The organism is Xanthobacter sp. (assembly GCF_041911315.1).
In the GTDB taxonomy this organism is placed as follows: Bacteria; Pseudomonadota; Alphaproteobacteria; order Rhizobiales; family Xanthobacteraceae; genus Xanthobacter; species Xanthobacter aminoxidans.
Window position 1 is genome coordinate 56,048 of record NZ_JAYRPE010000034.1, and the last position, 57,278, is coordinate 113,325.

Sequence of the window (57,278 nt, forward strand, 5' to 3'; positions counted from 1 at the left end):
CTGGTTCATGCTGGAGCCGCTGCTCATCTCCAAGGCGGTGTTCGACAAGCTGCCCAAGGCGCAGCAGGACGTGATGACCGCCGTGGGACTGGAGATGGAGGCCTTCGGCAAGGCCGGCGCCATGGCCGACGACACCAAGGTGGCCGAGGTGTTCGCCAAGGCCGGTGCCAAGATCCATGATCTCGATGCCGCGACGGTGGAGAAGTGGCGCGCCATCGCCCGTGACACCGCATGGAAGGACTATTCCGCCAAGTCCGCCGGCTGCGCCAATCTCATGAAGCTCGCGCAGGAGGTGCCGGCATGAGCCACGGGCTCGATCTCGGCCACGGCGCGGGCGCGCGGGCGGAGGCGACCCACGCCCCTCCCCTGCTGGCGGCGGCGCACGGGCTGCTCAGGCGGGCCAACCGGCTCATCCTCGCCCTCGGCTCGGTCGCCCTCGTGGCGGCGAGCCTCATCCTCTCCTACAGCGTGGTGTCGCGCTTCTTCTTCCACGCGCCCACCTATTGGCAGGACGAAGCCTCGGTCTTCCTGCTGGTGGGCGTCACCTTCATGACCGCCGCCTTCGTGCAGAGCCAGCGCGGCCATGTGGCCATCGATGCCCTCGCCCACATGCTGCCGCCGGGCCTGAACCGGGTGCGGCAGTTCGTGGTGGATCTGTTCAGCTTCGCCTTCTGTGCCTTCTTCACCTGGAAGTCCTTCACCCTGTGGCACGAGGCGTGGGTGGACGGGCAGGTGACCTCCTCCACCTGGGCGCCGCCCCTCTCCATCCCCTACGGCGTGATGACCGCCGGCATGGGCCTGCTCTCGCTGCAGATCCTCATTCAGGTTCTCGCCGGACTTCTGGAAAGGGTGGAACGATGAGCACGGCTCTCGTCGGCCTCCTCTATGGCGGCGCCACCCTCGGCACCATGTTCCTCGGCATGCCCATCGCGTTTGCGCTGGGCGCGGTGGCGGTGCTGTTCATGGTCGGCTTCATGCCGGCCGCCTCCCTCGATACGGTGACGCAGAACGTCTATGAGGAGATGGCTTCCATCACCCTGCTGTCGATCCCGCTCTTCATCCTGAAGGGCGCGGCCATCGGCAAGTCGCGGGCGGGGCAGGATCTCTATTCGGCGCTGCACGCCTGGATGCACAAGATCCCCGGCGGCCTCGGCATCGCCAACGTCTTCGCCTGCGCCCTGTTCGCCGCCATGGCCGGCTCCTCGCCCGCCACCTGCTCGGCCATCGGCTCGGCCGGCATTCCGGAGATGCGCAAGCGCGGCTATTCCGGCGCCTTCGCCGCCGGGCTGATCGCGGCCGGCGGCACGCTCGGCATCCTGCTGCCCCCGTCCATCACCATGATCCTCTATGCGGTGGCGGCCGAGCAGTCCCTGGGCCGCCTGTTCCTCGCCGGCCTCGGGCCGGGGCTGCTGCTGGTGACGCTGTTCGCCGGCTACGCCATGGTGCGCTTCCGGCAGGAATATGCGGCGGCGAAGAAGGCCTATGCGGAGACCGGGGCGCCCTCCGCCTTGCTTCACGAAGACAACCTCACGCTGCGCGACCGCTTCGCCGCCCTGCCCCGCGTGCTGCCCTTCGTGGTGCTGCTCACCGGCGTGATGGTGGCCCTCTATGGCGGCTATGCGACCCCCTCGGAGACGGCAGGCCTCGGCGGCGTGCTGGCGCTGGCGCTCATCGCCCTGATCTACGGCGTGTGGACGCCGAAAGACCTCTCGCCCATCCTGACCTCGACGATCCGCGAGTCGACCATGCTGATGATGATCATCGGCATGTCCCTGCTCTATTCCTACGTCATGAGCTACCTGCACATCAGCCAGGCGGCGGCGCAGGCGATCGTGGCGCTCAACCTGTCCAAGTGGCTGCTGCTCGCCACCATCCTGGTGCTGGTGGTGGTGCTGGGCTTCTTCCTGCCGCCGGTGTCCATCATCCTGATGACCGCGCCGATCATCCTGCCGCCGCTGAAGGCGGCCGGCTTCGACCTGATCTGGTTCGGCGTGGTGATGACCATCGTGATGGAGATGGGGCTCATCCACCCGCCGGTGGGGCTCAACATCTTCGTCATCAAGAACATCGCGCCCGACATCCCGCTGAAGGACGTGATCTGGGGCACGGTGCCCTTCGTGCTCCTTATGCTGCTGGCGGTGATCCTGCTCTGCCTGTTCCCGCAGATCGCCACCGGCTTCCCCGACCTCGTGATGGGCAAAGGCCGCTGAGGCGCCCCTAGCGTCCCTGCACCGGCACCACGTCCACGCCCACGGCGAGGATGTGGTCGCCGGACGAGACAATCACCCCATCCACCGGCGAGACATCCGCATAGTCGCGCCCCACGGCGAGGATGATGTGGTCGTCCCCCGCCGGGATGGCATTGGTGGGGTCGAGCCCGATCCAGCCGAAGGCCGGCCCGCACCACACCTCGGCCCAGGCGTGGGTCGCATCCGCCCCCTCCAGCCGCGGCTGGCCCTCGGGCGGGATGGTGCGCAGATAGCCGGAAACGTAGCGCGCCGGCAGGCCGAGCCCGCGCAGGCCGGCGATCATCACCTGGGCGAAGTCCTGGCACACGCCCGCCTTCGCCGCGAAGGCCTCGTGGGGCGAGGTGGTGACGATGGTGGCGCCGGGCTCATAGGTGAATTCGTCATGCACCCGGTGCATCAGCTCCAGCGCCGCTTCCAGCACGGGGCGGTCGCCGCGGAAGCTGGTCGCCGTCCAGTCGGTGATCTCGTTGTCGATGGGCACCGCCCGGCTCGGAAACAGGCCGTGGGCGGCCGCGTCCGCCCCGAGGTCCATCTCCTCCAGCGCGGCGGCGCGCACCTCGTCCACCAGCGGGGTCGTCGCCGGGTCCGGCAGGGGCGTCGAGGTCACGTCCACCCGGCTGCGGGTGGTGATGGAGAGATGGCCGTGGGGCTGGTCGATGGTGAGCCAGGTCAGGCCGTTGCCGAAGAAATCGGTGCCCTGCTCCAGCTCCGCCGGCTCGGGGTCCACATCGAGAATGTGGGCGATGACGTGCTGATGGCCGAAGCGGTCCACCGGCGTCATCCGCAGCACCTGCCGCACCACGCGCACAGGCACCTGATAGCTGTAGGTGGTGGTCTGGCGAATATCATAGAGCATTGGTGTCTCCTTGCTTTCGCTCAGGCGCCGCGCGGGCTTTATTCGTTGCTTTCGCCTTACATACCGAAGGTCAGCGTCATCTCCGGGGAATGTCCCTGGAGGAAATAGTGCGACGACACCTCGTCGGAGAGCTGCATGAGCATCTTCTCCATGGCGTCGAACCATTGCGGCTCGAAGCTCTCCGCCGTGCTGGCGGCCAGCTCGGCCTGCATGCGGGCGACGATGCGCTCCCACAAGGGCGGCGGCGCATCCTGGTCGCGGCCGGGCAGCACCTTCAGATGGTTCGCCATGCGGTGCACCTGGAAGGCCACCGAGCGCGGATTGTCCGGGTCCAGCAGCACGAGGTCGAGCACCGGTCCCCGCGCTTCCATCATCACATAGCGCGTGCGGTAGGTGATGAGGCTGTCCGCCACCTGCAGCAGCGCGTCGAGCGAGCCCTGCGGGGCGCCGATCTCGCCGAAGGTGCGGGCGAAGCGCAGGGTGCCGATGGCGCGCTCCGTGCGCCGGCCGATCTCCAGGAACCGCCAGCCGGTGAGCCGGTTCATGTTCTCCGAAGCGAGGCCCGAGAAGGCCGCGATGATGCGCAATGCCGCGTCCGCCCGCTCCGCCACATCGGCTTCGGAGGGGGCGGCGGGGACCGGCTGGGAGACGCAGGTCTCGAGATCCACCAGCGCGCGCCACGCATCCGGCGAGAAGCGGTCGCGGATGACGGAAGCCGCCGAACGCGCCGCCTGCACCAGTTGCGGCAGCGCGCCGGGCACGTCGCGGCGGGTGAGCACGGCTACCGCATAGCGGGTGGGCGTCGCGCGGGCGAGATCGCGCGGCATGGCGCCCCACGCCCCGAGCAGGCCCAGCAGCCGCGACACCAGCGGGCTGGTGCCGGTGTCGCCGCTCTCGGCGAGGCGGCCCACCAGCACACGGGAGAGGCGCAGCGTCGCCTCGGCCCGTTCCACATAGCGGCCGAGCCAGAACAGGTTGTCGGCGGCGCGGCTCGGCAGGGTGCCGGACGAGCGGCGGACCTTCACATTGTCCGGGCTCGGCAGAAGCGTGGTGTCGGCCACCTCGCCGTCCGCCAGCACCCACACGTCCGCCGAGCGGTCGCCCTTCTGCATGGAGACGGCGCGGGCATCGGCGGCCGAGGAGATGCGGCAGAAGCCGCCCGGCATCACCGACCAGCCCTTTTCGGTGGCGGTGAGGAACACCCGCAGCATGAACGGCCGGGGGGTCAGCTTTTCCCCGGTCCACACCGGCGTGGTGGAGAGGCGGGCGATGTCCTGCCCCACCACGTCCGCCCCGCGCCGGGCGAGCAGGGTGGAGAGGCGCCGCCGGTCGGCCTGGGTCAGGTCCGCGCCGAGCACCGAGCCGCCATCCGGCAGTCCCGGCAGCGCCCGGCCGAAGGCGGAGGAGATGACCAGCTCGTCCAGATGCTCCATCACCTGCGCCCGCTCGGCCGGCTGGCCGCACCACCATGTGGCCACATGCGGCAGGCTGAGCGGCCGCCCGGTGAGCCGGGTGGCGATGCGCGGCAGGAAGGCGAGCAGCGCCGGCGCCTCGATGATGCCGGTGCCCAGCGCATTGGCCATCGCCACGCCGCCCATGCGGACCGACTGGACGAGGCCCGGCACGCCGAGGCGCGAGCCGGCGTTCAATTCCAGCGGATCGGCGAAGTCGGAATCGAGGCGGCGCAGCAGCACGTCGATGCGCCGGAGGCCCGCCACGGTGCGCACATGCAGCGTATCGCCCCGCACGGTGAGGTCCTCGCCCTCCACCAGCAGGAAGCCGAGATAGCGGGCGAGCAGCGCGTGCTCGAAATAGGTCTCGTTCAGCGGCCCGGGGGTAAGGAGGCCGATGCGGCCCTCCCCCGACCGGTCGAGCTTCATCAGCGAGGTGCGCAGCGCCTGGAAGAAGGCGGCGACCCGCTTCATGTTCAGGTTGCGCGAGACGTCCGGCAGCGCGCGGGTCGAGGCGAGGCGGTTCTCCAGCGCATAGCCGGCGCCGGATGGCGCCTGGGTGCGGTCGGCGAGCACCCACCAGCGCCCGTCCGGGCCGCGCCCCACGTCGGCCGCATAGACCCGCAGGAAGCGCCCGCCCTCGGGACGCACGCCCACCAGCGGACGCAAGAATTCCGGGCTGCCGGCCACGGCCGCCGCCGGCAGATCGCCATCGGCGACCAGATGGGCGTCGCCATAGAGGTCCTGAAGCACCTCTTCCAGCAGCTCGGCGCGCTCGATGAGGCCGGCGGAGAGGGCTTCCCAGTCCGAATTGCCGATGATGAGCGGCATGTGGCTGAGCGACCACGGCCGCTCGCCGCCCCCCGCGTCGTCATAGACGCGATAGAAGACGCCGCTGTCCCTGAGATAGCGGTCCGCGGCGGAGAATCGCCGGCGCAATTCCTCGGGGCCAAGCTCGGCCAGCGCGGCGAGGAAGGGCTGCCAGTGACGGCGCGGCTGGCCGTCCGCATCCATCATCTCGTCGCGGGTGGCCGGAAGGGTGCGGTAGCCGCCGATCAGGCTTTCCGCCGCGGCCCGCTCGAATACCTCGCTCCGCTGCTCCGCCCCCGACACGATCACCCCTTCCGCGGGCACCCCTGCCCGCGTGTCATCTTCCTGCGCCCGGTGGGTCCGGGTTCTCCATTATGACCGTGGCGGCGCCAGATGCACCCCTCTTCCGAGCGCTTCCAGCCTGCGCCCGCCGCGGGACTGGCCGCGACGGCGCCTCGGGGATGGTTGTCGATCAGGCGCTTGCCGGGCGCCTGAGGTCTAGGGTGGTCGGGAACTCGTCCGGCGCCGTCTCCAGCACCACGTCGAGGGTGCCGGGGGTGTGGCCGAAGGTCTGGAAGCGGGCGAGGCGCCGCGCCTCCGCCTCGTAGGAGTTCACCGGGAAAGTATCGTAATTCCGCCCGCCCGGATGGGAGACGTAATAGAGGCAACCGCCCCGCGAACGCTCGCTCCAGGTGTCCACGAGGTCGAACGTGAGCGGCGTGTGCACCGGGATGGTCGGGTGCAGGCCCGACCACGGCTGCCACGCCTTGTAGCGCACGCCCGCGACATAGGTGCCATTGCGGCCGGTGGGGGCCAGCGGCATCTTGCGGCCGTTGCAGGTGAGGATGTGGCGCGAGGGGTTGAAGCCCTCCACCTTCACCTGCAGGCGCTCAACGGAAGAGTCCACGTAGCGGGCGGTGCCGCCCACCACGCCTTCCTCGCCCAGCACGTGCCAGCACTCCAGCGCCTGCCGCACCTCGATGTCCACGCCCGCCTGCTGGACCTTGCCGAAAGCGGGGAAGCGGAACTCGAACTGGGCCCGGAACCACTCGGGATCGATCTGGTAGCCGGCGTCGGAGAGGTCTTCCACCACGTCGAGGAAGTCCTGCCAGACATAATGCGGCAGCATGAAACGGTCGTTGAGGATGGTGCCCCAGCGGGTGCAGTGGCCGTGCACCGGCTTGTTCCACAGCCGCGCGATCAGGGCCCGCAGCATCAGCTGCTGGGCAAGGCTCATGCGCCAGTCCGGCGGCATCTCGAAGCAGCGGAACTCCACGAGGCCCAGCCGGCCGGTGGGACCATCCGGCGAATAGAGCTTGTCGATGGAGATTTCGGTGCGGTGGGTGTTGCCGGTGACGTCCACCAGCAGGTTGCGCAGCAGCCGGTCCACCAGCCACGGGGCTGGAGGCTCGCCCTGCCCGGGCGCCGGGAACTTGGAGAAGGCGATTTCCAGCTCATAGAGGCTGTCGTGCCGCGCCTCGTCCACCCGCGGATGCTGCGAGGTGGGGCCGATGAACAGGCCGGAGAAGAAGTAGGACAGGCAGGGATGGCGCTGCCAGTAGAGCAGCAGGCTCTTCAGCAGATCCGGCCGGCGCAGGAAGGGGCTGTCGGCGGGGGTGGAGCCGCCCACCACCACATGGTTGCCACCGCCGGTGCCGGTATGCCGCCCGTCCACCATGAACTTCTCGGTGCCGAGGCGGGCGAGACGCGCTTCCTCATAGAGGATCCGGGTGATCTCCACGCAACCGGCCCAGGTGGCGGACGGATGGACGTTCACCTCCAGCACGCCCGGATCGGGCGCGATGCGGATGAGGTTGAGGCGGTAGTCGAAGGGCGGCGGATAGCCCTCCATGTGGATGGGCGTGTTCAGCTCGATGGCCACCTGCTCGAGGGCGGCGACGAGGTCGAGATAGTCCTCCAGGATCTCCACCGGCGGTAGGAACACGCACAGGCGGCCGTTGCGCGGCTCGACGCAGAGCGCGGTGCGGGTGTCAGCGGTGAAGATCTGGGTATCGTACTTGGCGAGATATTCGCGCGCCAGCTCCTGCGCCCGCTCGCCGACGCCGTAGGCCTCGGTGCGCGGGGCGATGGAATGGCGCGGCATGCCGCCCGGCCCGCCGGGGGTGCCGGCGTCGGTGCCTTCCGAACCCGCGCCGGGGCCGCCCTGCCCTGACGCGTAGCGGGCGGCGAAATCAGCGGCGTCGGGCAGCGGGTCGCGCGGCTCGAAGGGGTCGGCCTCGACGATGTAGGGGTAGCGCGTCGGCGCCAGATACTGCAGCGATTCCAGCGGCAGGCGGTAGCCCATGGGGCTTTCGCCGGGGATCAGGAACAGGAACTGGCGGCGGTAGGTCCATTCCTCCGAGCGCCACGCCGGGCCGGCGGGGGTCCAGACGCGGCGCAGCGGCAGCACCGAGCCGGTGGCCGTGCCGAGGCCCTGGTTGAAGGTGCGCGCCAGCATGCGCCGCTGCACCTCGTCCGCCATGCGCGGATCGCCGGGGGCGATGTTCTCGGGAAGGTTCTGTTCCTTCCACATGTAATAGATGTTGTCCTCGAACGCCTGCTGGACGAACTCGCTGCCAACGGCAAGCTTCTCGGCCACCGCCTTGCAGAAGCGCGCGGCATCGGCCGGGGTGACGCCGTAATTGACCTTCTCGTCGGCGATCAGGTCCTCGCGCTGCCAGATGGGCTGGCCGTCCTTGCGCCAGAACAGGTCGAAGGACCAGCGCGGCAGCGTCTCGCCGGGATACCACTTGCCCTGGCCGTAATGCAGCACGCCTTCGGTCTCGAAGCGGCGGCGCAGGCGGCGAATGAGGTCGTCGGCGCGCTCGCGCTTGTGCGGGCCGAGCGCCTCGGTGTTCCACTCGGGCGACTGGTAGTCGTCGATGGACACGAAGGTGGGCTCGCCGCCCATGGTGAGGCGCACGTCGCCGGCCTTGAGGTCCTCGTCCACCTTGTGGCCGAGCTGGTCAAGGGCGGCCCAGGTCTCGTCCGAGAAGGGCAGCGTGACGCGCGGCGCCTCGGCGACGCGGACCACGTTCATCTCAAAGCCGAACTCGACCTCGGCCTTCTCGTTCACATAGCCGCTGATGGGCGCGGCGGAGCTGTAGTGCGGGGTGGCCGCCAGCGGGATGTGGCCTTCGCCGCAGAGCAGGCCCGAGGTCGGGTCGAGGCCGATCCAGCCGGCGCCGGGCACGAACACCTCGCACCAGGCGTGCAGGTCGGTGAAGTCCACGTCGGTGCCGGAGGGGCCGTCAAGGGCCGCCACGTCGGGCTTGAGCTGGATCAGGTAGCCGGAGACGAAGCGGGCGGCGAGCCCGAGGTGGCGCAGGATCTGCACCAGCAGCCAGCCGGTGTCACGGCACGAGCCGAGCTTGCGCGTCAGCGTCTCGTCGGGCGTCTGCACGCCCGGCTCCATGCGGATCACATAGCCGACCTCGCTCTGGAGGCGCTGGTTGAGGTGGACCAGGAAGTCGACGATGCGGGTCTTCTCGCGCGGGACGGAGGCGAGATAGTCGGCGAACAGGGTCCCCTCATCCTCCAGCTCGAGATAGGGCGCCAGCTCCGCCTTGAGCGCGGGCGCATATTCGAAGGGGAAGTTCTCGGCATATTCCTCGACGAAGAAGTCGAAGGGGTTGATCACGTCGAGCTTGGCGAGGAGGTCCACCTCGACCTTGAACTCCGTAACCCGCTCCGGGAACACGATGCGGGCGAGCCAGTTGCCGAACGGATCCTGCTGCCAGTTGATGAAATGGTCCGCCGGCGAGATCTTCAGCGCATAGGCGGGGATGTCGGTGCGGCTGTGCGGCGCCGGCCGCAGCCGGATCACCTGCGGCCCCATGGAGACCGGGTGGTCGTAGGTGTAGCTCGTGACGTGATGCAGGCTCGCGAGGATCGACATTTAGGTCACCAGGTCCTGCGGGCGACAGCCCAGGGATAGAGTCAATGGTGGGATCGGCCGTTCGGCCGAGGGTGGGGCGCGTGTCCCGCCAAGGTTAGACAAGCCCGGCAGGAGGCGGAAGCGCGACTTTGCGGCGGCAACCGCCCCGATCGAGGGCAGTTGCCGAAGGAAGAGGCAATGCACACGCGTCCGGATCAGGCAGATGCGGGCGCCGGGGGCACGCCGGCGTCCGGGGCCGGCGGCGGCGCGGGCGGGGCATTTCCAGCACCATGGCCGGCGCTGGACTTCTTCTTGCCCTTGCGGCCTTCCTCGAAGCGCTGGAGCACCGTGTAGAAGGACGGCACGAACAGCACGGCGAGGCAGGTGGAGGCGAGCATGCCCGACACCACCGCGATGCCGATGGACTTGCGCGAGTTGGCGCCGGCGCCGGTGGCGAACACCAGCGGCAGCACGCCGAGGATGAAGGCGAAGGAGGTCATGAGGATGGGGCGGAACCGGAGGCGCGAGGCCTCCACCGCCGCATCCATAATCTCCATGCCCTCCGCCCGTTTCTCGCGAGCATACTCGACGATGAGGATCGCGTTCTTGGAGGCGAGCGCGATCAGCAGCACGAGGCCGATCTGGGTGTAGAGGTTGTTCGCCACCCCGAGGCCCAGCAGCGCGCTGACGGTGCCGAGCAGCGCCAGCGGCACCGCAAGGATCACCGACATGGGCTGGATCCAGCTCTCATACTGGCCGGCCAGCACGAAGTAGACGAGCAGGATGGCGAGCCCGAACACGTAGTAGATCTGATTGCCGACCGCCTTCTCCTGGTAGGACATGGCAGTCCACTCGAATCCGGTGCCCGGGGGCAGGGTCGAGGCGGCAATCTGCTCCATCAGCGACAGCGCCTGGCCCGACGAGAAGCCCGCGGCGTTAGAGCCGACGATGGTGGACGAGGGATAGAGATTGTAGAGCGAGATCAGCGGCGGCCCCAGGGCGGTCTTGACATCCACCACGGTGCCGAGGGGGATCATCGCGTTCTGGGTGGGCGAGCGCACCTTCAGCTGCATCAGGTCGGCCGGGGTCACGCGGAAGCCCGCGTCAGCCTGGATGTAGACCTGGAAGACGTTGCCGAACTTGTTGATCTGGTTGACGTAGGTGGAGCCCAGATAGGACGAGATGGTGCTGAACACCTGGCCCACCGTGATGCCCAGGGTCTCCGCCTTGATCCGGTTCACGTCCACCTGGATCTGCGGCGCCCCGGCGCGGAACGAGGAGGACACGTGGGAAAGCGCCGACTGCGCCCGCGCCTTGTCCACCATGGACGCGGTGATCTGCTCCAGAAGCTGGTAGTCGAAATTGCCGTTGCGGATCTGCGGCTGCATGGTGAAGCCGGCGGCGTTGCCGATGCCCTGGATGGCCGGCGGCACGAGGATGACCACCTCCGCCTCCTCGACGCCCGCCACCGCCGCGTTCAGGTTCTGATACATGGAGAGCAGATCCTGCCCCTTGGTGGCGTAGCGCACGTCCCAGGGGGTCAGGGTGATGTAGGTGACACCCGCATTGGCAAGGGTGGACGAGTTGTCGAGCACCGAGATGCCGGAGATGGCGAGCACGGTCTGCACGCCCGGCACCTTGCGGATGCGTTCGGAGACATCCGCCATCACCTTCTTGGTGCGGTTGAGATTCGAGGCGTCCGGCAGCTGGACGTGGGCGAGGAAGTAGCCCTGGTCCTCGATGGGCAGGAAGGCCGTCGGGATGCGGGTGAGGCCATAGCCGGCGACGCTCATGAGCGCGATGGCGATGAGCACCATCAGCTTGGAATGGTGCACCATGCGGCTGATGACGCCGGTGTACCAGTGCTCCGCCTTGGCATAGATGGCGTTGAAGCCGCGATAGATGAAGTTGCGCTGCTCCGGCGGCACCGGCTGGCGCAGCCAGAGGGCGCACTGGGTCGGCTTCAGGGTCGCCGCGTTGATGGCCGAGATGAAGGCGGTCGCCGCGATGACGAGGGCGAACTGCTTGAACATCTGGCCTGACAGGCCGGGAATGAACGAGGCCGGCAGGAACACCGACATCAGCACCAGGGTGATGCCCACCACCGGGCCGAACAGTTCGTCCATGGCCTTCTCGGCCGCCGGCTGTCCCGCCATGCCCTCCTCGATGTGCCGCGCCACGCCTTCCACGATGACGATGGCGTCGTCCACCACGATGCCGATGGCGAGGATGATGGCGAACAGGGTCGAGAGGTTGATGGTGAAGCCCATGGCGTCCATGGCGGCGAAGGCGCCGATGATGGTCACGGGCACGGTCGTCGCGGGCACCAGCGTCGCGCGCCAGTCCTGCAGGAACAGCAGGATGACGACGAGAACGAGGACCGCCGCCTCGAACAGGGTCTTCCACACCTCGTCGATGGAGGCGGTCACGAACAGGGTCGTGTCGAAGGGGATGGCGTAGTCGAGCCCTTCGGGGAAGTTCTTCTTCAGGTCTTCCATCTTCGCCGCCACGCGCTTGGCCACGTCGAGCGCGTTGGCCGCGGGAAGCTGGAAGATGCCGATGCCGGCCGCAGGCTTGTTGTCCTGCATGAAGTCCTTGGAATAGCTCTGCGCGCCGAGCTCGACGCGGCCGATGTCGCGGATGCGCACGATCCGGCCGCCGTCGGAATTGTCCACCTTGACGATGATATTCTCGTAGTCCTTCACGTCGTCGAGACGGCCGGAGACGTTCACCGTGTACTGGAACGAGGCGTTGGACGGCGCCGGCGGCAGGCCGAGCTGGCCGGGCGTGACGAGCTGGCTCTGCTTCTGGATGGCGTTCGAGACGTCGGTGGGGGTCAGGCCGAACGCCTGCATGCGGTCCGGGTCCATCCACACGCGCATGGCGTAGGTGCCGGTGCCGAACACCGCGACGTTGGCGACGCCCGCCACCCGCTCCAGCTCGTTCTGGATGTTGATGATGGCGTAATTGTTCAGGAACAGGCCGTCATAGCGCCCGTCCGGCGAGATCAGGGTCACGAACTCGAGGATCGAGGTGCCCTTCTGCAGGATGGTCACGCCCTGCGCCTGCACCGCCGTGGGCAGCGAGGCGAGGGCGATGTTGACGCGGTTCTGCACCAGCACCTGCGCCATGTTCGGATCGGTGCCGATGGCGAAGGAGACGACCAGCGTGTAGGTGCCGTCCGAGGCCGACCACGACTGCATGTAGATCATGCCTTCGACGCCGTTGACCTGCTGCTCGATGGGCAGGGCCACGGTGTCGATCATCGTCTTGGCGGACGCGCCCGGATAGGAGGTGGAGACCGACACCGTGGGCGGCACGATGTTCGGATACTGCGACACCGGCAGGCGGATCAGCGAGACGAGGCCGATCAGCACGAAGACCAGTGCGAGGACGTTCGAGAGGACCGGCCGCTCGATGAAAAAGCGCGAAATCATGGGCGCTGCCTCAGGTTCGAGCGCGGGTCAGTTCTTCGGCGTCGCAGGGGTGGCACCCGGCGTCGCCGGAGCAGTGGGAGCGGGCGGCACCGAGGGAACGGCGCGGGCCGGAGCATTGGCCGGAGCGACGCCCGCCGGCTTCGGCAGGGGCTTGGTGCCGTCGTCCACCGGCGGGGCGATGGCGACGATCTTGCCCACCTCCACGTCGATCTTGGAGCCGGGCACGGCGCGCTGCATGCCGTTGATGATGACGCGGTCCGTGGTCTTCAGGCCGCTGAGCACGGCGCGCAGGCCGTCCGCCTGAAGCTGGCCAAGGGTGATCTGCGTCTGCCCCACCACGTTGTCCGAGCTGACGGTGAGCACATAGGGGCCGAGCTGGTTGTAGCTGATCGACGAATCCGGAACGAGGACGGTCGGCGCCGGGTGGCCGAGCGGCACCCGCACGCGGGCGAACAGGCCGGGCAGCAGCACGAAGTCGTCGTTCTGGAAGATGCCGCGCACGGTGAGCGTGCCGAGGTTGGGGTCCACCTGCGGCGCGATGTAGTCGATGCGGCCGGCATGGGGATAACCGGTCTCGGTCTGGAGGCCGATCTCGATCGGGATGTCCGGCAGGTCGCGGGTAAGGCTGGTGAGGGAGCGGCCCTGCTTGGCCAGCTGCTCCTTGATTCGCAGCACCTCCTGCTCGCTGAGCGTGAACCACACCCAGATCGGGTTGAGCTGGACGATGGTGGCAAGCTTGGTGGGGCCGCTGTAGCCCACGAGAGCGCCGACATCCTGAAGATGGGCCGTCACCGCGCCGTCGAAGGGCGCGTTGACCTGGGTATAGCCGAGATTGATCTGCGCGAGCTGCAGGGAGGCCTGGGCGTTGGCCACCTCGGCCACGGCGGAATCGCGCTTGGCGCGGGCCTGGTCGAGGGTCGCCTGCGAGGCGAAGTCCTGCTTGGCGAGCTGGGCCTGCCGATTGTATTCGGCCTCGGCCTGCACCTGCGACGCCTGGTTGGCGGCGAGCTGCGCCTTCGCCTGGTCGACCTGGGCGATGTAGGTGTCCTGCTCGATCACGAACAGGGTGGTGCCCTTCTTGGCGAAGGCGCCGTCCTTGTAATTGATGTTGGTGAGGAAGCCCTGGACGCGGGCGTTCAGGTCCACCGAATTGATGGCGGCGGTATTGCCGGTCAGTTCGAGGAAGCGCGTGACCGGCTGCTCCAGCACGGTCGCGACCGTCACCTTGGGCGGCGGCGGGGGTACGTAGGTATTCTTTTCCTCGCACGCGGACAGGAGGAAGGCAGCCCCGAGGGCCACGCTCGCGTAGCCCAGCCGACCCGACACCCGGATACCCCCCACCATACCCATACCCCCACTGTGCAGATGCGGCGGATACTAAGCAGCGGGTTATTGCGTGTCCATGAAAGGAATTGTCCGCAAAGCCCTTCCGTGCAGATTGCCCCCGCACCTGTGCAGCGCGGCAACGCTCCGGCAGATCGGCCTTCGGCGCGCGCGGCCGCACCGTCCTCGCATTGACATTGCACCGACCCGTTCATAAGTGTCCGCATGGTGTGCTGCCCGCGGAAGCGGGGCGGTTGCGGCTGCGCGTTCGTTCGCTGCGCCCGCCTGCCTCGCCTTCGGACTTGCTGACGCCCCATTGCGGGTGTCCAACGGCGCGCATCGTTGCCCGGAGGTCCGGCGGTCCGTCTCCGCCCTCCTTCAGACCTGACGGAACGGAATAGAGAAACCCATGTTTGGTGGACTTGCCCGCAAGCTCTTTGGCTCCGCGAATGATCGCCGGGTGAAGGGTTATCGTCCCCGCGTACAGGCCATCAATGCGCTGGAGAAGGAGCTGGAATCCCTCTCCGACGACCAGCTGCGGGCCCGCACGGAGGATTTCCGCCGCCAGCTGGCCGAGGGCAAGACCACCCTCGACGACCTGCTGGTGCCCGCCTTCGCCACCGTGCGCGAAGGCGCCAAGCGCGCGCTCGGCATGCGCCACTTCGACGTGCAGCTCATCGGCGGCATGGTGCTGCATGAAAGCTCCATCGCCGAGATGAAGACCGGTGAAGGCAAGACGCTGGTCGCCACCCTCCCCGTCTACCTCAACGCGCTGGCCGGCAAGGGCGTGCACGTGGTGACGGTCAACGACTACCTCGCCAAGCGCGACGCCGAGTGGATGGGCAAGCTCTACCGCTTCCTCGGCCTGTCCACCGGCATCATCGTGCACGGCCTCGACGACGACGAGCGCCGCGCCGCCTACGCCAGCGACGTCACCTACGCCACCAACAACGAGCTCGGGTTCGACTACCTGCGCGACAACATGAAGTACGAGCGCGCCCACATGGTGCAGCGGCCGCACTTCTACGCCATCGTCGACGAGGTGGACTCCATCCTCATCGACGAGGCGCGCACGCCCCTCATCATCTCCGGCCCGCTCGACGACCGCTCGGACTTCTACAACACCATCGACCAGTACATCCCCCGCCTCTCCAAGGAGGATTACGAGGTGGATGAGAAGCAGCGCTCCGTCTCCATGACGGAAGCGGGCATGGAGAAGATGGAGCAGATGCTCACCGAGGCCGGGCTGCTGAAGTCCGAGAGCCTCTACGACATCGAGAACGTCTCGGTGGTGCACCACGTGAACCAGGCGCTGCGCGCGCACTCCCTGTTCCAGCGGGACAAGGACTACATCGTGCGCAACGACGAGGTCGTCATCATCGACGAGTTCACCGGCCGCATGATGCCGGGCCGGCGCTATTCGGAAGGCCTGCACCAGGCGCTGGAGGCCAAGGAGCGCGTCCAGGTCCAGCCGGAGAACCAGACGCTCGCCTCCATCACCTTCCAGAACTATTTCCGCCTCTACGAGAAGCTCGCCGGCATGACCGGCACGGCGGCGACCGAGGCGGCCGAGTTCCAGGACATCTACAAGCTCGAAGTGGTGGAAGTGCCCACCAACGTGCCGGTCTCGCGCATCGACGACGATGACGAGGTGTACCGGTCGGCCGGCGAGAAGTACGCCGCCATCATCGAGCTCATCAAGGAGTGCAGCGCGCGCGGCCAGCCCGTGCTCGTGGGCACCACCTCCATCGAGAAGTCCGAGCTGCTGGCCGAGCTGCTGAAGCAGGCCGGCTTCCACCAGATCGACTTCTCCGATCCCGCCGCCTTCGCCCATGACCGCTCGGGCAAGGCCTTCGCCGTGCTGAACGCGCGCTATCACGAGCAGGAGGCGTACATCGTCTCCCAGGCCGGCGTGCCGGGCGCGATCACCATCGCCACCAACATGGCCGGCCGCGGCACCGACATCAAGCTGGGCGGCGCCGCCGACATGCGCATCGCGGCCGAGCTGAAGGACCTCCCCGAGGGCGAGGAGCGCACCTCCGCCGAGACGCGCATCCGTGCCGAGGTGGAGGAGCTGAAGCAGAAGGCGCTCTCCGCCGGCGGCCTCTTCGTGCTCGGCACCGAGCGCCATGAGAGCCGGCGCATCGACAACCAGTTGCGCGGCCGCTCCGGCCGCCAGGGCGACCCCGGCCACTCCAAGTTCTTCCTGTCGCTGGACGACGACTTGATGCGCATCTTCGGGTCGGACCGGCTCGACGGCATGCTGCAGCGCCTCGGCCTGAAGGAAGGCGAGGCCATCATCCATCCCTGGATCAACAAGGCCCTGGAGAAGGCGCAGCAGAAGGTCGAGGCGCGCAACTACGACATGCGCAAGAACGTCCTCAAGTATGACGACGTGCTCAACGACCAGCGCAAGGTGGTGTTCGAGCAGCGCCTCGAGCTGATGAACGACGAGGACGTGGCCGAGACCGTGGAGGACATGCGCCATGCCCTCATCACCGAGACGGTGGCCAAGTTCATTCCCGAGAACGCCTATCCCGAGCAGTGGGACGTGGACGGGCTCGACACCGCCATCAAGGAAGTGCTCGGCATCGAGCTGCCGGTGAAGGACTGGGCCAAGGAAGAAGGCATCGCCGGCCCCGAGGTCACCGAGCGCATCACCCGCCGCGCCGACGAATGGATGGCCGCCAAGACCGCCCAGTACGGGCCGGACATCATGCGCTATGTGGAGAAGTCCATCCTTCTCCAGACCCTCGACCATCTCTGGCGCGAGCATATCGCCATGCTCGACCACCTGCGCCAGGTGGTGGGCCTGCGCGGCTATGCCCAGCGCGATCCGCTGAACGAGTACAAGTCCGAGGCGTTCAACCTCTTCTCCGCGCTGCTGAACCGCCTGCGCGAGGTGGTCACTGCCCAGCTGATGCGGGTGGAGATCGTCACCCAGCAGCCCATGGAGGAGGAGTTGCCCCCCATGGAGGCACACCATCTCGACCCCTTCACCGGCGAGGACGAGATGGCGAGCATCGGTGCCGCCCTCGGCGCGCGGCCGGAGCCGCTGCTGTCCGGCGACGTGGCGGTGATGGAGCGCGACCCGAACGACCCCTCCACCTGGGGCAAGGTGGGCCGCAACGAGGCCTGCCCCTGCGGCTCGGGCAAGAAGTACAAGCACTGCCACGGACGCTTCGCCTGAGGCGGCCTTCCCCGGCGCGGCCCCACCGCACCGGGCTTTGAGACTTCAGGTTCAGCCGCGGCGGTGGCCGATCGCCCGGTCGACACCGACGAAGATCAGCGCGGCGGTGAAGAACACGACCGCCAGCACCACGGCATTCTGCGCCATCTTTTCCGCGCCGAGCTTGGCCGGGTCGAGGAACCAGTAGGCATACCAGCCGTCCGCCTCGCCCCGCGCCAGCGCGTAGACGAGATAGGCCAGCGGCGGCGCCATGGCCCACACCGTATCGGCCAGCCGCAGCCGACCGTGCGGCCCCACCAGCCAGACGATCAGGAACAGCACCGGCACCGCCTGATGCAGCAGGCGGTCGGCGACAAGCTGCGCGCCTTGCGGGTTCCACACATGGCGCAGCAGCAGCGCATAGATGATGCCCACCAGCACGATGGAGACCACCGCCGTCAGCCGCGCCCGCGCCCCGGTGAGCGCATGCAGCCCGCCCAGCGCGATCTCCGTGGCGACGATGGCGACGCCCAGATTGGTGAGCACGGTGAAAAAGCCGAGGAAGCGCCACAGCGCGGGGCCGAACCCCTGGCCGACCGCCGCCATCTTCTGGACCACGATGACGAGCTGGAGGATCAGGGCCGCCCAGCCGACCACGGCCGTGAGCGCGGCCATCCGCCGGCACCACACATCATGCCCCATGCCCCGCCTCCCCCGGCCGCGCCCCCCCGGGCGTGGAAAAAGGGTAGGCCGAAGCATCGGCCATGGGCAAGGCCATGGCCGGGCCGCAATCAGCCGCCGGTCTGGACGATGCGCATGTACTGCCCCGCCGCATCGGCCGAAACCACGCCACGGCGCCCGAGGTGGTGCAGGCCGTTCAGCGCCAGATCGAACGAGCGGTAGCAATAGTGGGCGATGAGCACGAGGTGCTTGAGCTGCTCGGACGTCATGCCGTCCGGCTCAAGGAAGTTGCGCACATAGACCGCATCGCCCTCCACCAGCTGGTTCAGGGCGGCGTAAACGTCGGGTCCGCGCATGGGCAGGATCATCCGCCGGCTGGTGGATGCCATCATGTGCGGGATGAACCCCCGCGCCCGGAGCGCAAGGTCCATCTCCCCATACGTCGCCTGGCCCTTGTAGAGCGGCACGAACGAGACCTCGAGCTGAATGCAGACCGCCTCGGCGAGGGTGTCGCCGGCGCCGTCCAGCACCGTGCGCTCGCCGCCCTGGAGGTCCATCTTCAGCATCTCGATGCCGTCGATCTCCGGCACGGCCGAGAGGGCAACCGTGTCGATCTGCCGACGATCCAGCACGCGGCCCCAATCACCGAGACCGGGGAAATGGGAGAGGACGTGCGGATCTGGCTCCAGCAGGCTCGTCATGCCGGACGCGGCGCAGACGTGGAGCGTCCGGCGCTGCCCGTCGGCGATCGCGTGGGGCAGATAGGTCTCCAGATCGCTCTTGGCCGCGTTCAGCCGGGCCAACGCCTCCGGCTGGGGCTCGAAGCCGACGACGCGGCACAGGCGCCGGGCGAGAAGGGGCTTGTAGGGCGGATCGCCATCGATGGGATTCGCGCCGATATCCACCACCCGGGTGAGGTGCTCCGGGCGGAGCAGCAGCGCGAGCTGGGACGGCGTGGCGTCTGTCACTCCGGTCCCTTTCCTGTCACCGCGCGGCGCTGGTGGCGGTGGACGCCGAGGCGGCGACGGGCCTTGCCGCTGCTGTGACCACTGGCTGGGTCTTGGCGCCCGAATTGGCGGGATCGGCCGGAGCCGCCACCGAGCCCGTGCTGGCCGGGGCGCCGTCGCCTTCGTCGGCGCGCAGAAGCGCGTCGGCCTGGAGCTTGGCGGCGGTCTCCTTGGGCGGGTTCACGTATTCCGGCAGCCGGCCGGGCGCCTGGGTGTAGGAGAGCTGGCCGGTCTCGCGCTCCTTGAGCTTGGCGAGGAAGATCGGATGCATGCCGCCATCGGCACCGGTCTTCACCGGGGCAACGGGCGCGGAGGTGGAGAGCGCGGCGAACTGCGCATCGTCGGCCCGCTGCTTGGCGGCCACGGCGGAGGCGATCTGCGGCGCCACCTGATAGGGCGGGCAGGCCTGGGCGGCATCGAAGGCGCGGCCCGGCGCGGGCGTCGCGTCGAACACGTAGGTGCGGTTGCAGACCGACACCTTCGGCTCCTGCTTCGTCACCTCGAAATGGTCGGAGCCCTGCTTCAGGTTCCGCCAGAAGGCCATGTTGGGGTTGTTGCGGTAGCGGGCGAGGTTCTTCGCCGTCATCCGGAAGGGATAGGCCTGCACCTGGAAGGCGCGCTGCCCGCCGGCGAAGCTCTCGCGGGCGAGGGAGAAGATCTCGGAAATCTGGTCGTCGGTCATGGCGTAGCAGCCCGAGGACGAGCAGTCGCCATGCACCATCAGGAAGTCGCCGGTACGGCCGTAGGCCTTGTCATAGGCGTTGGGGAAGCCGAGGTTGAACGCCAGATAATAGCTGGAGTTCGGATTCATCTGGCCGGGGGTGATGGTGTAGAAGCCCTCCGGCGCCTGACGGTCGCCGGTGCCCACCTTGGGGCCGAGCTCACCGGACCAGCGGCAGATGGGATAGGTCTTGAGCAGGGCATAATTGCCCTCGGACGTGACCTTCCAGACCTCCAGCTCGGATTCCTGCTTGAAGATGCGGACGAGGATGGGCGTCGACGGCGCCATGTCCTTCTTGGCCAGCAGCGACACCATCTCCGGCGACAGCGGCTTGTTGGCCTTGCGCGCGACCTCGGAATCGGTGGCGTTGCAGCCCGCGAGGGCGAGGGCCGCGCAGGCGGCAAGGCCAGCCATGCGCAGGCGCGAAGCGAAGCGCGAGGAAGGGGTCGTCATCGGACGGCTCATGGCGAAGCGGCTCAACGCAAACTCCCGGGTCCGGACCGGCCAATCAGGCCGAGAAGGCTAACCGGTCCCCCTTGACGCGACGTTATCAACGCCGCTCCGGCTCGATGGAGAAAATAAGGCAAATGCGGCCAAGATGGGGAAGGTCCGTCGCCGATCCCCCATGCCGCAGCGCCATGGTTAAGGATTCCTTACCGCTGTGGCCGCGAAACCGCGCCCCTCACAGGGAGCGGCCGATGGCGAGGAACTTGTCGCGGCGCGCCTTGCGCACCTGCGCGCCGTCGAGGCCGGCGAGGGAGGACAGCGCATCGGCGATGGCGTCACCCGCCGCCGCGATGGCCGCGTCCGCGTCACGGTGGGCGCCGCCGGCCGGCTCCTTCACGATGCCGTCGATGACGCCGAACCGCAGCAGGTCCTGCGCGGTGATCTTCATGTTGGTGGCCGCGTCCTGCGCCTTGGCGGTGTCGCGCCACAGGATGGAGGCCGCGCCTTCCGGCGAGATCACGCTGTAGATGGCGTGCTCCATCATCAGCACCTTGTTGGCGGTGGCGATGGCGATGGCGCCGCCGGAGCCGCCCTCGCCGATGATGAGGGCGACGTTGGGGGCGGAGAGCGCGAGGCAGGCGTCGGTGGAGCGGGCGATGGCCTCGGCCTGTCCGCGCTCCTCGGCGCCGATGCCGGGATAGGCGCCGGCGGTATCCACCAGCGAGATCATGGGCACGCCGAAGCGGTCGGCCAGCTCCATGATGCGGGCGGCCTTGCGATACCCCTCGGGGCGGGCCATGCCGAAATTGTGCCGGATGCGGGTCTCGGTGCTGGAACCCTTCTCGTGGCCCAGCACGCACACCGCCTCGCCGCGGAACCGCGCGAACCCGCCGATGATGGCCTCGTCCTCGCCGAACTTGCGGTCGCCGGCGAGCGGGGTGAAGTCCTCGAACAGGCCGCGGGCGAAGTCGGCGAAATGCGGCCGCTGCGGATGGCGGGCCACCAGCGTCTTCTGCCAGGGCGTCAGATTCGCATAGAGCGCGACCAGGGCGTCCCGCGCCTTGCCCTCCAGCTTCAGCACCTCGTCGGTGATGGCCACGCCGTCGCCGGAAGAGGAGAGCGCACGCAGCTCTTCCACCTTGGCCTCGAGTTCGGCAACCGGCTTCTCGAAGTCCAGATAGCTGCGCATGAGGGTCCGTGAGGTTTGAGGAGGTCGGCGCCCCCTAAAGCGGCGGGAAGCTGCCTTTGCCACGCGGTCAAGTCAAGGTCGCCAGATCAAGTCGGCGCGCGGCGCGAACAAAAGGCCCGTCGCGCGGCCCTGCCGTGAGGCAAGGCGACGCTGCAACGGAACCGAGCGGGGAGCGTTGTCCCCAAATCATGGTGACATCATGGAGGCTGTCATGAAACCGCAAGACGCGACGCCGCAGAAGGCCAAGCAGGGCCATCCGCCCGCCCCTGCCGCCGAGGAGCGCCCTCCGGAGGCGCAGCGCCAGAAGCCGGCCGCCGGCCCCCATGCCAAGCCGCAATTGACCGATCCCGAGAAGACGCCGGGGGCCGGCGCCCTGGCCGATCCCGACAAGCCGCAGGACCCGGACGCGACCGGCTGACGCAGCCGGCCGACGCCGGGGGCCGGCGGCCGGCCTTGTTCCCGGGGGGCTGCTGGGGCTATTGCTGGCACGCCACTTCCCGGGGACCCTTCCGACGATGCGCGCGCTGCTCGACGTTATCCTTGTCGTTCTCCAGCTCTATGTCTGGATTCTCATTGCCGCGGCCGTGCTGTCCTGGCTGGTCGCATTCAACGTCGTCAATCCGTACAACTCGTTCGTGCGGAACGTGGGCGAGTTCCTGTTCCGTGTGACGGAGCCCCTGCTCGCGCCCATCCGCAACGTGCTGCCCAATCTCGGCGGCATCGACCTGTCGCCGATGGTGCTGATTCTCTTGATCTTCTTCCTGCAGCAGGTCATCGCCTACTACATCTACCCCTACGTGTTCTGAGCCGGCTGCCGTGGCGACCGACCCGTCCTTCCTGCGCGTCCTGCCGGACGGCGTGGAGGTGACGGTGCGCGCGACGCCACGCGGCGGGCGCGATGCCGTGGACGGCGTCGCTGCCCTCTCGGACGGGCGCGAGGTGTTGAAGGTGCGGGTGCGAGTGGCGCCGGAGGATGGCGCCGCCACCGCCGCCGTCGCCAAGGTGGTGGCCGGCGCGGCCGGCGTCGCCGCCTCCCGGGTCCGGCTCACCTCGGGCGCGACGGCGCGGGTGAAGACCTTCCGCATTACCGGCGATGGCCCGGCCCTCGCGGCGAAGCTTGCCGCCGCCGCGGGGAAATGAGCCTCAGGCGGGCTTCACGAAATCCTCGCGCATGGGCGTGAACACGTCCACCAGCACGCCGGGCTCGATGCACACCGCCCCGTGGTGGACGCCGGACGGCACATAGAAGCTGTCCCCCGCCTTCAGCCGCTCTGTCCGCCCGCCAATGGTCAGCTCGAACAGGCCGCTTTCCACGCTGGTGATCTGCGTGTGCGGATGGCTGTGCGGCACGCCCATCTGCCCCGGCGCGCGGGCGATGACGCGGACCAGCATGATCTCGTCGTTGAAGGTGAGGATCTGCCGGCTCACCACCTCGTCCAGCACCTCCACCGGTGTGGTCTCGGCGAAGGCGAAGACGTTGCCCTTCTCGCTCATCTCTTGATCCTTTCAGCGCGCCAGCCAGCCGCCGTCCACGGGCAGCACGATACCATGCACATAATCCGCCGCCCGCGATGAGAGGAACACCGCCGCGCCGCCGATATCGGTCGGGTCGCCCCAGCGGCCGGCCGGGATGCGGCCGAGGATGGCCGCATTGCGATCCGCATCCGCGCGCAGGGCCTCGGTGTTGTTGGTGACGAAATAGCCGGGGGCAATGGCGTTCACATTGATGCCCTTCGCCGCCCATTCGCAGGCGAGGAGGCGCGTAAGGCCGGCCAGCCCGCTCTTGCTCGCCGTGTAGGACGGAATGCGGATGCCCCCCTGGAAGGAGAGCAGGGAGGCGATGTTGACGACCTTGCCGCCCTTCCCGTCCGCCAGCATGCGCCGGGCGAAGGCCTGGGTGAGGAAGAAGGTGGACTTGAGGTTCACGTCCATCACCTCGTCCCAGTCTTCTTCCGTGAAGTCGATGGCGTCGGCGCGGCGGATGATGCCGGCATTGTTGACGAGGATATCGACGCGCCCGCCGATCTCCGCCTCGGCGACGATGCGGTCGATGGGCTTGAGGGTGGCGAGGTCGGCGCGGACGGCGGTGAAGCTGCCGCCGGCGGCCGCCACCAAAGCGGCGGTCTCGTCCATGGCGGAGCGGCCCACCCCCACCACGCCCGCGCCGGCCCGCGCGAGCGCGACGGCGATGGCCTGGCCGAGGCCGGTATTGGCGCCGGTGACGACGGCCCTGCGGCCGGACAGATCAAACGGATTCACGACACTCACTTCAGTTGGTCCATGGCAACCATGTCCATGTCCGTATAGTCGATATTGTCGCCGCCCATGCCCCAGATGAAGGTGTAGGCGCGCGTGCCGCAGCCGGAATGGATGGACCAGGGCGGCGAGATCACCGCCTGCCCGTCCGCCACCACGATATGGCGCGTCTGGGTCGGCTGGCCCATCAAATGGATGACGCGGGCGTCCGCCATGAGGTCGAAATAGAGATAGACCTCGGAGCGCCGGTCATGGACGTGGCAGGGCATGGTGTTCCACACATTGCCCTCGTCCAGCTGTGTCATGCCCATCACCAGCTGGCAGGAGGTCACCACGTCAGGGTGAATCATCTGGTAGATGGTGCGCCGGTTGGCCGTGGCGGCCTCGCCCAGCAGCATCTTCCTGGCTTGCGCGATCCGCACCACCTTGGTCTCGTGGCGCGCATGGGCGGGCGTGGAGAGCAGGTAGAAGCGGGCCGGCACATCGGCGCTGTCGGAGGTGAACAGCACCTCCTTCGTGCCCATGGGCACATAGATGGCGTCCCGGTTCCCCAGCGCATGGGCAACGCCGTCCACGCGCACCTTGCCGGCGCCGCCGATGTTGAAGACGCCCAGCTCCCGCCGGTCGAGGAAGTTGGGCGAGCCGATGGTGGCCTTGTCGCTCTCCAGCGCCAGCGGCACCGTGACCGGCATGGCCCCGCCGATGACGAAGCGCTCCACATGGCTGTAGGTGAGCAGCACCATGCCCGGCTCGAACAGGCGCTCCACCAGATAGTTGCGCCTGAGCGCCTCGGTGTCGAAGCCGCGTGTGGCGTCCTGGTGGTGCACGTGGCGCACGTCGATCATCATGGGGCAGTCTCGGGGCAGGAGAGCAGGGACGAGCAGAACAGGGACGAGCGGAACGACGGCTAGCGGAACACGGCCGGCAGCCAGAGTGACACGGCCGGCACGTAGGTGACGATCATCAGCACCGCGACGGAGGCGCCGAAGAAGGGCCAGATGGTCTTCATCGCCTCGCCGATGGTGATCTTGCCCACCGCGCAGCCCACGAACAGCACCGAGCCCACGGGCGGCGTGTTCAGCCCGATGCCGGCATTGAGGATGAGGATCACCCCGAAATGCACGGGATCGATGCCGAAGGCCTTCACCAAAGGCAGGAAGATGGGCGTGCAGATGATGATCATCGGCGCCATGTCCATGAAGGTGCCGAGGATGAGCAGGATGATGTTGATGAGCAGCAGGATGACGTAGGGGTTGGACGAGACCGCCTGCATCAGCTCGATGGTGGCCTTGGGCACCTGGAGGAAGGCCATGAGCCAGCCGAAGGACGCCGCCGTGCCGATGACGAGCAGCACCATGGCCGTGGTGCGCACCGCGCCCAGCGTCGCCTCCACGAAGCCCGCCCAGTCCATCTCCCGGTAGACGAAGGTCGTCACCAGCAGCGCATAGATGACGGCGATGCAGGAGCTTTCCGTCGCGGTGAAGATGCCCGAACGCACGCCGCCGAAGATGATGCCGATGAGCATGATGCCGGGGATGGCCGCCACCACCGAGCGCAGCACCGCATACCAGCCGGGAAAGGTGCCGGCGGGATAGCCGCGATTGCGCGCCACCATGTAGGCCGTGATCATCATCGCCGCGGCGAGCAGGAGGCCGGGCATGATGCCGGCGGTGAACAGGTCCGCAATCGAGATCGTGCCGCCCGCCGACAGGGAATAGATGATCATGTTGTGCGACGGCGGGATCATCAGCGCGATGATGGCCGAGTTCACCGTGACGTTGACCGCATAGTCCTTGGCATAGCCGTGGCGCGCCATCTGGGGGATCATGATGCCGCCGATGGCCGAGGCGTCCGCCACCGCCGAGCCGGAGATGCCGCCGAACAGGGTGGAGGCCACCACGTTCACCTGGCCGAGGCCGCCCCGCAGATGCCCCACAAGGCTCGCCGCCATGCCGATGAGCCGGTCGGCGATGCCGCCGCGCATCATCAGGTCACCGGCGAAGATGAAGAAGGGGATGGCCAGCATGGAGAAGGCGTTCATGCCCGAATTCAGCTGCTGGAACACCACCACCGGCGGCAGATCGAGATAGAGCACCGTCGCCAGCGAGGCGAGGCCGAGGCAGAAGGCCACCGGCGTGCCGATGACGAGGAGCAGCGCGAAGACGCCGAAGAGGATGGTGATGGCCATGGGTCTGGTCCGGCGTCATTCCACGGTGTGGACATGGGCGAGCGGCACTTCCGGCACCCGCCCCTCGGTGAGGTCGGTGAGGAGCCGCTCGAACGAGAACAGGCAGATGAGCGCGCCGCCGCCCACCAGCGGCAGGTAGTCCACGCCCTGCGGCAGGTCCACGCCCGCCATCTTGGCGCTCCAGGTGCCCATGGCGAGGTCCCAGCCGTACCAGGCCATGGCACCGCCGAAGCCCATGACGAGGACGTGGGTCGCAATCTCCATCACGCGCCGCACCGGCGGCGTGGCAAAGTGCAGGCCGATCTCGAAGCCGAGATGCATGTTCTCGCGCACGCCCACCGCCGCGCCGAGCAGGATGAACCAGCTCATGAGCAGCAAGGACAGCGGCTCGGTCCAGCTCGGCGAGGCGTTCAGCACGTAGCGGCCGATCACCTGCCAGAACACCGCCGCCGTCATGGCGACGAGGCCGGCGCCGGAGATCCACAGCGCCACCGCCGACAGGACACGCACCACGCGCCTCAGCGCGAGCAGCGGAGCCGGCCTTGCAGCCTCTCCGCTCCCGCCGGAACGCTCGCTGGACTTGATGTTCATGCCGCTGCGCCTCCCGGGGATGGCCGGGCGCGCAGGCCCGGCCGGTGCCGCGCCTTCAGTTCACCGCCCGGATGCGGGCGACGAGGTCCTTCATCTTGTCGGTGGTGACGAACTTGTCGTAGACCGGCTTCATGGCGTCGATGAAGGGCTTTTTGTCCACCTCGTTGATGATGGCGCCGCCCTTGACCACGTGATCCTTGGCCTCGACATCGCGCTTGGCCCACAGCTCGCGCATCTTCTTGGTGGCCTCAAGCCCGGCCTCCTTGAACATCTTCTGCTCGTCCGGGCTCAGTTTGTCGAAGGCGCGCTTCGACATCACGAACACCTCCGGCGCCAGCGAATGCTCGGTGAGCGAATAATATTTCGCCACCTCGTAATGCTTCACGGAATCATAGGAGGGATAATTGTTCTCGGCGCCGTCCACGAGGCCGGTCTGCAGGCCGGAGTAAAGCTCGCCGAAAGGCATGGGCGTCGCGTTGGCACCGAGGGCGTTGATCATGGCAATGAAGAGGTCCGACTGCTGCACCCGGATCTTCATGCCCTTCATGTCGTCGAGGGTCTTGATGGGCTTCTTGGAATTGTACATGGAGCGGGCGCCGCTATCGAAGAAGCCCAGCACCACGAGGCCGTGCGGCTCGAAGGCCTTGGCGATCTCCGCACCGATGGGGCCGTCCACCACCTTGTACATGTGATCGGTGGAGCGGAACAGGAACGGCATGCCGAGCACCGCCGTCTCGGGGATCAGATTGTTGAACGGCGCGGTGTTGATGCGGTTGAGATCGATGACGCCGAAGCGGGTCTGCTCGATGGTGTCCTTCTCGCCGCCGAGCTGGCCGGAGGAGAAGACCTGAACCTTGTACTTGCCGTTCGACTTCTTCTCGATGATCTCGCCGAAATACTTCACGGATTCGACGGTGGGGTAGCCGTCCGGATGGATGTCGGCGGACCGCAGCGTGGTCTGTGCCATCGCCGGCAGCGCCGAGAGCGCAAGGCCGGAGAGCGCGAGCGCGGCGGCGCGGGAGGTCAGTCGGCGTCGGGTCAGCATGGGCGTTCTCCCTGTGTGTCGGATATTTTTCCGCTTTATTGCGGCCTTTGCGGCCGTTCACTTCCCACGGGCGCGGCGGCCTACATCACCGCGCCGATCTGCCAGGGCACGAACTCGGCATCGCCGTAGCCCAGTTCCTCGGACTTGGTGTGGGCGCCGGAGGCAACCGCCAGCACCTTGTCGAAGATCTCGCGGCCCTTCTCCTCCAGCGACACGCCATCGAGCACGTCGCCGCAATTGATGTCCATGTCCTCTTCCATCCGGCGATAGATGTCGGAATTGGTGGCGAGCTTGATGGAGGGGGTGGGCTTGGCGCCGAAGGCGGAGCCGCGACCGGTGGTGAAGCAGATGACGTTCGCCCCGCCCGCCACCTGCCCGGTGGCGGCCACCGGATCGTAGCCGGGGGTGTCCATGAAGACGAAGCCGGCATCCGTCACCGGCTCGGCATATTCATAGACCGCGCGCAGGGTGGAGGAACCGCCCTTGGCGGCGGCGCCCAGCGACTTCTCCAGAATGGTCGTGAGCCCGCCGGCCTTGTTGCCGGGCGAGGGATTGTTGTTCATCTCCCCCGCATTGCGGGCGGTGTACTCCTCCCACCACTTGATGCGGGCGACCAGCTTCTCGCCGACCTCGCGGGTCGCGGCACGGCGGGTCAGCAGGTGCTCGGCCCCGTAGATCTCCGGCGTCTCGGAGAGAATGGAGGTACCGCCCTGCGCCACCAGCAGGTCGGAAGCCACCCCCAGCGCGGGGTTCGCCGTGAGCGCCGAATAGCCGTCCGAGCCGCCGCACTGGAGCGCCAGCACGATCTCGGACGCCGGCCGGGCCTCCCGCCGGGCGGCGGCGGCGCGGGGCACCATCTCCTTCAGCGTGCCGAGGATGTGCTCCACCGTGCGGCGCGTGCCGCCCTCGTCCTGGATGGTGAGGGTGCGGAAGCCGTCCGCCTCCTCCACCCCGTAATCCTGCTTGAAGCGGGCGATCTGGAACATCTCGCAGCCGAGGCCCACCATCACCACGGCGGCGAAGTTGGGGTGGGTGGCATAGCCCCAAAGTGTGCGCGAGAGCACGTCATAGCCCTCGCCCTTGGAGGCCATGCCGCAGCCGGTGCCGTGGATGATGGGCACGATGCCGTCGATGCCGGGAAAGTCCGCGAGGATGCCGGAGCGTTCCGCCGCCTGCGCCGCGAACCGCGCCACCGAGGCCGAGCAGTTCACACTGGTGAGGATGCCGAGATAGTTGCGCGTGCCAGTGCGCCCGTTGGAGCGGCGGAAGCCCATGAAGTGGGCGCGCTCGGCCTCCGGCACCAGCACATCGTCGCGGGCGTCGGCGGCGAAGGCGTAGTCGCGGGCGAAATCGTGCAGCACCACATTGTGGGTGTGGATGTGGGCACCGGGGGCGATGTCCTCGCTGGCAAAGCCGATGACCTGGCCGAACTTCACCACCGATGCCCCGGCGGGAATGGGCTCGATGGCCACCTTGTGGCCGCGCGGGATGCGCTGGGTGGCGACGATGCCCGCGACCGAACCGCCGGGCGCGACCTCGTCCAGCGCCACCGCCAGATTGTCCTTCGCAGAAAGCCGAAGGGTGCGCGGCGCCATGCCCGCCTCCATCCCCATGAGCACGTCTCCCCGACCTGTTTCACGGCCACTATTGGACCCGCGCCTTCGTTGACGCTCTTGATATGCTAATATATTAGTATGGAAGACCTCGCAAGAGCGGGCAGGCTGCCGGGGGAGGCTGGAACGGTGGTGGTGACGGGGGCGGATCTCAGGCGCAGGCCGGCGCTTCGCAGCGAGAATGTCCGTGCGGTGCCGGCATCCTCGCGCATCCACGCCGCCCTGCGCGACGACATCGTGGCCATGACCCTACCGCCCGGCGCGCCGCTGCAGGAAAAGCAGATCGCCCTCGCCTACGGCGTCAGCCGCACGCCGGTGCGCGAGGCCATCCTGAAGCTCGCCGACGAGCGCCTCGTGGATATCTTTCCCCAGTACGGCACCTTCGTCTCACGCATCTCGGTGCCGGAAGTGCGCGACGCCATGATCATCCGCAACGCGCTGGAACGCACCAGCGTGCGCGAGGCGGCCGCCCATGTGGCGACGCTGCCGGAGAAGGCGCGGCGGGTGGCGATGGCGCCGCTCCTCGCCACCCTGCGCCAGCAGCGCGCCGCCCACCGCGCCGGGGCGCTGGCAGAGTTCCACGCCGCCGACGAAGCCTTCCACCAGATCATCGCCGAGCTTGCCGGACACCCCAACATCTGGCGTGTCATCCGGCAGGAGAAGGCGCACGTGGACCGCTGCCGCCTCCTCACTTTGCCCTCCCCTCAGCGCCGCGCCAGCGTCATCGCCGAGCACCAGATGGTGGCCGATGCCATCGGAGAGGGGGATGCGGACGGGGCGGAAAAGGCCATGGCGGCCCATCTCGGCCGGGTCATCCCCAGCGTCGAAGATCTGGGCGCCGCCCATCCCGATTATTTCGAGGCGGAAGGCGCGCCCGCCGATGCCGTGAACGCGAGGTGAGTTCCGTGTCCAGCCTCCTCCATCCCGATCGCCTGCTGCCCGCCGATCCGTCCGTGCGCGCGGTGGCCCGCCGGCTCTATGGGGAGGTGGAGGCGCTGCCCATCGTCTCGCCCCACGGCCACACCGATCCGCGCTGGTACGCCTTCAACGAGAACTTCCCCGATCCCGCGCGGCTGTTCGTGGTGCCGGACCACTATGTGTTCCGGATGCTCTACTCACAGGGCATCCCGCTGGAAAAGCTGGGTGTTCCCCGTGCGGACGGCGGCGAGACGGAGCAGGACGGCCGGGCCATCTGGCGGCTGTTCGCGGCCAACTACCACCTGTTCCGTGGCACCCCCACGCGGGCATGGCTGGACCACGCCTTCGCCACCCTGTTCGGCCTTGAGGAGCGGCTCAGCGAGCGGAACGCGGATGCCGCCTACGACCTCATCGCCGGGAAGCTGCAACAGGAGGCGTTCAAGCCCCGCGCTTTGTTCGAACGCTTTAACATCGAGGTGATCGCCACCACCGAGAGCCCGCTGGACGACCTTTCCGCCCATGCGGAAATCCGCGCCAGCGGCTGGAGCGGGCGGGTGGTGACGGCCTATCGCCCCGATCCGGTGGTGGACCCGGAGTTCGAGGGCTTCACCGCCAACCTGCGCCGGTTCGGCGAGATCACCGGCGAGGACACCTTCTCCTGGACGGGCTATCTCGCCGCCCACCGCAAGCGGCGCGCCTTCTTCAAGACCTTCGGCGCCACCTCCAGCGACCACGGCCACCCCACCGCCGCGACCTTCGACCTGCCGCCGCACGAGGCCGAGGCGCTGTTCCGCCGTGTCACCGGCAATGCACCCGTGAGCGCGCAGGATGCCGAGCTGTTCCGCGGCCAGATGCTCACCGAGATGGCGCGCATGAGCCTGGAGGACGGGCTGGTGATGCAGATCCATCCCGGCGCCATGCGCAACCACAACGGCCAGATCTTCGCCCGCTTCGGCCGGGACAAGGGGGCGGACATCCCCTCCCCCACCGAATATGTGCGCGCGCTGAAGCCGCTGCTGGACCGCTTCGGCAACGAAGCCGGCCTTACCATCATCCTCTTCACGCTGGATGAGACGAGCTATGCCCGGGAGCTGGCGCCGCTGGCCGGCCATTACCCGGCGCTGCGGCTCGGCCCGGCGTGGTGGTTCCATGACAGCCCGGAGGGCATGAAGCGCTTCCGCGCCATGACCACCGAGACCGCCGGCTTCTACAACACCGTGGGCTTCAACGACGACACCCGCGCCTTCCCCTCCATCCCCGCCCGGCATGATGTGGCGCGGCGCATCGATTGCGGCTTCCTCGCCGAACTCGTCTGCGAGCACCGGCTGGATGAGGACGAGGCGGTGGAGGTGGCGCGCGATCTCGCCTACGGCCTCGCCAAGAAGGCCTACAAGCTTTGAGCCCCCGGCTCTCGCTTTCCACCCTCGCCGACCTGCCCGCCGCCGTCGCCCGCCCGGCCTACGATATCGCGGCGGCGGAGGTGGGGGTGGTGCATCTGGGCGTCGGCGCCTTCCACCGCGCCCATCAGGCGGCCTATCTCGACGCCATCCTCGCGCGCGGGCACACGGGCTGGTCGATCTGCGGCGCCAGCCTGCGTTCGCCCGACACCTCCGACGCGCTCGATCCTCAGGATGGGCTCTACACCCTCGCCGAACGCTCGGGCGCGGGGGACAAGCTGCGCGTCATCGGATCGCTCCGTCGGCTGCTGGTGGCGCCGCGCGATCCCGAGGCTTTGCTCGTGGCCATGTGCGATCCGCGCGTGCGCATCGTCACCCTCACCGTCACCGAGAAGGGCTATTGCCACGATCCCGCCTCGGGCACGCTGGACGAGGCGCACCCGGACATCCGCGCCGATCTTGCCAATCCTCACCGTCCGGTGAGCGCGCCCGGTTATCTGGTGGAGGCCCTCGCCCGCCGCCGCGCCGCCGGCATCGCCCCCTTCACCGTCCTCACCTGCGACAATCTCCCCGCCAACGGCAAGACCGTGGCGCGGGTGACGGCCGGCCTCGCCGCCCTGCGGGACGATGATCTCGGCCGCTTCGTCGCGGGTGAGGTCGCTTTCCCTTCCACCATGGTGGACCGCATCGTGCCCGCCACCACGGACGACGACCGCGCGCTGGTGGCCGCCGGGTTGGGGATGGAAGATGCATGGCCGGTGATGGCCGAGCCCTTCACCCAATGGGTGGTGGAGGACCATTTCCCCCTCGGCCGGCCGCCTCTGGAGGAGGTGGGGGTGGAGCTGGTTTCGGACGTGGAGCCGTTCGAGCACATGAAGCTGCGCCTGCTCAACGGCGCCCATTCCACCCTCGCCTATCTCGGCTATCTCGCGGGCCACGCCACCATCGCTGAGACCATGGCGGTGCCCGCCTTCGCCCGGCTGGTGGCGCGCCTTCAGGATGAGGAGGTGACGCCCACGCTGCATCTGCCCGCGGGTGTCGATGTGGCCGCCTACAAGCGCGCGCTTCGGGAGCGGTTCGCCAATCCGGCGCTCAGGCACCGCACGTGGCAGATCGCCATGGACGGCTCGCAGAAGCTGCCCCAGCGCCTCGTTGCTACCGCCCGCGACCGGCTGGCAAAGGGTGCGCCCATTCCACTGCTCGCCCTCGGCGTCGCCGGCTGGATGCGCTACGTGACCGGGCGGGACGAACAGGGCAAGGCCATCGACGTGCGCGACCCCCTCGCTGCCCGCCTGAAGGCGCTGGCGGACGAGGCCGGCCCCGATGCGGCGCGCCTCGCGCCGGCGCTTCTCTCCGTGCGCGAGGTGTTCGCCGACCTGGGCACCGATCCGCGCTTCGCCGACGCGGTGCAGGATGCCTTGGGCCGGCTCACGGCGCGCGGGGCTGCGGCGACGGTGGAGGACATGGCGGGCGGGTGAAGCCCGCGCGGCGACGGTCAGAGACCGGGGCCGAGGGCACACGAGGCGCCCGCGCCGCTCAGTGCTTGTTGTTGGAGAGACTGTCCGACCAGGCCAGCACCAGGCTCGATCCCACGAACACCATGTGGATGATGACCAGCCACATGAGCGTGTTCTCGCTCATGTTCCCCTTGTCGAGGTTCATGAAGGCCTTGAGCAGCTGGATGGCGGAGATGGCGACGATGGAGGCCAGCAGCTTCTGCTTGAGGCCGGTGAAGTCCACCCGCGTCATCCAGTCCGGCCAGTCGGGGTGGCCGTCGGGATCGATCTTCGACACGAAGTTCTCGTAGCCGGAGAAGATGACGATCACCACGAGGTTGCAGGTGAGCGTCAGGTCTACCAGAGCGAGGATGCCGAGGATGATGTCGCTCTCGGTGGCCGAGACCGCGTGCAGCACGAAGTGCAGCAGCTCGTGGCCGAACTTGAACAGCAGCACCAGCATGCCCACGACGAGGCCGACATAGAAGGGCGCGAGAATCCAGCGGCTGCGGAACAAAATCCCTTCGATCACCCGCTCGATCATCCCTCACCCCCGCTTTCCCCCGGCGCATGATGCACCGCAACGAGCCGCGGCAAGGGGTGCCACGGCGCGCGCGCGAGGGCAAGCGGGCAAATTCGGCAGGCGCGGCCCCCGGAAGGGTGTGCCTTACTCCTTCACCGCTCCGGTCATGGACGAGACGTAATAGTCCACGAAGAAGGAATAGAGGATCACCACCGGCAGCGAGCCGATGAGGGCGCCGGCCATCAGCGATCCCCACTCATAGACGTCCGACCGCACCAGCTCGGTGAGCACGCCCACCGGCACGGTCTTGTTCTCCGACGACTGGATGAAGGTGAGCGCGTAGATGAACTCGTTCCACGACAGGGTGAAGGAGAAGATGCCCGCCGAGATCAGCCCCGGAACCGAGAGCGGCAGCAGCACCTTGATGAGGATCTGCCAGCGCGAGGCGCCGTCCACCAGCGCGCACTCCTCCAGCTCGAACGGGATGGAGCGGAAATAGCCCATCAGCAGCCAGGTGGAGAAGGGCACGAGGAAGGTGGGATAGGTGAGGATCAGCGCCAGCTTGGTGTCGTAGATGCCGAGGCCGAACACCATGATGGCGAGCGGGATGAACAGGATGGAGGGCGGCACCAGATAGGCGAGGAAGATGCCGAGACCCACCCAGCGCGAGCCGTTGAAGCGCAGGCGCTCGATGGCATAGGCCGCGAACACGCTCGTCACCAGCGAGATGACGGTCGCCGCCACCGAGATGTAGACCGTGTTCCACAGCCAGTGGGGATAGGAGGTCTCGAACAGGAGATACTTGATGTGCTCCAGCGTCGGCTCCACCACCCAGAGCGGGGAGTAGTTGTTGTAATCGGTGAGCTGGAAGTTCGGTTTGATGGCGGTGATGGCCATCCAGTAGAACGGGAACAGCAGCACGAAGACAAAGACGATGAGCGGCAGGAAGACGGTGACGACCCGCCGGGGCAGGCTGTCGAGATAGCTCATGCCCGTGGAATTGTCGGTCATCTCAACGGGTTGGGGCTGGGCCATGGGGGTCCTCGCAGAATTGGGGGGCGGCGCGCGGGGCTTTGAGGGCGGGCTCAGTCGGCCCCGCCCTGCTGCCACTTGCGGCGCTGCAGGCCGAAATAGCTGAACAGGATCGCCGCCAGCAGGAAGGGGATCATGGCCACGGCGATGGCCGCGCCCTCGCCCAGCGAGCCGCCGGGAATGGCGCGCTGGAAGGAGAGCGTCGCCATGAGGTGGGTGGAGTTCAGCGGGCCGCCGCGGGTCAGCACGTAGATCAGCTGGAAGTCGGTGAAGGTGAACAGCACCGAGAAGGTCATCACCACCGCGATGATCGGCGAGAGCATGGGCAGCGTGATGTAGCGGAAGCGCTGCCAGTTGGTGGCGCCGTCCAGCGTCGCCGCCTCGTGCAGCGAGGGCGAGATGGTCTGGAGGCCCGCCAGCAGCGAGATGGCGACGAAGGGAATGCCGCGCCAGACATTGGCCGCGATGACCGAGGCGCGGGCGTTGGTGACGTCGCCGAGGAAGTTGATGGGCGCGGAGATGAGCCCCATCTTGATGAGCGCCCAGGAGATGATCGAATACTGGCTGTCGAAGATCCACCAGAAGGCGATGGCCGAGAGCACGGTGGGCACCACCCACGGCAGCAGCACCACGGCGCGGAAGAAGGCCTTGAACGGCAGGTTCTCGTTGAGCAGCAGCGCCAGCCACAGGCCGAGGCCGAACTTCAGGATCGAGGCGGCGATGGTGTAGAGGAGCGTGTTGAACACCACCAGCCAGAACAGGCTGTCGCCCCAGAGCGATTCGTAGTTCTCGAGGCCGATGAACACGCCCTCGCGGCCGATGCGCGTGTCGGTGAAGCCGAGCCACACGCCGAGGCCGAGGGGATAGGTGAGGAAGAACAGCAGGAAGACGGCCGCCGGCACCATGAAGGCGATGCCGAGTACGTGCCGGCCCTGACCGATGCCGGCCCAGAAGGACCGTTTGTGGGTCGGCTCAGCCGCTGCGACGTTGGCCATGAATGGGTCTCCGGAAGCATTTTGACGAGCGCCTCCCGACCGGGAGGGAAAGCCCCTCTCCCCTTGCGGGAGAGGGTGGATCGCGGCGCAGCCGCGAGACGGGTGAGGGGTTTGCTCCCCCCACCCCGCATCGGCCCTCACCTCCAGCCCTCACTCGCGAGTTGAGAGGGGAGGAGGATGAAGGCGTCAGTCCCGCCTCAGCGGTAGATGCGCTCGGCGCGCTGCTGGGCGCGCTTGGCGGCTTCTTCCGGGGTGCGCTGGCCGGTGGCGGCTTCCGCCACCATGTCCACGACGATCCAGTCGGCCATGGCCGCGGCCGACTTCGGCCCGAGCGGACCGGCGTAGCCGTTGGGCTGCAGCGTCTCGGAGGCGAGCGCATAGGCGGCGTGGATGGGCTTGGAGGTCCACACCGGATTGTTGGAGAAGCTCTTCAGCGTCTGGCAGCAATAGGCGCTCGCGCCGGTCAGCCAGGCATTGTACTGGTCGGCCTGGAACATGAAGGCGAGATAGGCCTGCGCCGCCTTGGGGAACTTCGAATACTTGAAGATGCAGGCGGTGGTGGTCTGGTGCAGTTCCACCTTCTTGCCGACGGGACCGACCGGGAAGTTGGTGGACTTCATGTCCGCCGCCATCTCGGCGAGCTTGGGGTCGTTGGCGGCCGCGTAATAGACCGACACGCCGTTCGCCGTCACCGACAGGTCGCCGGCGATGAAGGCGCGGTTGTTGTTGACGTCGAGCCAGCTCTCGGTGCCGGGGATGAAGGTCTTGTACAGCTCGGCCACGTATTTCAGGCCGGCGACGGTCTCCGGCGAGTTGATGACCACCTTGCCGCTCTCGTCCACCATCTTGCCGCCGTGGCTCCACAGCACCCAGTGGCAGAAGTTGTTGCCGTCACCCACGCCATGGCCCAGCGTGAAGCCCATGGGGTGGTTGTTGGCCTTGAGCGCCTTGCCGAGTTCGAGAAGGCCCTTGGTGTCCTTCGGGAATTCGGAGAAGCCCGCCTGCTTCACCCAGCTGTCGCGATAGACCACCGCGTTGCCGATGGTGGCGAGCGGCAGGCCGACGAAGCGGCCCTTGACCGTCGCATAGGCCGCGCAGGCCGGATAATAGCCGCCATACTGCTTGGCGAGGCTGTCGGCGAGGTCGGTCACGTCGAGCAGCTTGTCGGGATACTGCTGGGCGTCGTCGAACCACACCCACACGATGTCAGGGCCGGAGCCCACGTTGGCGGCGACGGCGGCCTTGGGACGGATGTCCTCCCAGCTCTCCTTGTCGATGCGCACCTCGATGCCGGTGGCCTCGGTGAACTTCTTGGTGTTGGCGATCCAGGCGTCTTCCTCGCCCTTCACGAACGGCGACCAGCGCAGCAGGCGCAGCGAGGCGCCGGCCTCCGGCTCGAACTTGGCGACAGCCTGGGCGATGGCCTCCTTGGTGGAGAGCATGGGCAGGGCCATGGCGCCGGCCGCAAGGCCCGCGCCGCTCATGAGAAGGTCACGTCTGGAAATGGTCATTGGTCTTCCTCCCGTGAAGCGTTTCCTCGAGGATGGGCCGTTTCGGACGACAGTCTCGAACGGTCTTCTTTCCCCCTGATCGTACCGAAGCCCGGCACGGTACCGGACCTTGTCAGAGGCGACTGCCGGTCGCCTCGTCAAAAAGATGTGTGAGGCCCGGCTGCGGCGCGATGCGGATCGTCTCGCCGGGGCTGAAGCTCAGCCGCTCGCGGAACAGGCAGGTGATCTCCTGCGCCGCGGCCCCCTCGCCCAGACGGGCGACGACCAGGATCTCCGAGCCGGTGGGCTCGGTGACGACGACCTGCGCCGGCACGCCCGCGGGATCGAGGCGGATGTGCTCGGGGCGCAGGCCGTAGACCACCTTCTGGCCGTCGGAGAGACCCTGCGCATCCGGCAGGGGAACCTCGACGCCGCTGTCCGTCACCAGCATGGGATTGGCGCCGAGCCGCACCTTGCCCTTGACGAAGTTCATGGAGGGCGAGCCGATGAAGCCGGCGACGAACTGGTTGGCGGGCCGGTCGTAAAGGTCGAGCGGGGCGCCGATCTGCTCCACGATGCCGTCGTGCATCACCACGATCTTGTCGGCCATGGTCATGGCCTCGATCTGGTCGTGGGTGACGTAGACCGTGGTGGTCTTCAGCCGCTGGTGCAGTTCCTTGATCTCGGTGCGCATCTGCACGCGCAGCTGGGCGTCGAGATTGGAGAGCGGCTCGTCGAACAGGAACACCTGCGGATCGCGCACGATGGCGCGGCCCATGGCGACGCGCTGGCGCTGGCCGCCGGAGAGCTGGCGGGGGTAGCGGTCGAGCAGCTTGGTGAGGTTGAGGATCTCGGCGGCGCGCTGGACCCGGCTCTCGATCTCGGACTTCGGGGCTTTGCGCAGCTTCAGCGAGAAGCCCATGTTGTCCGCGACAGTCATGTGCGGATAGAGCGCGTAGTTCTGGAACACCATGGCGATGTCCCGTTCCTTCGGCGGCATCTCGTTGATGACGCGATTGCCGATCAGGATTTCGCCACCGGAGATGTTTTCGAGGCCGGCGATCATGCGCAGCAGCGTGGACTTGCCGCAGCCCGAGGGGCCGACCAGGACCACGAACTCACCGTCGCGGATGTCCACGTCCACGCCATGGATGACCTGCGTCGACCCATAGGCCTTCTTCACACCGCGAATGTCCACGGTCGCCATGCAGCGTCCTCTCCCCTCGCCGTTTCCTCGTGCCGCGCGGGGGCCCTTGAGGACCTTGCCCGATGCAGCCGCACCATTCTTGGGCCGGAACAGACCTCCGGCCGGGCGCCCCTTCCGGAACGCGGCGCGATCATGGTGCGAGGCGAGAACGGGATCAAGAGGAAATTTAAAACGATTGAAGCTCCATTGGACGAAGGTCTGATATGGGGCTAGAGATACCCCTCCCGCCGAGGGGATGGCCGCTTCCGGCCGTGCTCTGCGGGCTCCGGCGCGGGTTCAGGGGGCGGCGCTCCCGCCGGCCCGCCGGTGACATTTCCATCCGTTTTTCCTGCCCAGCCGCCATAGCGGAGACTTGCGATGACCGGATCTGCCATGACCGATGCCGCCCGCCCGGCCCTTCTCCTCACCGGCTCCGTGATGGAGGAGGTCGTCGAGCGCCAGCTTTCCGGCCGCTTCACCCTCGTGCCGCTGGACGCCCTGAACGACAGCAATGCCGGCGCGGTCGAGGCCATCGCCACCCGCGGCAAGGTGAAGGTGGACGACGCGCTCATGGCGCGCCTGCCCAACCTGAAGATCGTTGGCAATTTCGGCGTCGGCTACGACACGGTGGACGCGGCGGCGGCGGCGAAGCGCGGCGTGATCGTCACCAACACGCCGGACGTGCTGAACGAGGAGGTGGCCGACCTCACCCTCGGCCTGCTGCTCGCCACCGTGCGGCAGATCCCCCAGGGCGACCGTTTCGTGCGCTCGGGACAGTGGACCAAGAGCGCCTTTCCCCTCGGCCCCACCCTGCGCGACCGCACCGTGGGTATCCTCGGCATGGGCCGCATCGGCAAGGCCATCGCCAAGCGGCTGGAGGCCTTCTCCGTGCCCGTCGTCTACCACAGCCGGCGGCCGCAGGCGGACGTGGCATATCGCCATTATCCCGACCTCGTGGAGATGGCACGGGCGGTGGACGTGCTGGTGGCGATTCTTCCCGGCGGACCGGCCACGCGCCACATCATCAATGCCGAGGTGCTGGCGGCGCTCGGCGCCAACGGCATCCTCATCAACGTGGCGCGCGGCACTGTGGTGGACGAGGCGGCGCTGCTCTCAGCGCTCCAGTCGAAGACCATCCTCGCCGCCGGCCTCGACGTGTTCGAGGACGAGCCCAACGTGCCCGAGGCCTTCTTCGCCCTCGACAACGTGGTGCTGCTGCCGCACGTGGGCTCCGCCACCCACTACACCCGCGCCGCCATGGGACAATTGGTGGTGGACAACATCCTCTCCTTCTTCGACGGCAAGGGGCCGCTGACCCCCGTCGCCGAGACGCCCTGGCCGCGGGGCTGACCTGCAACGCCCCCAGGCGGCGACGCGCCGGTTCTCGCGCCGGCGCGCGTACCTGATGATCCCCTGCCCGCGCGGTGCTAAACTCGCAGCGCGACGCGGCGGGGCGACCGGGGCGCGGGTCGTCGTGGAGGGCAGCATGGCGCATCTGAACGATTTTCCGCGGATTCAAACGCGCCGCGGCGCGTTGTGCCGCGTGGTTGCCACTCCCCTTCTTGCCACTCCCCTTCTTGCTGCCCCTCTCCTTGCCGCCCCGCTTCTTGCCGGCCTGATCGCCATCGCGCCTGCGTTCGCCCAGAAGGCCGATCCGGCCGCGAAGCCCCCGGCCTCCGCCACCGCGGCGCCGAAGCTCGATCCCGCCGTGCGTGAGGCGGCGGCCCGCATGGCCGCGCCGCTCCGGCTCTCCAGCGCCGACGGCGCACGCGGCTGCGCCTTCGCCCTGAAGCCCGACGCCGCCGGCCCCGGCCTCGCGGTGGAGTTCGACCGGCCCGCCTGCGCCGACATCGGCTTTTCCGCGCAGGTCGTCGCCTGGCTGCCCGATCCCTCCGGCTCCATCCGCCTTCTCAATGCGCAGGGCCGCACCGTCGCCGAGTTCACCGAGGGCACCGAAGGCAGCTACGAGGCGCTGCGCGAAGGCGACGGCGTCTATTTCCTCGCCAACCCCGCCGTGGCCGAAGGCACCGAGCTGAAGCCCGAGGAAGTGGTCGGCGACTGGGACCTCGCCCGACAGGTGGGGACGCCCGTGTGCCGGGTGACGTTCCTCGATTCGCCGGCCAAGGGCGGCGGGTTCCGCCTGAGCATCGCCAGCGGCTGCGATGCGGCCCTGCTGCGCTTCGGTCCCACCGCGTGGGACATCGAGGGCGGCAACATCCTCGTGCGCGGCGAGGGCGGCGCCTCTGTCATCCGCTTCGCCCGGCAGGAAGACGGCGGCTGGGCCCGCACGCCGGAACGCGGGCGCCCGCTGCTGATGACGCGCCCCTGACACTCGGACATCGGCCCCGACCTCGCGCCGGGGCAGCCTCCGCGGTCGGCCCCTATGGCCGGCCCGCGCGAGCTCCGAGTCACGCCCATGAGTCACCCGTGTGACGGGCCCTGTGATCGGAAAGCGTCACCTCGCCGGATTATAATACCATTTCCATGGCCTTTTTGAGGCGCCCGCCCCCTTTCCCGGCACATCATTTTCCTGGCAGGAACGGGCCGCCGTACCGTTTCGGGACAGTGCGTTGCAACCATGCAACAGCAGAATCCAGCAATTGCAACGGTTTGCCTAAAGCGGATGCAATCGCTGCCTCAAATTTCGCATTGGACTTGAAGCCGCGACCTGATTTTTATCATTCCAGATCGCTGCGGGGAAAACCGTTATGAACAAGATTGCAGTCGTGGCCGCTTCCATGCTCCTGGCCGGAGCCGCTTCCGTGGGTGCCGCCGGCGCCGCGGACCTGAGCTCTCCCATGCCCGTGAAGGCCGCTCCGGCGCCTGAGGCTCCCCTGTGGGACGTGGCGTTCGGCGTGAAGCTCGGCACCGACTACGTGTTCCGCGGCATCTCGCAGACCGACGGCAACCCCACCGTTCAGGGTTATGCCGAGCTGCGCCTGTTCGACTGGGTCTACGCGGGCATCTTCGCCTCGAACGTGGACTTCCCCCCGATCAACCAGTTCGGCGGCTTCACCGGCCTGACCGACGCCTCGGCTGAGATCGACCTGTACGGCGGCCTGCGCCACACCTGGGGCGCCTTCACCGCTGACGTCGGCTTCGTCTACTACTACTATCCCGGCGAGATCGCCGTGAACTCGCTCGGCGCGGGCATTCCCTCGGTCAACATCGACTACTGGGAAGTCTACTTCAAGCCGACCTACGTCTTCAACGACGTGTTCACCGTCGGCGCCAACCTCTACTACACCAACAGCTACGCGGGCTCCGGCTCCACCGGCACCTACCTGTCGGGCACTGCCAAGATCGACTTCACCAAGTGGAGCCCGGTCAAGGACGTGGGCTTCTACATCTCGGGTGAGCTCGGCTATCAGTGGCTCGGCCAGACCGACCTCGGCAACATCTTCGTCGCCAACTACGAGCTGCCCTCCTACACCACCTGGAACGTGGGCGCCGCCTTCACCTACAAGGCCGCCACCCTCGACCTGCGCTACTACGGCAGCACCCTCACCTCCAGCCCGTCCTACGTGTCCGGCGTCGGCTTCGCCTCCATGGGCACCTGCGGCGTGATCTCGGGCCTGAAGAACGTCTGCGGCGACCGCTACGTGGCCAGCCTCTCCTTCGACACCTCCTTCCTCGCCCTCAAGTGAGGTCGGCCGGGTCGCCTGACCCGGGTCGAGACAGAACAAAGGCGTCGCGCTCTGCGCGGCGCCTTTTTCTTTTGGCACAAGGGCTCAGGACGGCCATTGCAGCCACACGCCGTCATGCTCCGGCGCGTCCGGGGCATCCACCGGTCCGCACGGGCGGTGCCGGGTCTCGACGTGGCACCCCGACCGCGCCGCGGATCGCCCGCACGAGGCGGGCGATGACGGTGCCGAATATCCTCCCGGTGCTCCCCTGCCCTCGCCGCCCCTACCGCCCCGGCAGCACCAGCACGGTGCGGGTCTTGGGCAGGGTCTCCCGGCTGAGCAGCACGAACGGCTCGGCGGAGGGCTGAACCGTCCATTCCTGCCCCAGCCGAGCGAGGAAGCGCTCCAGCCCGTACTGGCTGAAATAGTGCATGGGGATCACCAGCGGCGCGTTGATGGATTTCAGCACCTCCACCATGCCTTCGAGATCGAGCGTGTAGGAGCCGTCCACCGGCGCCAGCACCACGTCGATGCGGCCCAGCGCCTCCAGGTGGTCCTTGGTCAGAAGGTGGTGCAGGTGGCCGAGATGGGCGATGCACACGCCCGCCACCTCGAACACGAACATGGAATTGCCGTCATATTCGGTCCCCGCCCCACGGCGGATGTTGGTGGGGACGTTGCGGATCCACACGTCCTCCACCGTCACCTCATGGTGCGCCGGCGCCCCGTCCCGCCCCCAGCCCTTCAGCACATATTCGATGCCGGGGTCAGGCGCGTCCGTGTAGTGGGTGTCGTGGGCGTGGTTCATGGTGACGATGCGCGGCACCAGATTCGCCCGCACGTAATCGTTGTAATCCGTGACGATGCTGACCCCGGCCGGGCTCTCGATGAGGAAGCTGGCGTGGCCGATGAAGGTCAGGTGCACCGGCCCCGTGGCCTCCGCGAGCCGCAGCATGGCGGCATCCAGCGCCGCGAGCCGCACCTTGGGCCGCTCGGCCACCATGCGCGGGCACTTTTCCGGCTGCGCCAGCGCGGTCCCTGCCGACAGCGCCAGCCCCCCGAAAGCAGACGCGGCGAGGAGCGCGCGCAGCCTTCCCCAGCGGCAGTTGGCAGCCACGGCATTCGGCATTGCGGCGAAGGCAGGGGACGACATGGCGGCTCCCATCGGTCGCGCCCGCCCCGCTCCGCGGACATGGGCGGCGGCGAGGGGTGCTCGGATGTTCCGGCGAGATGCGGATGACACGATTGTGCCGTGTTGCGCCGCCCGCGCAATGTCGTCGCACGTAACGCCAGCGTGAGCCGCCCTGCCAGCCCCGCGCCGGCCGTGCGATCACGCCGCGCGACGCCCCCCATGGACCTTGCGCCCCGGATCGGCAATCGTGCGCCGCGGCGGCGACGGAGGCTGTTCGGGCCGCCCGGACGAAAGGGGAGGCTTCACAATGTCTTTCAACATGGTCATCGTTCAGCCGGCGGTCGCGCTGATTGCAGGCGTCCTGATCCTCGCCTTCCCGCGACTTCTGAACGTGCTGGTCGCCATTTACCTCATCATCGTGGGCGTCACCGGCCTCATGGGGCACTGATCCGCGACGGCTTCAGAAGGGGCCGCGCAGGAACGGCCGTCCGATTGCCCAGTTGATGCTTTGTGCGCTGCACGTTAAAGCATCCCGCCACTCTGCATAATCCCAAACGGGGCCAACCCACATGACGAAATGGGTCTACACCTTCGGCGACGGCAAGGCCGAGGGCAAAGCCGACATGAAGAACCTTCTCGGCGGCAAGGGCGCGAACCTCGCCGAGATGTCGAACCTCGGCCTGCCCGTCCCTCCCGGCTTCACCATCACCACCGAGGTGTGCACCTATTATTACGCCCACGGCCAGACCTATCCGGCCGAGCTGAAGGGCGAGGTGGAAGCCGCGCTCGCCCAGGTGGGCCAGCTCACCGGCAAGTCGTTCGGCGATGCGTCGAACCCGCTGCTCGTCTCGGTGCGCTCGGGCGCCCGTGCCTCCATGCCCGGCATGATGGACACGGTGCTGAACCTCGGCCTCAACGATGCCACCGTGGACGCGGTGGCCCGTCTCGCCGACCGGCGCTTCGCCTATGACAGCTACCGCCGCTTCATCACCATGTATTCCGACGTGGTGCTCGGCGTGGACCACCACCATTTCGAGGAGATCCTGGAGCACTACAAGCTCCAGCACGGCCACACCCTCGACACCGACCTCTCGGCGGACGACTGGGCGGCCCTGGTGGTGAAGTACAAGGCGAAGGTCGAGTCCGAGCTGGGCAAGCCCTTCCCGCAGGACCCGCACGAGCAGCTCTGGGGCGCCATCGGCGCCGTCTTCTCGTCCTGGATGAACGCCCGCGCCATCACCTACCGTCGCCTGCACTCGATTCCCGAGAGCTGGGGCACGGCGGTGAACGTGCAGTCCATGGTGTTCGGCAACATGGGCGAGACCTCGGCCACCGGCGTCGCCTTCACCCGCAATCCCTCCACCGGCGAGAACGCGCTCTATGGCGAGTTCCTGGTGAACGCCCAGGGCGAGGACGTGGTGGCGGGCATCCGCACCCCACAGGACCTCACCGATAAGGCCCGCAAGGCCGCCGGCTCCGACAAGCCCTCCATGGAAGTCGCCCTGCCCGACGCCTTCAAGGAGTTCGAGCGCATCTCGCATGTGCTCGAGAACCACTACCGTGACATGCAGGACCTCGAGTTCACGGTGGAGAAGGGCAAGCTCTGGATGCTCCAGACCCGCTCCGGCAAGCGCACCGCCAAGGCGGCCCTGCGCATCGCCGTGGAGCTGGCGGCGGAAGGGCTCATCACCGAGCAGGAGGCCGTCGGCCGGGTCGATCCCGCGGCGCTGGACCAGCTTCTCCACCCCGCCATCGACCCCAAGGCCGAGCGCAAGGTGATCGCCACGGGCCTGCCCGCCTCGCCGGGCGCGGCGGCCGGCGCCATCGTGTTCTCGGCGGATGAGGCCGAGGCGTGGAAGGAGCAGGGCCGCAAGGTCATCCTCGTCCGCGTCGAGACCTCGCCCGAAGACATCCACGGCATGCACGCCGCCCAGGGCATCCTCACCGCGCGTGGCGGCATGACCTCCCACGCGGCGGTGGTCGCGCGCGGCATGGGCAAGCCCTGCGTCTCCGGCGCCGGTGCGCTGCGCATCGACAATGCCGCCCAGACGCTGACGGTGAACGGCCAGACCTTCAAGAAGGGCGACCTCATCACCATCGACGGCGGTACCGGCCAGGTGCTGGCGGGCGAGGTGGCGATGCTCCAGCCGGAACTCTCCGGCGAGTTCGCGACCCTGATGGGCTGGGCCGACAAGGTCCGCAAGCTCAAGGTCCGCGCCAATGCCGAGACCCCGGCGGACGCCCGCATGGCCCGTTCGTTCGGCGCCGAGGGCATCGGCCTGTCCCGTACTGAGCACATGTTCTTCGACGCCGGCCGCATCCTCGCCGTGCGCGAGATGATTCTCGCCGACGACGAGGCCGGCCGCCGCTCGGCGCTGGCCAAGCTCCTGCCCATGCAGCGCGACGACTTCGTCGAGCTGTTCGAGATCATGAAGGGCCTGCCGGTCACCATCCGCCTGCTTGACCCGCCGCTGCACGAGTTCCTGCCGCACACGGCGGAAGAGACGGCGGAGGTGGCGAAGAGCCTCGGCGTGGACATCGAGCGGGTGGAGCGGCGCTACAAGGAGCTGCACGAAGTGAACCCGATGCTCGGGTTCCGCGGCTGCCGCATCGCCATCGCCTTCCCCGAGATCGCCGAGATGCAGGCCCGCGCCATCTTCGAGGCGGCGGTCATCGCCGCCAAGTCGACCGGCGAGGCGGTGGTGCCCGAGGTGATGGTGCCGCTCATCGCCACCAAGGCCGAGTTCGACATCGTGGACAAGGTGATCCGCGACACCGCCAAGGCGGTGGAGCAGGAGACCGGCGCCACCCTCACCTTCCAGGTGGGCACCATGATCGAGCTGCCCCGCGCCGCGCTGCGGGCGGAGGAGATCGCCAAGGGCGCCGAATTCTTCTCCTTCGGCACCAACGACCTCACCCAGACCTGCTTCGGCGTGTCCCGCGACGACGCCGGCACCTTCCTCGGCCCCTATGTCCAGAAGGGCATCCTGGAGGTGGACCCCTTCGTCTCCATCGACGTGGACGGCGTGGGCGAGCTGGTGAAGATCGGCGTGGAGCGCGGCCGCAAGTCGCGTCCCGACATCAAGCTCGGCATCTGCGGCGAGCACGGCGGTGATCCGGCCTCGGTGGCCTTCTGCCATGAGGTGGGGCTCAACTACGTCTCCTGCTCGCCCTTCCGCGTGCCGATCGCCCGCCTTGCGGCGGCGCAGGCTGCGCTGAAGAAGTGAGCCGCCTGTCGCCACGCGATTAAACCCGCGCGGCGCCTGAGCGTGCCCCTTGGCCTCGGTCGAACACCGGGGCCGACGGCAAGATCCTGAAAAGGCCGCCTCCGGGCGGCTTTTTTGTGCGCTGCCCACGTCATTCGCGAGCGTGGCCGGAACCGTTGGCCTGCTGTACCGTTTCCTCCGCGCCCCCACGCGAGCGGGGCGGTATATCGGAGGGACACCATGCAAGAGGCGCAAGTGGGCTGGATCGCCGCCATCATCATCGGCGGCTTTGCCGGGTGGTTCGCCTCCATGTTCATGAAGAGCGACACCGGCCTCTTCACCAACATCATCCTCGGCATCATCGGCGCCGCCATCGCCAGCTTCCTGTTCGGGCTGCTGGGCGTGGGCTTCGCCGGCTGGCTCGGCTATCTCGTCGCCGGCTTCGTGGGGGCCTGCATCCTCATTGCCGGCGCACGGGCGGTCAGAGGCTGACCGCCCGGCCCTGACCGGCGCTCACTGCACGAAGGTATTCACCAGCGTGCCGATGCCGGCGATCTCGATCTCGATGGTGTTGGTCGGCTCCTTCATGGTGCCGACCCCCACCGAGGTGCCGCAGGCGATGAGATCGCCGGGGTTCAGGGTCATTTCCTTCGAGAGGAGCGACACCAGCAGCGCCGGCGGGAAGATCATGTCGGCGAGCGGGTAGTTCTGCCGCTCCTGCCCGTTGAGGATGGTGCGCACGCGCGCCGCGGCGGGGTCGAAATCCGTCACGATCCACGGACCGAACGGGCCGTAGCCGTCGATGCCCTTGGCCCGCGCCCACTGGGGGAAGGTCGGGTCGCGATTGAGGATGTCGGCGGCGGTGATGTCGTTGACCACCGTGTAGCCGAAGATGCCGGCCGCGGCTTCCGCTTCGGACACGTTGGTCAGCGTCTTGCCGATGACGATGCCCAGCTCGCCCTCATAGACCGTCTTGCCCTCATAGGACGCCGGCCGGCGCACCACCGAGCCGGGCGCGGAGACGGAGGTGGTCGCCTTCAGCAGATAGAGCGGCTCGGCGGGCTCCGCCACCTTCAGCTTGGCCGCCAGCTCATGGAAGTTGTTCCACAGCGCGACGATCTTGGAGGGGGCGCACGGCGCCTCCAGCGCCACGTCGGCGAGCTTCACGGTCGCGCCGGTCGCGGTGGCGCCGGTGAACATGCAGCCCTCGTGCACGGCGATGGTGTCGCCCTGAAGCGTGCCGAAGCCGGTCTTTCCGTCGGCGGCGAAGCGCAGCCAGGTGGTCATGGGTGTTTCCTCTGGTGATTGTTTGGGGGCGAGCCGCCCTCGTGCCTCGGCCGACTGCAACGAAGTGGAAGGAGAGCTGTGGCCCAGCGCAAGGACCTCGCCGAAGGCGGCTTGATCCTGCGCAGTTGAAGCAAGTGCCGGCTTCGCCGAACTTTCCCCTGGACCCCGGATCGGCGCTCCGGCTATCGCCGTCGCTGGTCCGGGGCACGGGGCCCGCCCTCAGCCCTTCAGCACGTCGACGAGGGTCTTGCCGAGGCGCGCGGGGGACGGCGACACGCGGATGCCCGCCGCCTCCATGGCCGCGATCTTGTCCTCGGCGCCGCCCTTGCCGCCGGAGATGATGGCGCCGGCATGGCCCATGCGACGGCCGGGAGGGGCCGTGCGGCCGGCGATGAAGCCCACCATCGGCTTCTTGCGGCCTTGTCGAGCCTCATCGGCGATGAACTGCGCCGCATCTTCCTCGGCCGAACCGCCAATCTCGCCGATCATCACGATCGATTGGGTCTTGGGGTCGGCGAGGAACATCTCCAGCACGTCGATGAATTCCGTGCCCTTCACCGGGTCGCCGCCGATGCCCACCGCCGAGGTCTGGCCGAGGCCTTCCTGGGTGGTCTGGAACACGGCTTCGTAGGTCAGCGTGCCGGAGCGCGAGACCACGCCCACGGACCCCGTCTTGAAGATGTTGGCGGGCATGATGCCGATCTTGGCCTGCCCTGCCGTCACGATGCCGGGGCAGTTCGGACCCACGAGGCGGCTCTTGGAGCCGGAGAGCGCCCGCTTCACCTTCACCATGTCGAGCACGGGGATGCCCTCGGTGATGCAGACGATAAGCGGGATCTCCGCGTCGATGGCTTCCAGGATGGCATCGGCCGCGCCGGCCGGCGGCACGTAGATCACCGAGGCGTCGGCACCGGTGGCTTCCTTCGCCTCCAGCACGGTGTCGAACACCGGCAGGCCGAGATGCACCGAGCCGCCCTTTCCGGGGGAGGTGCCGCCGACCATCTTGGTGCCGTACATGATCGCCTGCTCGGCGTGGAACGTGCCGTTCTTTCCGGTGAAGCCCTGGGTGATGACCCGGGTGTTGGCGTCGATCAGCACGGACATCACGCAGCTTCCTTCTTCACGGCCGCGACGATCTTCTGCGCCGCATCGTCCAGATCATCGGCGGGGATCACGTTGAGCCCGGACTCCCGGATGATCTTCTTGCCCTCGTCCACATTCGTTCCGGCGAGGCGCACCACCAGCGGCACCTTCAGGCCGACCTGCCGCACGGCGGCGATGACGCCCTCGGCGATCACGTCGCAGCGCATGATGCCGCCGAAGATGTTCACGAGGATGCCCTCGACATTCGGATCGGCGGTGATGATCTTGAAGGCCGCCGTCACCTTCTCCTTGGTGGCGCCGCCGCCCACGTCGAGGAAATTGGCGGGCTCGCGGCCATAGAGCTTGATGATGTCCATGGTGGCCATGGCGAGGCCCGCGCCATTGACCATGCAGCCGATGGTGCCATCGAGCGCGATGTAGGAGAGGTCGTAGCGCGAGGCCTCGATCTCCTTGAAATCCTCCTCGCTCTCGTCGCGCAGCTGGGCCACGTCCGAGTGGCGGAACAGCGCGTTGGAATCAAAGCCCACCTTGGCGTCGAGGCAGACGAGGCGCGCGTCCTTCGTCACCACCAGCGGGTTGATCTCCAGAAGGCTCATGTCCTTCTCGGTGAAGGCCTTGTAGAGGTTGGCGGTGAGCGCCCCGGCCTGCTTGGCGAGATCGCCGGTGAGGCCGAGGGCCTGCGCCACCTTGCGGCCGTGCAGGGGCTGCACGCCGGTGGCCGGGTCCACGGAGAAGGTGTGGATCTTCTCAGGGGTGGAATGCGCCACCTCCTCGATGTCCATGCCGCCTTCGGTGGAGACCACGAAGGCGACGCGCGAGGTCACGCGGTCCACCAGCATGGAGAGGTAGAATTCCTTGTCGATGAGCGCGCCTTCCTCGATGTAAAGGCGGTTCACCTGCTTGCCGTCCGCGCCGGTCTGCAGCGTGACGAGCGTATTGCCGAGCATCTCGGCAGCATTGGCCTTCACATCGGCGGCGGTCTTCACCACGCGGACGCCACCCTTCGCGCCCTCGGGCAGCTCCTTGAACTTGCCCTTGCCGCGTCCGCCGGCGTGAATCTGCGCCTTCACCACGAAGGCGATGCCGCCCAGCTTGCTGGCCGCAGCCTCGGCCTCTTCGGGGGTGAAGGCGGGAAAGCCGCGGGAGACCGGCACGCCGAAATCGCGGAGGATGGCCTTGGCCTGGTATTCGTGAATGTTCATCGGGGTTTCCTCCCTCGTCGAGGGCCGCGTTTGCCGCGGCTCAAGGTGCGCTTTGGCTGCCCATTGCGACGAAAGTCGCAGTCTGCACCCAATCGCGCGCACGCTCCAGTGCGACACGACGCCAGTGGGGGCGCCAATAGAAGCGCGAGGCGTGACGCACTCGGCGAGGTGAATTTTGCGGACCGTCCTTGCGGACGAAAGATCGCCTCTCCCCTCAGGGGCGGCGTGAAGCCGGCGGCCGGAGCGCTCAGCGCATCGGGCAAGGCCGGGAATGACAGGGATCATCCACGGGGACGATCCGACCTCGGACGCAAACAGTTTCGGCGTCATGGCCGGGCTTGTCCCGGCCATCCACGTGGGACGGCCGGGATCAGGTTTCGGAAGACTGCGCCGTCGTCGCGACGTGGGTGGCCGGGACAAGCCCGGCCATGACGTTCGCTGCGAGCCCGCGCAGGCTTCAATCCCTCAGATCAGACCACGCGACCTTCGTGCATGGACTTGATCTGCTCGGGGGAATAGCCGAGCTCCGCCAGCACCTCATCGGTGTGCTCGCCGAGCAGCGGGGAGCCGGTGACTTCCACGCTCATGTCGGAGAACTTGATCGGGCTGCCGACGGTCAGATACTTGCCGCGCTGCTTGTGATCGACTTCCACGATGGTGCCGCTCTCGCGCAGGGACTTGTCCTCGGCGATCTCCTTCATGGTGAGCACCGGAGCGCAGGGGATGTCGAACTTGCGCAGGATGTCGACCGCCTCGAACTTGGTCTTGTCGGCGAGCCACGCCTCGATCACCGCGAAGATGTCGAAGATCTTGTCCTGGCGGGCGCGGGCGGTGTTGTAGGCCGGATCGTTGATCCACTCGGGCTTGCCGATGGCTTCCGCCACCTTGCCCCAGGCCTGCTCCTGCACGGTGAAGTAGATGTAGGCGTTGGGATCGGTCTCCCAGCCCTTGCACTTCAGCACCCAGCCGGGCTGGCCGCCGCCGCCCGCGTTGCCGCCGCGCGGAACCACGTCCGAGAACGTGCCGTGCGGGTACTGCGGGTACTCCTCGAGGTAGCCCACGCGGTCGAGGCGCTGCTGGTCGCGCAGCTTCACGCGGCAGAGGTTGATGACCGCATCCTGCATGGACACGGCGACCTTCTGGCCCTTGCCGGTCTTGTTGCGGGCGTGCAGCGCGGTGAGGATGCCGATGGCGAGGTGCATGCCGGTGTTCGAGTCACCGAGCGCCGCCGCGGACACGGTGGGGGGGCCGTCCCAGAAGCCGGTGGTGGAGGCCGCGCCGCCGGCGCACTGCGCCACGTTCTCGTAGACCTTCAGGTCTTCGTAGTGGTGGCCGTCGGAGAAGCCCTTCACCGAGGCGACGATCATGCCCGGGTTCAGCTCGTTGATGTGCTCCCAGGTGAAGCCCATGCGGTCGAGCGCGCCGGGGGCGAAGTTCTCGACGAGGACGTCGCTCTCCTTGATGAGCTTCGTCAGCACTTCCTTGCCTTCCTGGGTCTTGGTGTCCAGGGTCAGGGAGCGCTTGTTGGAGTTCAGCATGGTGAAGTACAGCGCGTCGGCATTGGAGATGTCGCGCAGCTGGTTGCGGGTCACGTCGCCCGAGCCGGGACGCTCCACCTTGATGACGTCCGCGCCGAACCAGGCGAGGAGCTGCGTGCAGGCGGGGCCGGCCTGAACGTGCGTGAAGTCGATGATCTTGATGCCTTCCAACGGCTTGCTGGTCATTTGCGTTCCCTTTTCAAAAACTGGTCTTCGACAGCGGGACGGCGTCACGCGAGGCATCCGCAGTCCCGAAACCTTCCGGCGTCACGGCACGGGGCCGCCGCCGGCTTCACCCGCCGGTTTGCCCGGTCTCTCATGCTTGGGATGCCGCCTTCATCTGCGTCTCGGCGTCCGCGAGGCGCTTGCGAAGGTCGCGCTCCTCCTTCCATCGCGTCGTCTCGTCCCGGATGACCGAGACGATGTGCGTGGGCACGCCCGCCTCGGACACGAGGAGGGCGACGGTGAAGGCGATGGACAAGGCGTGGCCGTCCTTGTGGATGGCCGGCACGCGCAAGAGCGTCGTCCCGTAGCGGGTGACGCCGGTGCGCATGGTCTCGTGATAGCCGTCCCAGTGCCGCTGGCGCTGGCGCTCCGGGATGATGATGTCGAGCGACTGCCCCATGGCTTCGTCCGGCGTGAAGCCGAACATGCGCTCGGCCGCCGGATTCCAGAGCGCGATGGCGCCGGCCTTGTCGCAGACCACGATGGCGTCCGCCACGGCATCCATCAGCTGAGCAAGATCGAGGGCCGCACTCATCACGTCTTCCTTTCGAACCTGTCACCTCCCGCCGTCGCCGGCGATGGGGCGGCCCCCTGAGGACCGCCGCCCCGAGGCGTATGCTGCTTATTCCGCCGCCATGCGGCGGGGGGTGCCGATGGCGCCCGACGCGCGCAGGGCGTCGATGCGGTCGGGGGCGAGGCCGAGCACGCCGGCGAGCACCTCTTCGGTGTGCTCCCCGAGCAGTGGCGAGCGCTCCACCTCGACCTGGTTGTCCGAGAGCTTGATGGGGTTGCCGACGGTCAGATACGTGCCGCGCATCGGGTGCTCCACCTCCACCAGCGTGCCGGTGGCGTAGAGCGACTGGTCCTCGGCGATCTCCTTCATGGAGAGGATGGGACCGCAGGGGATGTCGTACTTGTTGAGGATCTCCATGGCCTCGAACTTGGTGTGGGCCATGGTCCACGCTTCGATGCGCGTGAAGATCTCGTTGAGGTGCGGCAGGCGCGCGGCCGGCGTCGCGTAGTTCGGGTCGGTCTTCCACTCGGGCTCGTGGATGACGTCGCAGATCTTCTCCCAGACCGGAGCCTGGGTGATGAAATAGATGTAGGCGTTGGGATCGTGCTCCCAGCCCTTGCAGCGCAGGATGCGCCCGGGCTGGCCGCCGCCGGAGTCATTGCCGGCGCGGGGCACGCTGTCGCCAAACGGGATGCCCTCGCCGAACTGGCTGTATTCCTTGAGCGGGCCGTTGGCGAGGCGCTGCTGGTCGCGCAGCTTCACCCGGCAGAGGTTCAGCACCGCGTCCTGCATGGCGCACAGGACGCGCTGGCCGCGGCCGGTGTGCTCGCGCTGGAACAGCGCGGTGACGATGCCGAGCGCGAGATGAAGGCCGGTGCCCGAGTCGCCGATCTGCGCGGCGCTGACCATGGGTAGGCTGTCGCGGAAGCCGGTGGTGGAGGCGGCGCCGCCCGCGCACTGGGCGACGTTCTCATACACCTTGCAATCCTCGAACGGGCCGGGGCCGAAGCCCTTCACGGAGGCGAGGATGAGGCGCGGATTGATGGTGGAGAGGCGCTCCCAGGTGAGGCCCATGCGGTCGAGCGCGCCCGGCGCGAAATTCTCGACCAGCACGTCGCACTGGCGCACCAATTGCTCGAGGACGGCCTTGCCCTCGGGGTTCTTGGTGTCGAGGGTGATCGACCTCTTGTTCGAGTTGAGCATGGTGAAATAGAGGCTGTCGGCGCCGTCCACGTCGCGGAGCTGGCCGCGCGTCACGTCGCCCTCGCCGGGACGCTCCACCTTGATGACGTCCGCGCCGAACCAGGCGAGCAGCTGCGTGCAGCTCGGTCCGGACTGAACGTGGGTGAAGTCCAGGATGCGGACCCCCTCTAGTGCCTTGCCCATCGTATCCTCACAATTCCGCTCTGTTTTCGTTCCCGGTTTTACTTTTATTATTTTAGGTCGTCGGGTTGGGTGGCGGGACCTGAGGCCCCGCCGACCAGCCTTGCATCATGAGTGGCACCGGCTCATGCGCCGGGCGCCGCTCACTTCTTCTTCTTGACCACGCTCTGCGGGTTCAGCGAGCCGATGTTGCCGCTCTCGGAGCCGGCAGCCGGATCGATTTCCGCGTTGATGAGGGTGGGCTTGCCGCTGTCCATGGCGGCGCTGACCGCGCGATAGAGCTCGTCGGGGGACGTGACGTTCACGCCCACGCCGCCGAAGGCTTCCATCATCTTGTCGTAGCGCGCGCCGGGGACGAACACCGTGGTGCCGGGATCACGCCCGGTGGGGTCGGTGTCGGTGCCGCGGTAGATGCCGTTGTTGTTGAAGATCACGATGGTGACCGGCAGGTTGTAGCGGCAGATGGTCTCCACCTCCATGCCGGAGAAGCCGAAGGCGCTGTCGCCTTCCACCGCGAGAACCTTCTTGCCGCTCTCCACCGCCGCCGCGATGGCGAAGCCCATGCCGATGCCCATCACGCCCCAGGTGCCGACATCGAGGCGCTTGCGCGGCTCGTACATGTCGATGATGCCGCGGGCGAGGTCGAGGGTGTTGGCGCCCTCGTTCACCAGCAGCGCGTCGGGACGCTCCTTGATGACGTTCTTCAGCGCGCCGAGGGCCGAGTGGAAGTCCATGGGCACCGAGTTCTTCAGAAGCTTCGGCGCCATTTTGGCGATGTTGGCTTCTTTCTTGGTGCGGATGGTCTCGGTCCACTGGGCCGGGGGGACCTTCCAGGAGCCGTCGAGGCGGGCGTTGAGCGCGGCGATCACCGAGCCGATGTCACCGACGAGGGGGGCCGCGATCTCGACGTTGGAGTCCATCTCCTTGGGCTCGATGTCCACCTGGATGAACTTCTTCGGGGCATCGCCCCAGGTCTTGCCCTTGCCGTGGGAGAGCAGCCAGTTGAGGCGGGCGCCCACCAGCAGGACCACGTCGGCATCCTTGAGCGCGGTGGAGCGCGCCGCGCCAGCGGACTGGGGATGGGTGTCCGGCAGCAGGCCCTTGGCCATGGACATGGGCAGGAAGGGAATGCCGCTCTTCTCGATGAAGGCGCGGATCTCGTCGTCGGCCTGCGCGTAGGCCGCGCCCTTGCCGAGGATGACGAGGGGACGCTCGGCGCCCTTGAGCAGTTCCATGGCGCGGTCCACCGCGGCCGGGGCCGGGATCTGCGCCGGGGCGGGATCGATCACCTTGACGAGGGACTTGGCGCCGGCCTCGGCATCCATCACCTGGCCGAACAGCTTCGCCGGCAGGTCGAGATAGACGCCGCCGGGACGGCCCGACACCGCCGCGCGGATGGCGCGGGCGACGCCGATGCCGATGTCCGCCGCGTGCAGCACGCGGAAGGCGGCCTTGCACAGGGGCTTGGCGATGGCGAGCTGGTCCATCTCCTCATAGTCGCCCTGCTGGAGATCGACGATCTCGCGCTCGGAGGAGCCGGAGATGAGGATCATCGGGAAGCAGTTGGTGGTGGCGTTCGCCAGCGCCGTCAGGCCGTTGAGGAAGCCGGGGGCCGACACTGTGAGGCAGATGCCGGGCTTCTTGGTGAGGAAGCCCGCAATCGCCGCCGCGTTGCCGGCATTCTGCTCGTGACGGAAGGAAATGACACGGATGCCCTCGGCCTGGCACATGCGGCCGAGATCGGTGATCGGGATGCCGGGCACGCCGTAGATGGTCTCGATGCCGTTCAGCTTCAGGGCATCGATGACGAGGTGGAAGCCGTCGGTGAGCTCACGCTCGGCCTCGGCGGCCGGGTCGATGTGCACCACGTTGTCTTCGATCTTGGACTTTTCCGCCGTAGCCATGAGGATCTCCTAGGGCGTCGTTCCGTGGCCTGTGACCGGCCTATTCGGGGAAGACGCCGTGCCGTTCCACATGAGCCGCAAGGCCCATGGTGTGTTCCCGCACCAGGCGCTCGGCGAGATCTGGGTCTCTTGTCTCGAGCGCATCGATGATCGCCATGTGTTCCCGCATGGAGATTTCGTGCCGGTTCTCCTGCCGCACCGAGACTGCGCGAATGGCGCGCATGTGCAGGAACAGGTTCTCCGTCATGTCCACGATCAGCCGGCACCCGCCCATGCGGATCACGGCCTGATGGAAGGCGATGTTCGCCTCCGAATACTCGTTCATGTGGCTGGCGAGGGGCTGCGCCTCGAACTCGTGGAACAGCCGGCGCAGGCCCGCAATCTCGCTGTCGGAGGCGTGGGTCGCGGCCAGGCGCGCCGCCATCGCCTCCAGCGCCGCCCAGACCACGATGAGGTCGAGGATCTCGCGCTTGGTCTTGCGCACCACGAAGATGCCGCGGCGCGGAACGGAGCGCACGAAGCCCTCCTGCTCCAGAACGGTCATGGCTTCGCGGATCGGGGTCCGCGAGACGCCCAGCGTCTCGGAGAGCTGGCGCTCGTCGAGACGGAATTCGGTGGTCGAGCCGTAGATGTCCATCTGCGTGATGGCGCGCTTCAGGGCCTCGTAGGCCAGCATGCGCAGGCTGGACGCGGCCTCCAGAGGCTCGACCTTGAGCTTCGGAGGATCAACGACCTCAAGCGCGGGCGTCTGATGCACGGGCGTCTGCACGACCTGGACTTCCTCTCCCTGGAAGCGGCCGCCTTCTGTCGAGGCGTTCCTCATCCGTGAAATACTGTATACGGTGTTCATTGCGCCATATCAATCCCGTCCGCCGGGAATTCGATTGCGCGTCGCAGCACGACCCAGGGTCAACGGCCCGGAAAAGCGATGCGGGCGGAGGCTGTTGTTCCATCGGCCTCGGTCTTTGTCCGAGGCCGAGAGGGCCACGCTCAGGCGCCGCGCGGGCTGGACCAAAGGCCCATGAGCCGGGCTCATTGGCCTTTGGCTATCCCGCCCGCCGTCTTTCACTCGGCGGCCGCCGCCTCTTTCCCGCCGTTGAGGCGGGCCATCACCTTGGACACCAGCGGCCACACCAGCATCACCAGCGCGAGGGTGACGATGGAGCCCACCAGCGGGTTGGACCAGAAGATGGAGAGGTGGCCCTGCGACACCAGCATGGCCTGCCGGAACGACGATTCGGCCATGTCGCCGAGCACCAGGGCCAGCACCAGCGGGGCCAGCGGATATTGGAGCTTCTTGAACAGGTAGCCGATGACGCCGAAGATCAGCATGACGGCGATGTCGAGCCCGGCATTGTGCACCGTGTAGGCACCCACCGCGCAGATCACGAGGATGATGGGCGCGATCACGCTGAACGGGATGCGCAGGATGGCCGCGAAGATCGGGACGGTGGTCAGCACCACGATCAGGCCGGCGATGTTGCCGAGGTAGATCGAGGCGATGAGGCCCCACACGAAGTCCTTCTGCTCCACGAACAGCAGCGGGCCGGGCTGGAGGCCCCAGATGAGCAGGCCGCCCAGCAGCACCGCCGCGGTGGGCGAGCCGGGAATGCCCAGGGTGAGCATGGGCAGCAGCGCCGAGGTGCCGGCGGCGTGGGCCGCCGTCTCCGGCATGATGACGCCTTCCAGCTCGCCCTTGCCGAAGTTGCGGCCGTTCTTCGAGAACTTCTTGGCGAGGCCGTAGCTCATGAAGGAGGCCGGCGTCGCGCCGCCGGGGGTCACGCCCATCCAGCAGCCGACGATGGCCGAGCGCAGAAGGCCCGCCCAGTATTTGGGGATCTGCGCCCAGGTGTGCAGCACCACCCTGGGATTGATGGACGCGCTCTTGCCCTTGAAGGCGAGGCCTTCCTCCATGGTGAGCAGGATCTCGCCCACGCCGAACAGGCCGATGACCGCCACCAGGAAGTCGAAGCCGCGCAGCAGCTCCACCGAGCCGAAGGTCATGCGCAGCTGGCCCGTCACCGTGTCGATGCCCACCGCCGCGAGGGCGAAGCCGAGCATCATGGCCGCGATCACCTTGGCCGGCGGCTCCTTACCCATGCCGACGAACGAGCAGAAGGTGAGGAGGTAGACGGCGAAGAATTCGGCCGGGCCGAACTGCAGCGCGAACTTGGCGATGACCGGCGCGAGGAAGGTGATGAGCAGCACGG

At 67.8% G+C, this 57,278-nt stretch carries 47 protein-coding genes (2 of these 47 running past the window's edge); 16 read left to right on the plus strand and 31 right to left on the minus strand.

Going from position 1 to position 57,278, the window contains the following annotated elements; all coding sequences use genetic code 11:
* The 3 genes in view from dctP to ACE3QW_RS11285 are tightly spaced (each overlapping or abutting the next) and all read left to right on the plus strand, a layout consistent with a single transcriptional unit that may run on beyond the window.
* Positions 1-304 carry the 3' portion of a TRAP transporter substrate-binding protein DctP gene (dctP, locus tag ACE3QW_RS11275; protein WP_029555238.1) on the plus strand. 746 nt of this gene lie to the left of the window's left edge, so the window shows 304 of its 1,050 coding nt (coding positions 747-1,050); its start codon lies beyond the left edge, outside the window; it ends in the stop codon at positions 302-304.
* Positions 301-861 (plus strand): TRAP transporter small permease, encoded by a 561-nt coding sequence (locus ACE3QW_RS11280; RefSeq protein WP_374251590.1) that lies wholly within the window; start codon positions 301-303, stop codon positions 859-861. Before dctP ends, ACE3QW_RS11280 begins: the two co-directional genes overlap by 4 nt.
* A complete protein-coding gene (locus tag ACE3QW_RS11285) occupies positions 858-2,210 on the plus strand; it encodes a TRAP transporter large permease (RefSeq protein ID WP_029555239.1) in 1,353 nt (450 codons plus the stop codon). Before ACE3QW_RS11280 ends, ACE3QW_RS11285 begins: the two co-directional genes overlap by 4 nt.
* A 7-nt stretch (positions 2,211-2,217) precedes the next feature.
* On the opposite strand, the gene ACE3QW_RS11290 is transcribed toward ACE3QW_RS11285, so the two are convergent.
* The 5 genes from ACE3QW_RS11290 to ACE3QW_RS11310 form a co-directional block, all read right to left on the minus strand.
* The gene (locus ACE3QW_RS11290; protein WP_374251591.1) at positions 2,218-3,105 is read right to left on the minus strand and encodes a transglutaminase N-terminal domain-containing protein; all 888 of its coding nucleotides are present in this window, start codon (positions 3,103-3,105) and stop codon (positions 2,218-2,220) included.
* Positions 3,106-3,161: 56 nt separating this feature from the next.
* On the minus strand, positions 3,162-5,669 hold the full coding sequence (locus ACE3QW_RS11295) for a circularly permuted type 2 ATP-grasp protein (RefSeq protein ID WP_029555240.1): 2,508 nt from the start codon (positions 5,667-5,669) through the stop codon (positions 3,162-3,164).
* Positions 5,670-5,838: 169 nt separating this feature from the next.
* The gene (locus ACE3QW_RS11300) at positions 5,839-9,264 is read right to left on the minus strand and encodes a DUF2126 domain-containing protein (RefSeq protein ID WP_374251592.1); all 3,426 of its coding nucleotides are present in this window, start codon (positions 9,262-9,264) and stop codon (positions 5,839-5,841) included.
* Between the two features lie 194 nt (positions 9,265-9,458).
* Positions 9,459-12,680 carry an efflux RND transporter permease subunit gene (locus tag ACE3QW_RS11305; RefSeq protein ID WP_374251593.1) on the minus strand — a complete coding sequence of 1,074 codons (3,222 nt, stop codon included), beginning with the start codon at positions 12,678-12,680 and terminating at the stop codon, positions 9,459-9,461.
* A gap of 27 nt (positions 12,681-12,707) precedes the next feature.
* Positions 12,708-14,024: an efflux RND transporter periplasmic adaptor subunit gene (locus tag ACE3QW_RS11310; RefSeq protein WP_374251594.1), complete on the minus strand. Its 1,317-nt coding sequence runs from the start codon at positions 14,022-14,024 to the stop codon at positions 12,708-12,710.
* A gap of 388 nt (positions 14,025-14,412) precedes the next feature.
* Here ACE3QW_RS11310 and secA point away from each other — a divergent pair, with 388 nt between their 5' ends.
* Positions 14,413-17,193 carry a preprotein translocase subunit SecA gene (secA, locus tag ACE3QW_RS11315; protein WP_374251595.1) on the plus strand — a complete coding sequence of 927 codons (2,781 nt, stop codon included), beginning with the start codon at positions 14,413-14,415 and terminating at the stop codon, positions 17,191-17,193.
* 51 nt (positions 17,194-17,244) lie between these two features.
* Here the strand turns inward: secA and ACE3QW_RS11320 are convergent, their stop codons facing one another.
* The 4 genes from ACE3QW_RS11320 to ACE3QW_RS11335 form a co-directional block, all read right to left on the minus strand.
* Positions 17,245-17,874: a Pr6Pr family membrane protein gene (locus ACE3QW_RS11320; RefSeq protein WP_374251596.1), complete on the minus strand. Its 630-nt coding sequence runs from the start codon at positions 17,872-17,874 to the stop codon at positions 17,245-17,247.
* A gap of 89 nt (positions 17,875-17,963) precedes the next feature.
* Positions 17,964-18,821, minus strand: coding sequence for an FkbM family methyltransferase (locus ACE3QW_RS11325; protein ID WP_374251597.1), 858 nt, complete (start codon positions 18,819-18,821; stop codon positions 17,964-17,966).
* Positions 18,822-18,837: 16 nt separating this feature from the next.
* Complete coding sequence (locus ACE3QW_RS11330) at positions 18,838-20,034, minus strand: murein L,D-transpeptidase family protein (RefSeq protein ID WP_197022918.1); 1,197 nt, start codon at positions 20,032-20,034, stop codon at positions 18,838-18,840.
* 229 nt (positions 20,035-20,263) lie between these two features.
* Positions 20,264-21,217: an acetyl-CoA carboxylase carboxyltransferase subunit alpha gene (locus ACE3QW_RS11335; protein WP_024280308.1), complete on the minus strand. Its 954-nt coding sequence runs from the start codon at positions 21,215-21,217 to the stop codon at positions 20,264-20,266.
* Between the two features lie 211 nt (positions 21,218-21,428).
* Here ACE3QW_RS11335 and ACE3QW_RS11340 point away from each other — a divergent pair, with 211 nt between their 5' ends.
* The 3 genes from ACE3QW_RS11340 to ACE3QW_RS11350 all read left to right on the plus strand — a co-directional run bounded on the left by ACE3QW_RS11340 (position 21,429) and on the right by ACE3QW_RS11350 (position 22,357).
* The gene (locus ACE3QW_RS11340) at positions 21,429-21,635 is read left to right on the plus strand and encodes a hypothetical protein (protein WP_374251598.1); all 207 of its coding nucleotides are present in this window, start codon (positions 21,429-21,431) and stop codon (positions 21,633-21,635) included.
* 97 nt (positions 21,636-21,732) lie between these two features.
* Positions 21,733-22,023 carry a YggT family protein gene (locus ACE3QW_RS11345; RefSeq protein ID WP_024280310.1) on the plus strand — a complete coding sequence of 97 codons (291 nt, stop codon included), beginning with the start codon at positions 21,733-21,735 and terminating at the stop codon, positions 22,021-22,023.
* Positions 22,024-22,033: 10 nt separating this feature from the next.
* Positions 22,034-22,357, plus strand: coding sequence for a DUF167 family protein (locus ACE3QW_RS11350; protein WP_374251599.1), 324 nt, complete (start codon positions 22,034-22,036; stop codon positions 22,355-22,357).
* A gap of 3 nt (positions 22,358-22,360) precedes the next feature.
* On the opposite strand, the gene ACE3QW_RS11355 is transcribed toward ACE3QW_RS11350, so the two are convergent.
* The 7 genes from ACE3QW_RS11355 to ACE3QW_RS11385 form a co-directional block, all read right to left on the minus strand.
* Positions 22,361-22,711, minus strand: a complete 351-nt coding sequence (locus ACE3QW_RS11355) for a cupin domain-containing protein (protein WP_024280312.1) — start codon at positions 22,709-22,711, stop codon at positions 22,361-22,363.
* A 12-nt stretch (positions 22,712-22,723) separates the two neighbouring features.
* Complete coding sequence (kduD, locus tag ACE3QW_RS11360; protein WP_374251600.1) at positions 22,724-23,485, minus strand: 2-dehydro-3-deoxy-D-gluconate 5-dehydrogenase KduD; 762 nt, start codon at positions 23,483-23,485, stop codon at positions 22,724-22,726.
* Positions 23,482-24,321, minus strand: a complete 840-nt coding sequence (kduI, locus tag ACE3QW_RS11365; RefSeq protein WP_374251601.1) for a 5-dehydro-4-deoxy-D-glucuronate isomerase — start codon at positions 24,319-24,321, stop codon at positions 23,482-23,484. The genes kduD and kduI overlap by 4 nt, the downstream gene beginning before the upstream one ends.
* A 59-nt stretch (positions 24,322-24,380) precedes the next feature.
* Positions 24,381-25,661, minus strand: coding sequence for a TRAP transporter large permease (locus ACE3QW_RS11370; protein ID WP_024280315.1), 1,281 nt, complete (start codon positions 25,659-25,661; stop codon positions 24,381-24,383).
* Between the two features lie 15 nt (positions 25,662-25,676).
* Entirely contained in the window at positions 25,677-26,252 is a 576-nt protein-coding gene (locus tag ACE3QW_RS11375; RefSeq protein WP_374251602.1) for a TRAP transporter small permease, read from the minus strand.
* A gap of 55 nt (positions 26,253-26,307) precedes the next feature.
* The gene (locus ACE3QW_RS11380; RefSeq protein WP_374251603.1) at positions 26,308-27,297 is read right to left on the minus strand and encodes a TRAP transporter substrate-binding protein; all 990 of its coding nucleotides are present in this window, start codon (positions 27,295-27,297) and stop codon (positions 26,308-26,310) included.
* An 80-nt stretch (positions 27,298-27,377) separates the two neighbouring features.
* A complete protein-coding gene (locus tag ACE3QW_RS11385; protein WP_374251604.1) occupies positions 27,378-28,892 on the minus strand; it encodes a UxaA family hydrolase in 1,515 nt (504 codons plus the stop codon).
* A 153-nt stretch (positions 28,893-29,045) separates the two neighbouring features.
* Here ACE3QW_RS11385 and ACE3QW_RS11390 point away from each other — a divergent pair, with 153 nt between their 5' ends.
* From ACE3QW_RS11390 to ACE3QW_RS11400, 3 genes are read left to right on the plus strand one after another with little or no spacing between them, the layout of a single operon-like run.
* On the plus strand, positions 29,046-29,810 hold the full coding sequence (locus ACE3QW_RS11390; protein ID WP_374251605.1) for a GntR family transcriptional regulator: 765 nt from the start codon (positions 29,046-29,048) through the stop codon (positions 29,808-29,810).
* 5 nt (positions 29,811-29,815) lie between these two features.
* A complete protein-coding gene (uxaC, locus tag ACE3QW_RS11395; protein WP_374251606.1) occupies positions 29,816-31,228 on the plus strand; it encodes a glucuronate isomerase in 1,413 nt (470 codons plus the stop codon).
* Complete coding sequence (locus ACE3QW_RS11400) at positions 31,225-32,703, plus strand: mannitol dehydrogenase family protein (protein ID WP_374251607.1); 1,479 nt, start codon at positions 31,225-31,227, stop codon at positions 32,701-32,703. The genes uxaC and ACE3QW_RS11400 overlap by 4 nt, the downstream gene beginning before the upstream one ends.
* Positions 32,704-32,761: 58 nt before the next feature.
* Here ACE3QW_RS11400 and ACE3QW_RS11405 read toward each other — a convergent pair whose 3' ends face one another.
* From ACE3QW_RS11405 to ACE3QW_RS11425, 5 genes are all read right to left on the minus strand, one after another.
* Positions 32,762-33,265, minus strand: coding sequence for a TIGR00645 family protein (locus ACE3QW_RS11405; RefSeq protein ID WP_374251608.1), 504 nt, complete (start codon positions 33,263-33,265; stop codon positions 32,762-32,764).
* A 123-nt stretch (positions 33,266-33,388) separates the two neighbouring features.
* Positions 33,389-34,279 (minus strand): carbohydrate ABC transporter permease, encoded by an 891-nt coding sequence (locus ACE3QW_RS11410; protein ID WP_029555259.1) that lies wholly within the window; start codon positions 34,277-34,279, stop codon positions 33,389-33,391.
* 50 nt (positions 34,280-34,329) lie between these two features.
* Entirely contained in the window at positions 34,330-35,181 is an 852-nt protein-coding gene (locus tag ACE3QW_RS11415; RefSeq protein ID WP_374251619.1) for a carbohydrate ABC transporter permease, read from the minus strand.
* 287 nt (positions 35,182-35,468) lie between these two features.
* Positions 35,469-36,782, minus strand: a complete 1,314-nt coding sequence (locus tag ACE3QW_RS11420; RefSeq protein WP_029555260.1) for an ABC transporter substrate-binding protein — start codon at positions 36,780-36,782, stop codon at positions 35,469-35,471.
* Between the two features lie 112 nt (positions 36,783-36,894).
* Positions 36,895-37,968 (minus strand): ABC transporter ATP-binding protein, encoded by a 1,074-nt coding sequence (locus ACE3QW_RS11425; RefSeq protein WP_374251609.1) that lies wholly within the window; start codon positions 37,966-37,968, stop codon positions 36,895-36,897.
* Between the two features lie 357 nt (positions 37,969-38,325).
* On the opposite strand from ACE3QW_RS11425, the gene ACE3QW_RS11430 reads away from it, so the two are divergent.
* From ACE3QW_RS11430 to ACE3QW_RS11440, 3 genes are all read left to right on the plus strand, one after another.
* Positions 38,326-39,297, plus strand: coding sequence for a 2-hydroxyacid dehydrogenase (locus tag ACE3QW_RS11430; protein ID WP_374251610.1), 972 nt, complete (start codon positions 38,326-38,328; stop codon positions 39,295-39,297).
* A gap of 193 nt (positions 39,298-39,490) precedes the next feature.
* Entirely contained in the window at positions 39,491-40,276 is a 786-nt protein-coding gene (locus ACE3QW_RS11435; RefSeq protein ID WP_374251611.1) for a protease inhibitor Inh/omp19 family protein, read from the plus strand.
* Positions 40,277-40,655: 379 nt separating this feature from the next.
* Positions 40,656-41,594 (plus strand): TorF family putative porin, encoded by a 939-nt coding sequence (locus ACE3QW_RS11440; protein WP_250167181.1) that lies wholly within the window; start codon positions 40,656-40,658, stop codon positions 41,592-41,594.
* A 262-nt stretch (positions 41,595-41,856) separates the two neighbouring features.
* On the opposite strand, the gene ACE3QW_RS11445 is transcribed toward ACE3QW_RS11440, so the two are convergent.
* Positions 41,857-42,726, minus strand: coding sequence for an MBL fold metallo-hydrolase (locus ACE3QW_RS11445; protein WP_374251612.1), 870 nt, complete (start codon positions 42,724-42,726; stop codon positions 41,857-41,859).
* A 286-nt stretch (positions 42,727-43,012) separates the two neighbouring features.
* Here ACE3QW_RS11445 and ACE3QW_RS11450 point away from each other — a divergent pair, with 286 nt between their 5' ends.
* From ACE3QW_RS11450 to ACE3QW_RS11460, 3 genes are all read left to right on the plus strand, one after another.
* Positions 43,013-43,153 (plus strand): DUF3096 domain-containing protein, encoded by a 141-nt coding sequence (locus ACE3QW_RS11450; protein ID WP_081762717.1) that lies wholly within the window; start codon positions 43,013-43,015, stop codon positions 43,151-43,153.
* A gap of 121 nt (positions 43,154-43,274) precedes the next feature.
* Entirely contained in the window at positions 43,275-45,932 is a 2,658-nt protein-coding gene (gene ppdK / locus ACE3QW_RS11455) for a pyruvate, phosphate dikinase (protein ID WP_374251613.1), read from the plus strand.
* A 219-nt stretch (positions 45,933-46,151) separates the two neighbouring features.
* The gene (locus tag ACE3QW_RS11460) at positions 46,152-46,403 is read left to right on the plus strand and encodes a GlsB/YeaQ/YmgE family stress response membrane protein (protein ID WP_024280333.1); all 252 of its coding nucleotides are present in this window, start codon (positions 46,152-46,154) and stop codon (positions 46,401-46,403) included.
* Positions 46,404-46,424: 21 nt separating this feature from the next.
* Here the strand turns inward: ACE3QW_RS11460 and ACE3QW_RS11465 are convergent, their stop codons facing one another.
* The 9 genes from ACE3QW_RS11465 to ACE3QW_RS11505 form a co-directional block, all read right to left on the minus strand.
* Positions 46,425-47,198: a fumarylacetoacetate hydrolase family protein gene (locus tag ACE3QW_RS11465; RefSeq protein ID WP_374251614.1), complete on the minus strand. Its 774-nt coding sequence runs from the start codon at positions 47,196-47,198 to the stop codon at positions 46,425-46,427.
* Positions 47,199-47,417: 219 nt separating this feature from the next.
* Positions 47,418-48,302 (minus strand): succinate--CoA ligase subunit alpha, encoded by an 885-nt coding sequence (gene sucD, locus ACE3QW_RS11470; RefSeq protein WP_374251615.1) that lies wholly within the window; start codon positions 48,300-48,302, stop codon positions 47,418-47,420.
* Complete coding sequence (sucC, locus tag ACE3QW_RS11475) at positions 48,302-49,504, minus strand: ADP-forming succinate--CoA ligase subunit beta (RefSeq protein WP_374251616.1); 1,203 nt, start codon at positions 49,502-49,504, stop codon at positions 48,302-48,304. The genes sucD and sucC overlap by 1 nt, the downstream gene beginning before the upstream one ends.
* Before the next feature lie 470 nt (positions 49,505-49,974).
* Complete coding sequence (gene frc / locus ACE3QW_RS11480; RefSeq protein WP_168459886.1) at positions 49,975-51,228, minus strand: formyl-CoA transferase; 1,254 nt, start codon at positions 51,226-51,228, stop codon at positions 49,975-49,977.
* Between the two features lie 130 nt (positions 51,229-51,358).
* The gene (locus tag ACE3QW_RS11485; protein ID WP_374251617.1) at positions 51,359-51,802 is read right to left on the minus strand and encodes a PAS domain-containing protein; all 444 of its coding nucleotides are present in this window, start codon (positions 51,800-51,802) and stop codon (positions 51,359-51,361) included.
* An 87-nt stretch (positions 51,803-51,889) separates the two neighbouring features.
* Positions 51,890-53,167 (minus strand): formyl-CoA transferase, encoded by a 1,278-nt coding sequence (frc, locus tag ACE3QW_RS11490; protein ID WP_029555271.1) that lies wholly within the window; start codon positions 53,165-53,167, stop codon positions 51,890-51,892.
* A 140-nt stretch (positions 53,168-53,307) separates the two neighbouring features.
* Positions 53,308-55,068, minus strand: a complete 1,761-nt coding sequence (gene oxc, locus ACE3QW_RS11495) for an oxalyl-CoA decarboxylase (RefSeq protein ID WP_374251618.1) — start codon at positions 55,066-55,068, stop codon at positions 53,308-53,310.
* Positions 55,069-55,108: 40 nt separating this feature from the next.
* Positions 55,109-55,744 carry a GntR family transcriptional regulator gene (locus ACE3QW_RS11500; RefSeq protein ID WP_051679355.1) on the minus strand — a complete coding sequence of 212 codons (636 nt, stop codon included), beginning with the start codon at positions 55,742-55,744 and terminating at the stop codon, positions 55,109-55,111.
* A gap of 389 nt (positions 55,745-56,133) precedes the next feature.
* Positions 56,134-57,278, minus strand: the 3' portion of a protein-coding gene (locus tag ACE3QW_RS11505; protein WP_024280342.1) for a tripartite tricarboxylate transporter permease. Its footprint extends 370 nt past the window's final position; the window shows 1,145 of its 1,515 coding nt (coding positions 371-1,515); the start codon falls outside the window, past its right edge — the gene reads right to left on this strand; its stop codon occupies positions 56,134-56,136.

Excerpts from the sequence above, each read along its gene's own strand:
- ACE3QW_RS11320 (WP_374251596.1), bottom strand. The coding sequence starts at position 17,874 with ATGGGGCATGATGTGTGGTGCCGGCGGATGGCCGCGCTCACGGCCGTG.
- kduI (WP_374251601.1), bottom strand. The coding sequence starts at position 24,321 with ATGATGATCGACGTGCGCCACGTGCACCACCAGGACGCCACACGCGGC.
- ppdK (WP_374251613.1), top strand. The coding sequence starts at position 43,275 with ATGACGAAATGGGTCTACACCTTCGGCGACGGCAAGGCCGAGGGCAAA.
- frc (WP_029555271.1), bottom strand. The coding sequence starts at position 53,167 with ATGGGCAAGGCACTAGAGGGGGTCCGCATCCTGGACTTCACCCACGTT.
- ACE3QW_RS11290 (WP_374251591.1), bottom strand. The coding sequence starts at position 3,105 with ATGCTCTATGATATTCGCCAGACCACCACCTACAGCTATCAGGTGCCT.
- ACE3QW_RS11425 (WP_374251609.1), bottom strand. The coding sequence starts at position 37,968 with ATGGCGACCGTGGACATTCGCGGTGTGAAGAAGGCCTATGGGTCGACG.
- ACE3QW_RS11415 (WP_374251619.1), bottom strand. The coding sequence starts at position 35,181 with ATGGTGCCGGCGGCCGTCTTCCTGCTGTTCTTCCTCACCTATCCCCTC.
- ACE3QW_RS11450 (WP_081762717.1), top strand. The coding sequence starts at position 43,013 with ATGTCTTTCAACATGGTCATCGTTCAGCCGGCGGTCGCGCTGATTGCA.
- ACE3QW_RS11335 (WP_024280308.1), bottom strand. The coding sequence starts at position 21,217 with ATGCGCAGCTATCTGGACTTCGAGAAGCCGGTTGCCGAACTCGAGGCC.
- ACE3QW_RS11305 (WP_374251593.1), bottom strand. The coding sequence starts at position 12,680 with ATGATTTCGCGCTTTTTCATCGAGCGGCCGGTCCTCTCGAACGTCCTC.
- ACE3QW_RS11430 (WP_374251610.1), top strand. The coding sequence starts at position 38,326 with ATGACCGGATCTGCCATGACCGATGCCGCCCGCCCGGCCCTTCTCCTC.
- oxc (WP_374251618.1), bottom strand. The coding sequence starts at position 55,068 with ATGGCTACGGCGGAAAAGTCCAAGATCGAAGACAACGTGGTGCACATC.
- ACE3QW_RS11285 (WP_029555239.1), top strand. The coding sequence starts at position 858 with ATGAGCACGGCTCTCGTCGGCCTCCTCTATGGCGGCGCCACCCTCGGC.
- ACE3QW_RS11370 (WP_024280315.1), bottom strand. The coding sequence starts at position 25,661 with ATGGCCATCACCATCCTCTTCGGCGTCTTCGCGCTGCTCCTCGTCATC.
- ACE3QW_RS11420 (WP_029555260.1), bottom strand. The coding sequence starts at position 36,782 with ATGACCATTTCCAGACGTGACCTTCTCATGAGCGGCGCGGGCCTTGCG.
- ACE3QW_RS11340 (WP_374251598.1), top strand. The coding sequence starts at position 21,429 with ATGAAACCGCAAGACGCGACGCCGCAGAAGGCCAAGCAGGGCCATCCG.
- sucD (WP_374251615.1), bottom strand. The coding sequence starts at position 48,302 with ATGTCCGTGCTGATCGACGCCAACACCCGGGTCATCACCCAGGGCTTC.
- secA (WP_374251595.1), top strand. The coding sequence starts at position 14,413 with ATGTTTGGTGGACTTGCCCGCAAGCTCTTTGGCTCCGCGAATGATCGC.
- ACE3QW_RS11380 (WP_374251603.1), bottom strand. The coding sequence starts at position 27,297 with ATGCTGACCCGACGCCGACTGACCTCCCGCGCCGCCGCGCTCGCGCTC.
- sucC (WP_374251616.1), bottom strand. The coding sequence starts at position 49,504 with ATGAACATTCACGAATACCAGGCCAAGGCCATCCTCCGCGATTTCGGC.
- ACE3QW_RS11280 (WP_374251590.1), top strand. The coding sequence starts at position 301 with ATGAGCCACGGGCTCGATCTCGGCCACGGCGCGGGCGCGCGGGCGGAG.
- ACE3QW_RS11440 (WP_250167181.1), top strand. The coding sequence starts at position 40,656 with ATGAACAAGATTGCAGTCGTGGCCGCTTCCATGCTCCTGGCCGGAGCC.
- ACE3QW_RS11300 (WP_374251592.1), bottom strand. The coding sequence starts at position 9,264 with ATGTCGATCCTCGCGAGCCTGCATCACGTCACGAGCTACACCTACGAC.
- ACE3QW_RS11310 (WP_374251594.1), bottom strand. The coding sequence starts at position 14,024 with ATGGTGGGGGGTATCCGGGTGTCGGGTCGGCTGGGCTACGCGAGCGTG.
- ACE3QW_RS11460 (WP_024280333.1), top strand. The coding sequence starts at position 46,152 with ATGCAAGAGGCGCAAGTGGGCTGGATCGCCGCCATCATCATCGGCGGC.
- ACE3QW_RS11355 (WP_024280312.1), bottom strand. The coding sequence starts at position 22,711 with ATGAGCGAGAAGGGCAACGTCTTCGCCTTCGCCGAGACCACACCGGTG.
- ACE3QW_RS11375 (WP_374251602.1), bottom strand. The coding sequence starts at position 26,252 with ATGAACATCAAGTCCAGCGAGCGTTCCGGCGGGAGCGGAGAGGCTGCA.
- ACE3QW_RS11485 (WP_374251617.1), bottom strand. The coding sequence starts at position 51,802 with ATGAGTGCGGCCCTCGATCTTGCTCAGCTGATGGATGCCGTGGCGGAC.
- ACE3QW_RS11345 (WP_024280310.1), top strand. The coding sequence starts at position 21,733 with ATGCGCGCGCTGCTCGACGTTATCCTTGTCGTTCTCCAGCTCTATGTC.
- ACE3QW_RS11465 (WP_374251614.1), bottom strand. The coding sequence starts at position 47,198 with ATGACCACCTGGCTGCGCTTCGCCGCCGACGGAAAGACCGGCTTCGGC.
- frc (WP_168459886.1), bottom strand. The coding sequence starts at position 51,228 with ATGACCAGCAAGCCGTTGGAAGGCATCAAGATCATCGACTTCACGCAC.
- ACE3QW_RS11385 (WP_374251604.1), bottom strand. The coding sequence starts at position 28,892 with ATGGCGCCGCGCACCCTTCGGCTTTCTGCGAAGGACAATCTGGCGGTG.
- ACE3QW_RS11410 (WP_029555259.1), bottom strand. The coding sequence starts at position 34,279 with ATGGCCCAGCCCCAACCCGTTGAGATGACCGACAATTCCACGGGCATG.
- ACE3QW_RS11445 (WP_374251612.1), bottom strand. The coding sequence starts at position 42,726 with ATGTCGTCCCCTGCCTTCGCCGCAATGCCGAATGCCGTGGCTGCCAAC.
- ACE3QW_RS11500 (WP_051679355.1), bottom strand. The coding sequence starts at position 55,744 with ATGCTGGCCTACGAGGCCCTGAAGCGCGCCATCACGCAGATGGACATC.
- ACE3QW_RS11330 (WP_197022918.1), bottom strand. The coding sequence starts at position 20,034 with ATGACGACCCCTTCCTCGCGCTTCGCTTCGCGCCTGCGCATGGCTGGC.
- ACE3QW_RS11405 (WP_374251608.1), bottom strand. The coding sequence starts at position 33,265 with ATGATCGAGCGGGTGATCGAAGGGATTTTGTTCCGCAGCCGCTGGATT.